Here is a 57,671-nt window from a genome sequence, read left to right as displayed (position 1 = left end):
TCTATTTCAAAAGCAGTAAAGGTAGCAGTGGTACCTTTTGTAGCATTTGACTTAATTAAAATAGCCATAGCCTATATTATAGGATTTAGAGTAAAAAATAGGGTGAGTATAGAATTATCTTAAATTTGTAAACCTAGATTATATATTGCCTGTAAAACATAATAGAGATAGATTCATCAATCTACCTCTATTATGCAAATGCTATTAGTTAATAACATTCAATTGCAATATTTATCATGAATAGCTTTTAATTCATCCCCATGTGGCAGCTTAATCACCTGATCTAAATATTCATGCAGCTTCTTATTTTCTTCTTTAAGTTTAGGTAATGATTTGTTATCTATAGCGTTCAAACTGTTTTGTACAGAGACTTTTACCTTATCAGTATAATTATATAGTTGTTTTGTATAAGCAGCATTAACTTTTGTCCCATTAACCATATCCATTGGGCTTTTCCCTGCAATAAATCCTTTTACTAAAGTAAAAATAAAAAATGCTACTAAAGCAAATATTATAAGCTTGGCTACCTTTTTTACTATGCATATTATAATGGATATTACAATTATTACTGCCAATATAAATAATAAATTATCCCTAGTCATAGAAAATTGTCTCCTTTATATAATTATTTTGCTATGATAATTCTGTTAAACATTATTATCTTTTCTCTATACTCAGTTATTTATCTTATAAAAATTCATAATACCTTTCTATTTTACCTTTGAGCTCCATGATACTTATAAATCTAGCTTCTCTTATTATTTCTTTGCCATCTATATATGCAAGAATACAAGGTAAAGTAAATACACTAAAAGTACCTGCAGCTTCTGGTACTTTATCAATTTCTACCTTGCCATATCTTATCAATGGATAGGATTTAAGCAATTCTTGAATTTTAGGCAGTAGATTAATACATACATTACAGCTGTTGGAGGAAAAGTACACCATACTTATTCTATTTTCTTTTATAAAATTATTGATACTCTCTATAGAATTTAATATTTCCATCATATCACTCCTTGTCTCCGCTTTAATGCAAATAATTTTACTCTAACATTATAACATAAATTCTTAAGTAAGTATCTCACTCATTTTACCTACTATTTCGTTGTAAAACATTATTTTATAACACATTAAAACTGTTTAAATCCTTAAGAAATTCATTAAAGGTTAATACTCTGGAAGGATCTAAAACAATCTTTGCACTTTCCAGCATCTTTTTATCTTCCGTAACTAAAATGTATTCTTTGTGATTTTTACAGATATCAATAAGACTATAGTCATTATGAGATATTTTATATCCCTCTACAAAGTACATGTTATTATTGCTATCCTGTTTTATACAGCTATTTTCATTATGACCTTTTAAACTAGAGCCATCATTATTTATAATGTGTCCAAGTAGTTTTAAAAACCTGTCTGTAAGCACATGCATTCCATTTATATTTCGAAATTCTTTTATAGATAGTTCCCCAGCTATGTCCTGAGATATTTTAAAATCAATTCCTTCCCTATTTTCTATAGTATTCAATAACTGAGGATATTCATTCCAAATCCTTATAACTATATTAGCATCTAGTAGATATTCCTTAATCATGATTAATTTCTCCTTTATAATACATGTGACTTAGAGAGAATTCAACCTTATCTTTTAATTACTGGCTAAAAAAGTAATAGTAAATGTTGTTCCTTCCTTCACCTTGCTTCTTACCTCAATGATTCCACCATGACCTTCCACTATAGATTTTGAAAGAGCCAATCCAATTCCAACTGACTCCGAGTTTTTACTTTTCTTTCCTTTATAAAACCTTTTAAATATATGTGGAATTTCTTCTTTAGGTATTCCTTCCCCGTTATCTTTTACAATAATTCTAATACATACTGGAGTTCTTTCCGTAGAAACTTCTACCTTTCCTCCTCTTTCTGTATGTTCTAAAGAATTCTTGATTATATTTACAATCCCTTCTCTAAGCCAATTTGGATCATGCTCCATTATAATTTGTGAACTTTTATTCTGAAAATCAAGGTCTATTTTTTCCTGCTCTGCTTTTGCTTTAAGCACTTCTACAGCATCAGCAACTGTTTTATTTATGTCATAGCCAATTTTTTCAAATTTTATAACCCCTGCGTCTAATTTTGCCAGCCTAAGTAAACTTTTTACCAGCCATTCTATTCTATTCAATTGATTCTTACTATTTTCTAAAAACTCTTTCCTTTTTTCTTCGTCCAAATTTCTTTCTAAAAGTATATCATTATATATTATTAAAGATGATATAGGAGTTTTAAGTTGATGTGAAATATCCGAAAGTGTATCCACTAAAAATTTCTTTTCTTTTTCTACCGCTGAAAAATTATTTTTCATGATTACTCTCATATTATTGAAAGAATGGGCAAGCTTTGCGAAGGTCCCCTCTGCATTTTCATAAATTCCAATATCAAAATTATATTCCACTATATTTTGTGCTCCTAATATAAGTTTCTCAAGTCTTTTATAGATTATCATATATTGAATATAATTTCCCCAAAAAACAATAACAAAAAAGCAGACCAAAGAAATTAATATGCCTTTTAAAGCCATGTTATAACTATTTTCCATGGCTGGGATAAATTCAATTTTCAAATTTTCATTGAAGCCATATTCATTTAGTATTCTCTTTCCTTCTTCTATATGGCTTTTATCGGTCCCCTTTGTTATTAAAGGAATTATCTCACTACTTAATTCAGGATGATTCTTAATTATTTGTCCCGCTATAGCCATATTACTTTCTGTATAATTTATTTTCATTTTTTCATAGCTTATTTTTATTGTAAAAAAAGAAGCCATTAAAGTTATAAAGGCTAAAATTACAATTATCATTGAACTTCTTTTAAGTTCTGGATTACTGAAATATTTGTTCATAAATCTATTACTCCTTTTGTACCTCTAAGTCCCAAACATATCCAAGACCCCTTTTAGTTTTTATATATTCAGGATTTGAAGAATCATTTTCAATCTTTTCTCTAACTCTTTTTATATAAACAGAAAGGGTATTGGTATCAAAATATGCTCCTGCACCTTCTATTAATTGATCTAGAATTTCTTCCCTACTCATTGTTTTCTTAGAGTTTGTCATAAATATTAATAAAAGTCTATATTCTTGTGAAGAAAGCATTATCTCTATTCCTTTCTTTTCTACCTTTGCAGTTTCTGTATTTAACACTATATCCTTGGATTTTAATATATTATTTTTTTTAACAGTTTTACTTTCAAATCTCCTTTGAATAGCTTTAATTCTTGAAATAAGCTCCCTTACTCTAAAGGGTTTTGTTATATAATCATCAGCTCCAATATCTAACCCTAAAACCACATTTACCTCATCATCACAGGCAGTTAAAAATATTATGGGGACTTCGCTTTTACTTCTAATATATTTACATACATCATAGCCGCTTCCGTCAGGCAGCATTACATCTAATATAATTATGTCAAATGCATCTTCATCAAAAACTTTTATAGCCTCTTCTACACATGCACATCTAGTAACATTATATCCTTCATCTTTAAGTGTAAACTCTATACCTAAAGCCAATGCTTCATCATCTTCTAAAAGAAGTATTCTATTCATACTGCAAAACCCCCATAAAAAATATTTGTAGAATTATTATACCATAACTTAATATTACAGAGCACCTTTTTAGTTGACAGAGGACAATTGACAATTGACAGTTTAAGAAAAAAGAATAAATTAAGAACTAATAATAAAAGGTAAGAGTTTATGAAGAAATTCAGCAAGGCTGAATTTTCACCACAACTATTACCTCTTAGCTTTTAGCTCTTACTTATCCACATCTATTCTTTATTATTTACTCTTTATTATTTGCCCTTTATTCTTCTCCTCTTATAACCTCGATAGTATTTTCACTTTTTATTTTATTTAATGGTCTTATTACTGCAATTAAGCTTATAAATATTGCTGTACCTACTGCAATACCTATAGTTTGCCAAGGTATTGTCCATTTAAAACTCTTTAGATTTCTAAAGTTAGCAGAGCTTAAATATGATAGTCCTGTTCCAATTACACCACCGTAAATAGAACCATATACAGCATAAAGAATACCTTCAGTTAAAATCATTGCTCTTATATTTCTATAAGTCATTCCTAGAGCATTTAATGAGGCAATTTCTTTTCTTCTTAAAATTAAATTAGTTGTAATAGTGTTAATTATATTAACTCCACCAATTAGTGAAATTACTGCTATAAATCCATACATTAAAATTTGAAGCTGAAGAATACTTGATCTACCTTGCTCATTTTGTTTTATAGTATTTATAAGCTTTACTCCACTATTATCACTCAATGGCTGAATCCATTTTTGAAATTCCTGCTCTCCTTTTTCATCCTTTAGTATTATTCCTGCTGAATTATAGGGAATTTCATTTATATCTTTTCCACATATATTTTTGAAAGCATCCTTTGAAACTATTATTTGTAAATACTGTCCATTATTAGCATCAAACATATATGGTGGCTGGTCTACTACTGCTCCTACTTTAACCTTTACCATATCCTTTTTATTGAAAGTATTTACTTTATCATTAACTTTTATATTGTTTTCATTGTATAATAAAGCATTTTTATAAATATAAAAACTATCACCAGGTTTTAAATTAGTAAGAGGTCCTTCATACATACCCTTTTCCCCTCTTATCAAATTATCCTTTATAATTATAACTTCATTATCTTTAGCCATTTTTTCCTTATCAATTTTCCCAGCAGTTATATAATTTTTAGTTTTTTCCAGCTTAGTATCATCGTAAACATCAAATGCTGTATTTAATTTAATCATTTCTTTACTATTAAAATTGGTATTTGGATATATTTTAGGTACAAGATCTTCTGGTTCTTTTTCCTTTTTATCATTTGAAATTAATGCTTTTGATATATAATTTTCACGAGTTGTAATTACTTCTTTTACTTCACTATTTCCTTTTATTTTATCTATTATATTATCTGTTAAAGAACTACCACCTTTATTATCCAATACCCCCATTACAAAAAAGTGAACATTATCATCTTCTGTTTTTGACTGCGTAAAGTTCATAGTCATATTTGTAAATGAAGAGAAAAATATGAATAAAGTTATACTAATTACTATTGAAAATACTGTTATATTAAATCTCTTTTTATTTCTTTTTATATTTTTAAAAGCCATTAAGCTATTTATATTTAAAAACTTTTTAGCTATTCTACCTCTATTTTTTCTTATTTTTTCTTTCACTATGGAATTTCTACTGCTAATAGCTGTTAGAGGCGATATTTTGCTAGCAAATCTTGCTGGTATTAGTGCTGATACATATATTGAAACTAATCCTACTAATGCACTTATGGCTAGAATCTTATAGGATATAACCACATTTAATTGTTCAAATGCAGAATTTGACATCATCTTAAACACTTGAGACACCACGAATATTGCAAAAACACCTGATAAAAGACCAATTGGAATTCCTATTAAACTAATTACAGTAGCTTCTCTTAACACTATACTCCTAATTTGTGCTGGAGTGGCACCTACAGCCCTTAAAAGCCCAAACTGTTTTATTCTTTCAACAACACTGATTTGAAATGAATTATATATAACCGCTACTGTAGCAATAACCACTATGCCAATTATAAACGCAGCTATAGAATAAAGTGAATTGTTTATGTCTTTGTTTTCCCCTTCTCCTAAAAGCCTTATATATTCCTCATTTGTTCCAACATTTTTAAATGTTCCCTTTAATTCTTTAACCGTATCAGAAATATCTGCCTTCTTTGATATGCTCATGAAAATTGTTGATTTACTAATGTTAAATTTATTTGAATAAGTTATTCCCGTAGCTATTCCTCTATACTGATTATAAGCATTATTTTTAATAAATCCTGTTAATTTAAATTCTTTTATCTCACCATTTGAAAGCTTAAGTTTAACATTATCACCTATTTTAGGAGAATTGTCCAAATAATTTATTATCCAATTTTCTAAAGCTATTTCCCCCTCCGCTTTTGGAAGTCTTCCTTCCACTGCTTTATATGGCAAAAGCTCTAATGCATTTTTATTAAATTTTGTAAGTTCTATACTTTTTGAGGATTTCAATGAACTTTTATCCCACTTTTCACTAAGTCCTACCTTTTCTATTTTAGGATTGTTAGTAATTTGGCTGTAGCCTTTATCATCACTGTTAGTAATTGATACATGAAAGGAACCGTAATCCCTTATAGCATCTTGAACAAAAGTATTTTGCATGCTTTTAATAAATAAACCTATAGATGTAATAAGTGCTACAGAAAGTATTACTCCACAAATCGTAAGAATACTCCTTTTTTTATTATGTTTTAAATATTTATTAGTTATCTCTTTATAACTGTTCATGACTATTTATCCCCCTACCTTACTCTTTCATCAGATCTAATTTTACCATCCACTATAGTTATTACCCTGTCTGCCTGTTCTGCAATATTTATATCATGTGTTATAACTATAAGAGTTTGATTATATTTTTTAGATGAAAGCTTTAAAAGCTCTATCACTTCTTTGCTGTTTTTACTGTCTAAATTACCTGTAGGTTCATCTGCAAGAATTATAGCTGGCTTATTTATTAGAGCTCTTCCAATGGAAACCCTTTGCTGCTGTCCCCCAGACAATTCTGATGGAAGATGTGTTATTCTTTCTTTTAATCCAAGCATATTTATTACTTCTTCCAAGTAAGTTTTATCTACCTTTTCTTTATCTAATAGAGCAGGTAGCGATATATTTTCTTCTACATCCAATACCGGTATTAAATTAAAAAACTGAAACACGAATCCTATATTTCTTCTTCTAAATATAGCTAACCTTTCTTCATTTAATTTATATATATCTTCTCCATCTAAATAAACTTTACCTGAACTTGGTCTATCAAGCCCTCCTATAGCATGAAGTAGAGTACTTTTCCCTGAACCCGATGCGCCTACTATAGCCGTAAATTCTCCTCTATTTATAGAAAATGATACATTTTTTAGTGCCTCTACTTTGTTATTGCCTTCTCCATAAGTTTTTGATAAATTTTCAACCTTTAATATTTCCATTTTCTTACCCCTCTTTACTTTAAAATATCTATCTAACAAATTAATTAAACTGAACTATGTTTCTATTATATTTTTTTACCATATTTAAAACAATAACTGCTATCTTACATATAAGTGAGAACTCTTACAATTTTGTAAGATACCAGTGTAAGATAAAAATTAGCTTATATAGAAGTTCTTATTACAGCATTTTTCTTTAAAATTTTGCAATATTTTTCTTTAAAATAATGAATAAAAAAGGTTATAATGTAAAGAGAACAGCTATTTACGAAACTCATTATTAATTAATAAACTCTGAGGATATATATGAATATATAAAACCCACAGGAGTTAGAAATGTAACTTTAACTGGAGGTGTATAATATGGCAATTGATGTAAAAGCAATTGAACAACACATAAAAGGTATTTTAATAGCTTTAGGTGATGATCCTAATAGAGAAGGACTTAAAGATACACCTAAACGTGTTGCTAAAATGTATGAAGAAGTATTTGAAGGAATGTGCTACAGCAATGATGAAATTGCAGAAATGTTTAATAAAACATTTGAAGATGATTTATCAGTACAAGAAGGTTCTAATGATATGGTATTGATGAAAGATATAGAAATATTTAGTCATTGTGAGCATCACTTAGCATTAATGTACAACATGAAAGTGGCAGTAGCATATATCCCTAATAAAAAAATTATTGGGTTAAGTAAAATTGCAAGAATAGCCGATATGGTAGGCAAAAGACTTCAGCTTCAAGAAAGAATTGGAACAGATATAGCTTACATTATACAAAAAATAACTGATTCAGAGGATGTAGCTGTAATCATTGAAGGCGAACACGGCTGTATGACTACCAGAGGTATAAAAAAGCCTGGCACTAAGACAATAACCACTACTTTAAGAGGAAGATTTAATACTGATATAACTTTAAATAATAAATTAATGATGCTTTATAAATAGTGAGGCTGTAGCATTAAGAATAAATACTACAATATATTGTATGTAAATTTCTTAGTGCCACAGCCACAGTAATGGCTATTATACTATTTTACCCCTTAGCAGCATAAATGTTAGACCTATTAAAAACCATATGGCTACAATAATCCATTCTACTGTGTTTAAAGCAGCAGGGCTACCAGGGATAATCAATAGTCCTATAATAATAAGTGAAGTAATACAAGCTAATGATATTCCAAATTTTCCACCTGGAACTTTATAAGGTCTTGGAATATCAGGTTCTGTTTTTCTCATACGTAAACAAGCTGCACTAACCATAAAGCAAGCAAATATAAATGCCAAGGAACTAACATTTGTCAATGGTACTAGCATATTTTTGCCTAAAAATGGGCCAATTATTGTAAGAACCGCCATTATAGTATTAGGAACTTTTGGGGTTCCATTTTTTTTGTCCAATTCCTTAAATTTTTCAGGCAATTGACCTTTACGTCCCATAGCTAATAAAATTCTACTAGTAGCTCCAAAGAAAGAATTCATAGGTCCTAAGGGTCCCATAATAGCAATAAAAATCATTACCTTGGAAAAGACTCTTAGACCAATTACTGATAAAATAGTTAGGGCAGGAATGTTATAAGTAACAAATTTCTCCCATGGGACTATTGTACCAAATGAGTATATACATATTACATAAAATATGCCTGCAGCAAGTAATGATATACTAATAACCCTTCCAAATTTATTCCAATCCAATCCTTCTGCAGCTTCTTCGGCTTGCTGTGGAATTGTATCAAATCCCGCATAAAAAAATGGAGTCATAACAAGCACTGGAAGTATTCCCATCCATATGCTTCCACTGCCTGAAGATGATGGCTTATATATAGGCTGCATATTCTGGGGCCCTCCTTTGAATATAGAGATACCCATGGCAATTACCATACCTGCAAGTAATAATTTAGTTAGAAATCCTTGCAGCTTTGCAGCGGCAGAGGCACCTCTAAAGTTTAATCGAATAACATAAACTGCAAATGCAAGTGACACAAGTAGTGTTGGAAGATATACAGTAGCTCCCATAATATTATATAGTGGGATTATTTTAAGTTGAGGTATGAATTCTCCAACTAAAGTGGAAACTGCAATCGCCTCCCATGGACAAAGAATACCATTCCCTAGAGCAAGAAACCATCCAGTAAAATAAGATGGTTTGTCTCCAAAAGTACGTGAAACATATTCAACTATACCTCCTGCCACAGGAATAGCCGCTGTCAATTCACCAAATACCGCACCTATAGGGAGTAAAAAGATGGAACCTATAATAAATGCAATTATTGCAGCAGTAGGTCCACCCCCAATAATCATCCAGTCTCCAACTAATAAAACCCACCCAGTACCAATAATAGCTCCAAAACCTATTGTAAAGAAGTTCCATAAAGAAAGAGTTTTTTTCATTCCTATTTCTTTATTCTCTGTACTGCTAGACATTTTCTTGTTACCCCCTTTCTTAAAATATAAGCCACTAGTATCTGTTTTTTATTTACATGATAATTTACATTTTACACCTTCCTGCAATAGCTATCAAGGAACTTTTACCATTTATTTAATATTTTGTATACCCCCATTATTTTCTACATATTTAATTCCTTATATAACCTCAATGCAGTTAACAAGGCTCCTGATACAAATGCACAAAAAAGACTAAGTACTTAAGATTTGAGCGAATCTGCTTTAAACGACATAAAAAATGCTTCCTCCTAAGTAAACAAGTTTTATTATTTTACTTGTCTACTCATAAGGTAGCATACCAAATATTTAAAGGAGGAATTATTGTGGCATCTTCATTATCTCTTCCAAGTTTTTCACATATATATAGTTGTAATCATAATCTATTAACCTTAAATTTTTCATAATCATTAGTTCTCTGGATAGTGAAGGTCTTTGTACTCCCATTATATCAGCCAATTCCTCTTTCGTCATATTAAGTTTAATCTTTAAGCTCTTATTTTTTTTATAATCTATTAAAATGAATTCACATATCTTCTGCCTTATAGTTTTTAGGGATATCCATTTCAGCTTACTGCTTAGGGTTACTGACTTTGACGAAAGTAATGCAAGAAATTCTTTTAGAAATACATCATCATTTTTGCACAGATAAAACACTGCATCCTTTGGAATAAAAAGCACTGTAGTATCCATAGTACTCATTCCTGTCATGGGATAGGTATTACATTGCCCAAAGAGTAAGGCTTCTCCATAGATATCTCTATCTTTAAAATCTGTAACTACCAGAACCTTTCCAGATGAATCAATCTTTTGAATTCTTACATTTCCACTTAGGATTATATTTAGGGTATCACATTCTGTACTTTCTATAAATACCATACTATCTTTAGGATATACAGATATTTCATAATCTATATTCTTAAAGAGTTTGAAAAAGTCCCTTTCAGAAAAGTTTCTAAATAGATTGATATTCTTTAGTACATCATAATAATCTTCTAATCTCAATAAAATCACCTTTTATCCGAGTTGTAATATATGTTACATCTTGTTTTTATTATTATTATTATAATTCATCTTATTAGAATATCAAGGGAATTTTAAAATAATTCTAAAATAATTGGGGGTTACAAAATGAGTAAAATCAAAGAGCTAGTTAAATCAAAGAGGAAAATATTCATTCTCTCAGCGCTAATTCTATTAGCCTTGAGTTCCATATTTATCTTTAATGGTTTTCAAACGACTGCAAAGACTAAGACTATAGTGACAACAAAGGATGGAACATTCATAGAAGCTTCAGGTGTAGTTGAAAACAACCCAATAAATTTAAGTAGTGAAATATCAGGAGTCATAACAAATGTAATGGTAAAGGAAGGAGACCTGGTAAAAAGAGGGCAAATAATTGCAGAAGTAGATAATTCAAGTATAAAAAATCAATATGAACAAGCTTTGGATAATTTAGATGTGGCGAAAAAAAATATAGAGGTTTCACAGAAAAGTATTAAATCCTATCAAAATGTTTATTCTGATTCAAAGAATCAAGCTAAAAGTGCATATAATTTTGCAAATGACGAATATCAAAATGTCCTTGAAGGAGCAAGCACAGATGAAGTTAAGCAGGCTCAAGAAGCATATAATCAAGCTCTGATCAATCTTAAATATATGGAAAATAACTTAAATGCAAGCAAGACCCTGCTAACCAGTGGCAAGATAACTCAAATGAATTATGATGAAATCAAAAAAAATTATAATTTGGCAGTATCCCAAGTGAATACTGCAAGCGCTAAATTAGACCAGGTTAAAACTGGACCAAGTAGTGCAAATGTAAAGGCTGCAAAAGACAAGATGTCCCAAGCAAAGGCAGCTTATGAACTCAGCGTTTCTAATGGGGATATGCAGCTTAAACAGCTTGAAAATCAATATGAAATGGCTAAATTGAAATATGATCAAGCACAGACTATTGTAAATCAGCTTAAAAAGGAACTTAGTAAAACAGAAATCAAATCACCTACAGATGGTATCATAAATCTTTTAACAATAAATAAAGGTGAATTTACTCCACTCGGAAAACCAGTTGCAGAAATATCTGGTACTAACGATATGGAGATAAAGGTATATGTTTCAGAAGCTAATATTGGACATATAAAAGTAGGTCAGGAAGCAAATATCCATATTGATTCCACCAGTGAAGAAACATTTAAAGGCAAAGTAATTCGTATAAGCAGCAACGCTGAATTCACCCCAAAGAATATTCAGACTAAAGAAGAAAGGGTGAATACAGTTTTTGAAGTAAGACTTCAAATTTTAGATTCAAAAGGAGTAATCAAACCAGGGATGCCGGTTGATGTAAACATTAAAATAAATTAGAAAGGTTAAATTAGGAGAAATAAAATATGAAATGTGAAATTGAAATAAATTCTCTTACCAAAAGTTTCGGAGATATTACTGCTGTTGATCATTTAGACCTTAGGGTTAAAAGTGGCACTATATTCGGTCTCATAGGGCCAGATGGTGCAGGCAAAACAACAACTATGAGAATGCTTTGCTCACTGATTTCTCCGGATAGCGGCACTGCTAAAATAGGCGGAAATGATATTATAACGGATAGTGAAAAAATCAAATTAGATATTGGTTATATGCCTCAAAGGTTTAGTCTTTACGGTGATTTAACCGTGCTAGAAAACTTAATTTTCTATGCTGAAATATATCAAGTTCCCAAAAATGAAAGAGAAAAGAAAATCAGTTATCTGCTTAAATTTAGTAATCTAGAAAAACATTCCTATAAACTGGCAGACCAACTTTCCGGAGGTATGAAACAAAAGCTTGCTTTAGCTTGTAATCTAATCCATACTCCAAAGTATCTGTTTCTTGATGAACCTACTATTGGAGTAGACCCCGTGGCCAGAAGAGAGCTATGGAAAATATTATTTGAACTAAAAGAAAAGGGAGTAACCATATTTGTAAGTACGCCCTATATGGATGAAGCAGAAAGATGTGATGAAATTGGCTTAATAAGTAATGGGAGAATCATTAAAAAAGATACCCCCAATAAGATTATTAAGGATTTTACAAAACATATCATAAGCTTATATTCAACAGACAATTATAAGGCAAAGGATTTTTTAATATCCCTTGATTATATTGAGGATGCATACCTATTAGGTGAGGAACTTCATATTGTAGTTGACAATTATGAAGATAAAAAGGGAAAAATTATGAGAGACTTTAAAGAAAATAATATTGGTATTTATGATATAAACCTTGTTAACCCCTCCTTTGAAGATGTGTTCGTAAATATAGTAAAAAACGAAAAAGATAGGTTGTGATTTAATGGAAAATGCCATAGAGATAGAACATCTTACAAAAAAGTTTGGTAAATTTACAGCAGTGAATGATGTCAGTTTCAACGTAAAAAAGGGTGAGGTGTTTGGATTTTTAGGTCCAAATGGCTCTGGCAAAACAACAGTTATTAGAATGCTTATGGGTCTTATCAGCCCTTCTTTAGGAAAAGGAACTGTACTAGGTTATGATATTAGCAAAGATAATAATAAAATAAGAGAAAAGATTGGATATATGTCTCAAAAATTTAGCTTATATGAGGACTTAACCGTAGAAGAAAATTTGGATTTCTATGGTAGAGTGTATGGATTATCAGATAGGAAATTAGCCGAAAAGAAAAAAGAAATTCTTAAGATGGCAGACCTAGAGGGCAAAGAAAAAACGATAACATCCAACCTATCAGGAGGATGGAAACAGAGACTTGCTCTAGGAAGTGCCATAATTCATGATCCAGAAATATTATTCTTAGATGAACCTACTGGAGGAGTTGATCCTATAGCTAGAAGGAATTTCTGGGAGCTAATATATCAATTATCTGAAAGTGGGGTAACCATTCTTGTAACAACTCACTATATGGATGAAGCGGAGCATTGTAATACCATAGGATTTATATATTATGGTAATTTACTTACTCTTGATACACCCAATAATATGAAGAAAAATTCAATTGATGGAGATATCATTGAACTCAAAGTTGATGATACCTTAAAAACTATAGAAATCTTAAAGGAGAAGGATAAAATAAAGGAAGCATCTATATATGGTAACGGTATCCATGCTTTAGTTGAACCTAACCTATCCTTATCTGAGCTGGAGAAATATCTAAAGATAAATAAAGTTGAATGTAGCAGTATAAAAAAAGTTAATCCTTCACTAGAAGATGTATTTGTATTTTTAGTAAATAAAGAAAATAGCAAACAGCTAAAAAAATAGCCGTGTTAGGAGTGGTAATGTGAAATTCAACATAAAAAGGACCATAGCAGTAATTAAAAAGGAATTTTATCAGATTAAAAGAGATAAAAGAACTATAGCCATAATACTGTTAATGCCTATAATGGAACTATTATTATTTGGTTATGCCGCATCTACCAGCGTTGATCATATTTCAACCGTAGTGTATAACAATGATATAGGAACGGAAAGTCGTGAGCTTTTAGATAACCTTACTAATTCACAATATTTCAATATGAATTATATGGCAAATAGCATGGGCGATGTTCAGAAATACATAGATGACGGCTATGCAAAGGCTGGAGTCGTTATTCCCCCTGAATATTCTAAGAATATCAAGAGTGGAAAGACTGCTCAAATTCAGCTAATAGTGGATGGCTCTGATCCTACTACTGCTCAAACGATACTTTCAAGCGCAGGATCGGTAGTCCAGTCCATGTCAGTAAAGATCATTGAGAGCTCCTCCCCTAATATTACTATATCACAACCTTTTGATTTAAGGAGTAGAGTGTGGTACAACGCAGATATGAGCAGCATTAATTTTAATGTTCCAGGTCTAATAGGGGTAATATTGCAAACTGTAACTTTAATGCTTACTTCCTTTTCAATTGTAAGAGAAAGAGAAAAAGGCACCATGGAGCAGCTTATTGTAACCCCAATTTCAAAGATGGAGTTAATGGTTGGTAAAATAATTCCATATGTAATAATTGGATTCATTGATATAATTCTGGCATTGATATTGAGTATTTTCTGGTTTAAGGTACCAGTTGCAGGAAGCATAGCATTGTTATTGTTCTTCTCAGTAATATTTTTGTTCAGTGCATTAGGTATCGGGCTGCTCATATCTACTATATCTAAGAGCCAGCTGCAGGCAATGCAATTATCAATGTTTATGATTATGCCAAATATATTGCTCTCAGGATATATGTTTCCAAGGGAGGCCATGCCAAAGATAATACAAGTAATAAGCAATGTATTTCCATTGACATATTTCATAAAGGTCCTTAGAGGTATAATCCTTAAAGGAAATGGATTTTCATCATTAAAAAATGAATTCATCATACTAGTAGTATTTGGTGTGACTGTCCTTTCCATAGCTACTTTAAAATTTAAAAAGAAAATTGATTAATATAATATTAATTTATAGCTGCTAACAGAACGACAAAATAATGACTAAATGGCTGACAAGCTAAGTGATTCCATAAACTCGCTCATACTTCATCCAGACAAACGGAATTCATCAATCTTATCAGCCATCTTAACCCTATACGTAATTCAATAATGCAACAGCCCCACCTTCTTAATATCTTAATAAAAAACCTATATAGCCATTGATTATTAGTTACTATATAGGTAATAAAAAGTTAGTGCTTTTACTTATTAACTCTGTTTATCAATTCTATTTTTTATTTCTTGTGGAGTTAATCCACTAGCATTTATTACTGGTGCCTTAGTTTCAGTATTACTATATCCCAGCATATCCGTATTATAGTCTGCTGTTACAATAGCATCAATACCATTTAATTTCGAAGAATTACTTTCTATTGATTCATCTAACATTTGTACAGAATAACCTTCTTTAGTTAAAAAATCCGCTACATTTTTTAATCCTTTTTCTACACCAATTGTTTTCATAAATCTATCACCTCGTGATTATTTTATACAAATAGCTGCTAACATATACCGCTAAATATTTACATTTTAGCTTGCTTAATCTCTTGTTTTCCATTAATCCCACTTCATCTCCAATTATAATTTCAATGCTCCATGAGGACATGCCGCAACACATTTACTACATCCAATACATTTTTCTTCATTTATAGTAATATTCCCAGAAAAAAAGCCAGTTTTCTTGAACTCAATGGCACCAACAGGACAAACTCTTTTCGCTGCACAGAATAGTGAGCTATCACATCTATCTTTCATTAGCTTTACTTTTTTCATCCTACCTCTTCCTTTCTTGTATATACCCATATGGGGTATATACAAATTATATAAGGATATTATCTTTTTGTCAATAATAATTATTAACTCATCTTCCATCCTAATAAAACATTCTAAGCCCTGATTTCATGCCCTTCACTTAATAATGCATTTATTGTATTATCAATATCTTTACTCTTAACAAGGATATAGTCTGTATCATAGGTAGAAATGACAAATATACTTATGTCCTTTTGCGCCAATGTAGTACTAATTGAAGCTAGAATTCCTATTAAAGAAAAATCTAAAGGTCCTTCAATTTTTATAACTTTCCAATGCTTTTCACATTTTATACCATTTGGGATGTTTTCTTCAGCACATACAATGGATAGTTCCTCTGAAGTTTTTGTTATTGAAAAAAACTCACCATTCTTTGACCAACTAGGAATTGTTTCAGTATTATCTAATCTACAAACTGCAAAATTCCCCTTTAGTAATCTCATTATTAATTTATTTTCTAACAAATTATCATCACCCTTTCTTATGCATTTTTATATATTTTACCATAAAAACTTGTTTAAAGGGCTAAATTTCCATAATAATGGGAAGAACAATAGGTCTTCTTTTTGTCTTTTCATATAAATACTTTTCTAGGGATCTTTTCATACTGGCTTTTAAAACTGACCACTCAATAATTTTATTATCTAAGCAGTTCTGCAACTCTTTTCTAACAATTTCTTTTGATTCATTAATCAAAGCCTCTGATTCCTTTGCATATATAAATCCTCTAGTTATTATATCCGGATCTGCTATAATATTATAAGTTTCCCCTTCTATAGTAACAACTATAGTGATCATACCATCTTGAGCTAGATGTTTTCTATCTCTAAGTACTATATTTCCTACATCTCCTACTCCAAGTCCATCTACAAATACTGAGCCCGTAGGAACTCTATCAGATATTTTTGCCTCTTTGTCAGATAACTCTAAAACTTCACCTGTTTCTAAAATAAAAATATTTTGTCCTTCCATACCTAGCTTTTTGGCTAAGTTAGCATGGTGCTTTAAATGCCTGTATTCACCATGAACAGGCATAAAAAACTTAGGGTGAACTAATGTATGAATTAATTTTAATTCTTCTTGGTATGCATGACCTGATGCGTGTACTTCTTCCAAATCTTCATAAATTACATCTGCGCCTTTTTTATACAATTGATTAATTACCTTAGATATCAATTTTCCATTTCCCGGAATTGGCGATGCGGAAATAATATACAAATCCTTTGATTCAATTTTAATTTTTCTATGGGTAGCAAAGGCTATCCTGGCAAGGGCTGACATAGGTTCCCCTTGACTTCCAGTAGTTATTATAGTTATCTGTTCATTAGGATAACTGCTTATCTCATCTACACTTATTAGTTGCCCTTCCGGCATATGAAGGTACCCTAGCTCTATGGCTACCTGTGAAATATTTTCCATACTCCTTCCACTAAATGCTACTTTCCTTCCATATTTCAATGAGGCATTTATTATCTGCTGCATTCTATGAATATTTGAAGCAAAGGTTGCCACAATAACCCTTCCTTCAGCATTTGAAAATATTCTAGTTAAAGTTTCTCCTATGGTTTTTTCTGAAATTGTATGCCCTTGACGTTCCACATTGGTACTATCCGCCATAAGCAATAGTACTCCCTGCTTTCCTAAACTTGAAATACGCTCTAAATCCATGGTTAATCCATCAATAGGTGTATAGTCTACTTTAAAATCACCTGTATGTAGTATTACACCAATCGGTGTATGAATAGCAATAGCACATGAGTCTGCTATACTGTGAGTAACTCTTATAAATTCTATATTAAAATTTGTTAATTTTACCACGTCTCCAGCTTCTACTCCATGGAGCTCACAGTCTGACAGTATATCATGTTCCTTTAATTTATTCTCAACCATGCCTAGTGTCAATCTTGTACCGTAAATGGGTACATTTAATTGTTTTAAAATATAAGGTAATGATCCTATATGATCCTCATGTCCATGAGTTAAAAAAATTCCTTTTACCTTTTCCGCATTATGCAATAAGTACGTTATATCAGGGATTACCAAATCTACACCATACATATCCTCATCTGGAAATGATACACCACAATCTATAATAATGATCTCATCTTTATACTCAAAGGCTGTTATATTCTTTCCGATTTCTCCAAGTCCTCCTAGAGGAATAATTCTCACACTGTTCTTACTTTCCACTTAAATTTACGCCTGATTTCTAAAACCATAGCAAATAGTAACATTAACTATTTTATATAGTTTTTCATTCTATCGACTAATAGGACGGTAGCTTCACAGGATTCAACTACTTAGGTTAGTACTATAATACTAAAATTCCCATATAGCCTTTACAATTTTATACCATTATAAAGTACAACAGAATTGCGAGTGTTGCTCAGCCCCTAAAATATTTTAATTACACAAGCCTTTCCTACTAGGTGTACTTGTGCAAAGTTTAATTTATTTTAAAGTTAATACTAACTTACTAATCCTAGTAATCTCTTTCTGTTAGCTATCCAAAAATCAGGCTTTTTCACCTCTACTTTCTTTTTAATATTTTTATCTATCATTGACCATCTTTTCCATTCATGGTAACAATTAAATTTATCCTTATGTTTTTCATCCACATATTTATCTATTAATATTTGTGGAACCGATTCTTTAAATTTATAACTTCTTCTAGCGATAACCATTGCTGCACCATTATGAACTACCATACCAAATTGATGACAATATTTATATAATCCTATTTTACTTGTATATGCAGGGCGAACTTTAAGTAATTCTATTCCTTCTCTATAACAAGCACTTTCAAGCATAGTTAACAATTTAGAATATATAAAATTATTTTTAATTCTAGCAAACTTACTATTTACATCTTTGTCATTTTTGAATTTAAGATTTTCAATAGCAATTCCTACTCCATAAGTTTTAGCTATTAAAGTAACTTGTTTAACTAATTCTCCACATAAATTCTTTCTGCGATTTCCTTTGGCGTATAATAATTCGTGTTGTTTTAAATATGTGTGCCATTTATGATTACCTTTATTATCTATCATAGTTAATGCAAAACCATCTGAATTAGTATCAATTCCTATTATTCCATTGTGTCCAGTATAAACAACTTCTGTTTTAGGTAATTCAAAGATTATATGGCAATAATATTTACCATTTCTCTTAATCATTTCTACCTGATAAGCTTCACCTGTTTTTAAATGATTTAAAAATAATTCTCTATAATCTATACCATTTATTTTGCCTGTTTTCTTACTTAACTTTTGTGGCAAATAAATAGGAACTTGTATTTTTATAGCTCTATTTGATTTAGTTTTTTCTAAAGTAGATATTTCTAAAAAACTCATACCTCCTTTAATAATAACTCTAAGATTAGGATTACCATTTTTGGTTTTATCTCCACGACTATAAAATCTATTATTTCTGCAATCTTTCCATTCTTGATTAGAGATTAAGCCTTTACATCTTCTTAGAAACATTTCTTTAGTTCCAAAAGTTACAGGTGAAATAGTATTTGTATCAATGAAATATTTAAAATATTCTAGTCTTCTTTGCCTTTTAGCTAATTTGCTCAATAACGCAGTTTTCTTTTTATCTGATAATTTTTTAGTTTTATCATTTAATATCTTTTCAATTGCTTTAGCTTTACTCTCATAATCTTCATAATTTATCTTTATTAATTCTTTTTGAGAGAGAATAGTTTGTCTTGCTGATTCTACTGCATCTTTTGCTTGGCGGATATTAAGATTATATTTATGTGATACTTCTTTTTCTAATTCGGATATTTTTATTCCTTCTAATAATCTTTTAAAAGAATATCTAATAGCCGTACAAAATACTAACATAATATTATCTATAATTGATTTTTGTTCTTCAGTTTCATTTACTAGAATTGCTTTCATTGTTATTTTTACTATTCTCATCCCCTTTCCCTAATTCTTTTATTATTCCATATTTTTTAGAAGTCGTTATCCTTTAAGTGAAATCGTTATCCAGGGACGTAGCCGCTCTTTACTCCCACTTTGAAGAAAAACAGGTGTCCAGTGCGAATCGCTTTCACAGGGTGCGATGGGAGTATTAGAGCGGGTAGTCATCGGATAAATATATCATTTTTATAGAATATCGTTAACATAAATTATTATTAAATGTTACTATTTGTTATTATTTTTGATAACTACTGTTTTCCCCTTTATACTTAAACTTATTTTATCAATTTTCCTTATCTTATTTTGCCTTCTAAAGCTAAATTTAATTCTTCTTTGCAAAATTCTTTTTTTTATATATTAATTACTTAACTTTCGCAGGAGAAAAAGACTAACTTCTCCTTGACATAGCAAGTAAGAGCAGCAATAAAACTATCTATAATAGAGTCAATAACTTCCTTTGAAATGAGAAGTTTTTCAGCTAATACATTTTTTTAAATATCAATCATTCCTTTCTTTGGTGTGATGTTTTTCGCAATCCTATTATGCCAAAGGGAATGTTTCTTTGCTTTATAAATTGATTCTACAGGCTTTCGCCTTAATTTTTATGTGCGAAAGTTGAGTTAATTATTTATTCAACACTTAATGAAATTATCCTTTATTACAGGTACATGGTATATTATGCTATTTAACATATGCTGTCAATACATCCATGATAATTCTAGTATTCCAATTATAATACATGGACATGTCTCGAAAACCTCTGTTAGAATAACACTAGATTAAAAAATCATGCCGAATCTTCTTATGAAGTACCGGGGATATCACTGGGGTGAATCTCTTATAGAGTAGGGTACCTCTAACCCGAACCCGTCAACTAACCTGGGAGGCACAATGGAGGGATTTAATATGGTAAAATTCAAATCTTTAAAAACTTTTTTAGCTGCATTAGCTTTAAGTGTAACTTTTACTAGTTCTGCTTTTGCGGCAAGCTATACTGTAGTTTCTGGTGATTCATTATACAAGATAGGAAAAACTTTTAATATTTCCTCAGATAATTTAATGAAAACTAACAATATGAAGGGAACTGCAATCTGTCCTGGTCAAGTCTTAAATGTTCCTTGTGCCACATATTCTGTAAAAAGTGGCGATAGCTTATATCTAATTGCTAAAAGGTACGGTATAAGCTTATATAATTTAAGAGTAGCTAATAATAAGTGGACTGACGATATTTATCCTGGACAAGTTCTTAATCTACCAGGCATAAATAATAGTGGGACAAGCCAAAATTCTAGTACATCGAATAATTCTAATACAGCAAAACCTGTAATAGGTTATAGTGTTTCTGATTTAGATCTTTTAGCAAGGCTTGTAACTGCTGAGGCTCAAGATCAGCCTTATGGTGCTCAAGTTGCAGTAGCAGCTGTTGTAGTTAATAGAGTAGAAAGCTCTGAATTTCCAAATACAATTTCAGCAGTAATTAATCAAAGAATTGATGGATATTATCAATTTACTCCAGTTCTAAATGGGTGGATAAATAAACCAGCTACTGAAACTGCTAAAAAAGCTGCCAAAGAAGCTTTATATGGCTCTGATCAAAGTAAAGGAGCATTATTCTATTTTGATGATACTGCCACTAATCAATGGTTATGGTCCAAGCCTATCACTGCTAGAATAGGTGGTATGGTATTTGTAAAATAGTCAGTAAAAAATTGGTATTGTCTCAAAATAGAATTTTGAGACAATACTTTCCTTATTTATTATTTATTATTTATTATTTATTATTTATTATTTATTAGCTACCCCGCTACCTACTCCCATTGTTTCCAAATCTCTGGTTCATATCCTACCGTAGCTTGTCTTCCATTTCGCACTATAGGAGTTTTATATAGCTTTGGATTATTTAAAATTAATTCTTCCTTAATGCTATCCATTCTGATCTTATCAATGTTAAGATTCTTATATTCCTTGGCTTCAGTGTTAATTAAATTTGATAAACCCACTGAAGATTTAACACTTTGTAGCTCTCCTTTACTAAGTCCCTTTTCGTTCAAATCAATATATTGATATTTAATTTTTCTTTCTTTAAAATATCTTTCTGCTTTTTTTGTATCAAAACATTTTTTTACTCCAAAAATTTGAATATTCATTCCTTTTCTCCTTTGCATCTACCATAATTCTTCTTCTTAGTATAATTATTATAGCTTTTCTATGGTATTTTTTCTATTGCTCTTTTTATTAAATTAACAAATATTTATTATTCCCCCGATTATTTTATACTTTTTTAGAATAGGATAAATTATTAAAATAGTATCTCAATAATAAATATTTTATAATATCTTCCTCTATATATTTTCTCATGATAAAATCTTTACGAAAGGTGGCGATTAATTTGAACATTGATTTTGAAAAAATAGTAAATGAAATTTCTTTAGAAGCTGCTAATGAGTAATTATATAGCTGAACTTGAATTAAGGCTCAGCTAAGTTTTGGAAACATGCTGCCTAGTATTATTACTTTTCCATTTAACATAGCTATGTGCAAATATTCATTTTCAACATAAAATCCATATTGCTTATTTGTGTCACTTATTTCACCACAGTCTCCTATAAACTTAGAAAATTCATATTTTCCAAACTTAACAGGTAACTTTATAGAGCTTTCTTCCTCATTAATACCTATAATATCTCCCTCATATATACATTGCCCTTTTCTATCTTTAAGCCCTGTATACTTTAATAACTTTACTTCATTAAAAAATGCAATCTGTCCATTATCAAAATAAATCTCACCATTTTTGAAATCAATTTTATCTACTTCATGAACTTCATTATCTTTTTCATACCATGCCCTAAATCTTATATCCATTGTTGTACCACCCCTTATTTTAATATTACGTTATTTATGTACATGCTATTATCTTACAATATTATCCTTGCAATTTCACTATATTTTTATACTAAATATTTATGTTAAAATATAAGATATAAGTTATTATATAAAGTACAAAAGAGGGGTTGTTCACTATTGAATAAATTATATTATGAAGAATCCGGTAAAATATATCATGTAGTTGGCATAAAACCTTTAAAAATTCATAAAGTTAAATGTATTATAGAAGTGGAATACATCCTAATAAGGCAATTGAGGTACAGTTAATCAAAATTAGTTCATTTGAAAAACGTGCAAAATGTACAAGAATGCACTTTATATATGGTAGTAGGGCAGTTTCTGGCTGTTTTCTAAAAGATACACAGATAGAAAACATGTGTAATATTATGAAATGTAATGAAAGTGATTTACTATCCAAAGTAGAAACATTAGGAAGTGAATTTAATAAAGTTGTCGCTGAGAAAAATGCACTAAAAGCACAAGTTGCAGAATACGAAGTACAAAACATGCTAAACTCCTGCGAAAATATTAATAATATAAAAGTTCTTAAAACTATATATAATAATGTTGATTTAAAATATGTTACTTTATTAGGAACAAAATTGGTATCGCATCCAAAAGCTATAGTTTTATTTGGGGTAACCTCTGAAGATAAAGCACAACTTCTATTCATGTGTTCAAAAGACTTAAACATTATAAGTATGAATTATCTTCTAAAAGATGCCATAACCTTAATTGATGGAAAAGGCGGCGGAAAAAATAATAATAATTTAGATTCATCTATGGAATATGCATATAATAAAGTTAAAGCTTCCATAATGTCTAATTCATAGTTTAATATCGTTTTATAAGTCAAAACTTAGAAGAATTAGAGTCAGCAGCAGATTTATTTCAGTTTTGTGTTGAGAAAGGATATTATACAAAAGGCCAAGTTGACGAATTTAATAATACTTATTGGAAACAGTAAAGGGCAATGTGCTAGATATAACTTTTATAGTTTCTAAAGCTCCAGCTGATATTAGAAACAATAAAGATAAACTAATAATTTAACTCAACTTGGTTTTCGTTGTGTTCAAAGCTTAATGTTAAATACCCAAAATAGCATTTAGGATTAATATATTTGGGCAGATTAGGTATATCGCAATTAGTTTTATATTTGACTTTACCTATCTTCTCTATATTTACCATTCCGTCTTTAAATTTAACTGCATCATATCTAACATAAAAGCATGTTGTGTAACTTGAGCAGATACCTCCTTTAACCATATATATTTGCTATGCCTTTTAATTGTATTGTTAAATTCAGCCCACTTGTAGTGTACTCACATTATAGGATAGTCGTTGAAGTTTACTTTTTTCGAGGCTACCTGATGATTGCCCAATAAATTTTATTAATGTTTTATAACCTTTTATAACTTATTTGTAACTGTTAGTTACCTTCTAAACTTTAAAATTTTTACTTGCTGTTTTTTGTAGTGCAGGTATATATAATTTTTTAAATTCAACCCCTGTAACAAACCCTAATCCATAATAAATTGATTCAGAGGCATTTCCTAAAGTTACAAATAATCGTAATACTGGATAATCCTTATTTAAAACTGTTAACGCCTTCTGCATTATAGATTTGTGCACCTTCTTTATACAAACCTCTATGCTTTCTATTAGATTTTACAGCATATTCTTTTGATACCTTTTCTGCATGGGGGCTGCACTGACTAGTGTAACTTTCTTCCTGCCTTTCTATTGCTATACCTTGTTGTTCTGCTTTATAAGTAAGCTTGTCGCTTATTTTTTTGAAAGGCCATTTGTGGAATTTTTGATTAGTTGTATTACCAAGATCCTTATTATCACGTATATTTGTTATATCACCTATGATGATTTTGCATACATTATACTGTTCAGCAATATCCATTACTCTTTTAGTAGCTGTATGCAGTACGTGATCAATTTGCTTGGCTCTTTTTATATAGAGCTGCTTAACCCTTTTACTTTTCTTAGGGTATTGTATTCCTTTCGCACTTTGCTGACTATCTGATATTCCTTGACAATAAGCTGTTTTTTTATCAAAATAGTTATTAATGCTTAATATCTGTCTGCCAGATATTATGAAAGTTTCCCCAGTAGATAGATAAGCGGCCATAAGGTTATTTATACCAAGATCTATACTCATATAAATACTGTTATCTGCTTTTAAATTAACATCAGGTAAATCTACAATAATATTAATACTATAAGATTTATTGGCTTGTGGAATAATCTCTATTATCTTAGGAATACCATGTATTTCTTTGGGACAAGCAATATTTAAGAACTTATCAGTTATACTAAACCTTTCTTTCAAATAGTTTTGTAACTGTTTAGGTATAGAAAGTCTTATGCTGTTTTCTAAACACTTAAACCCTTTGTTTAAATATCTCACATTAAATTTTGAGTGTTTAAATTTCGGTGGCTTAGGATTTCCTACACCGCCTGTCTTCTTTAAAGTATAGAACGATTTCCAACTTTCATTCAGTTGTTTTAACACCTCTTGAGCACTTTGAAATGGTAAGTTTTTGTACCAAAAATGGTTTTTAAGTTCTTTCTTTTGCTTAAACCAATTAGGATACTCTAGCCCACTTTCTTTAACCCAATTTTTTCGCTCATAGTTTGCTATGTTCCATAATTTAGAGGAAGCGTAAGTTAAGCAGCCTAGAATAATTTGTTGGTTTTTATTAGGCTTTAATACAAAACTTATAACACGTTTCACCTAGAGCTATCCCCTTTCCTTTTGCAATTCAATATACTTTTTAATAGTGTCCTCGGATATAGAGCCTATAGTTTCAATATAAAATGAGCTATTCCATAGGTGCCCATTATACAGCTGTTTTTGCAGCTCTGGATATTTACTAAATAGTTTCCTAGCACTTATCCCTTTTAGCCATCTTAACTATATATGAAGGTGCTATTTTAGGATGTGCTGATACAAAAATATGCACATGATCCGGCATAACTTCCATTAGTATAGCATAAATTACAATATGTTCAAATCGAGTAGGAGCTGAATAATTATTTTATTCAGCGACCTCTCACACCACCGTGCGTACCGTTCGGTACACGGCGGTTCAATAGAAATTAATGTTTTGATGAATATATTTCAGATATAGAAACTAAGCCTATACTTTTAAGATATTTATTAGTTAAGGTATGATGGGCACCCTTGCCGTAGGCTAATGGTTAGTGCTATCAACCCCCATAGTGGACTTTCACCACCAAGCTATCGCTCATACTGGGCACACTAAAAATAAGCACTATATTCTTAACATATAGTGCTTATAAACAGCCTTTCATCTCTCCTTTGAAAAAGAGAGGATTCTCGGCTTAATTTCCTAAAATAGTACATAAGGTTTATTTTAAGAATGATGACTATATCTCTATAAAGTAAAAAATGACAGTTATACCCTTGGCATACCTTTTGTTGGTTTATGCATGTTAGGATCCACATCCATGGTTATAGGATTTGCTGATTTAGGATTTTTAGTTTTATTATCATTTTTCTTTTTCTTTTCGCCTTTCGTAGCCATATTATCACTCCTTTAACAAGTTATCATAAATAGATTATCCAAAATTGGAGTGTTTATACTTTCCATTATTCTATATTCCTAATAAAAATCTAGCAACGCTAAAGTATATCATCAATGAAGCTGCATCTACAACTGTAGTTATTAGTGGGCTTGCCATAATAGCTGGATCCAACTTAAGTTTTTTAGCTAACATAGGAAGAATTGCCCCTACAACTTTAGCCAGCACTACTGTACAAAATAAGGTTATGCAAACAGTTAGGGATATATAGAATGGAACCTTTTCCAAAAAGTATATTCTAAGAAAATTTATTGAAGATAAACATACGCCCACTATTAAACTTACTCTTAATTCCTTCCATATAACCCTTAAAGTATCCTTACCTTGAATTTCACCCAGTGCAATACTTCTTATTACTAGGGTGGCAGATTGGGAACCTGCATTACCTCCTGTATCCATAAGCATTGGTATAAAAGCTGTTAAAAGCACTACTGATTGTAACACATCTTCAAACTTCTTTATTATATTTCCAGTAAAAGTAGCAGATACCATAAGTATTACTAACCACATAAGTCTATTTTTAGCTAAAGTCCACACTCCTGTATCCAAATACTCTTTTTCAGATGGAGATATAGCTGCCATTTTTTGAAAGTCTTCGGTATTTTCCTGATCTATTACATCTACTATATCATCTATGGTTATAATTCCGGTAAGCCTGTCCTCCATGTCCACTACTGGAACCGCAATTAAGTCATACTTTTTAAATGCATTAGCTACCTCTTCCTGATCCTGATGGGTATTTACATAGACTATGTCTTTTTCCATTATGTCTCCAACTTTTAAATCGTAATCACTTAGTATTAAATTTCTCAGAGATATTATGCCCTCTAACTTTCTTTTTTCATCTATAACATAACAGGTATATATGGTTTCCTTATTTACTCCAGTGGCTTTTATATGTTCTATTGCCTGCATTACTGTCATGTTCTTCTTTAAATCTACATACTCTATAGTCATCAGACTTCCTGCTGAATACTCTGGATAATTTAAGAATTCATTTATAAGCTTTCTTTCCTCTACATTTGAATACTTTAGTATCTCCTTTACAACCTTTGAAGGCATTTCCTCTAATAGGTCTATCATATCGTCAAAGAAAAGTTCATCCATAATATACTGCAGTTCATTACTGGTAATTGAAGAAATGATTTTTCCCTGGGATTCATTACTAATATAATTAAATACATCTGCTGCTAAGTCCTTAGGCAGCATTCTAAATATTAAAATGGTTTCCGAGAGTTCTAGATCTTCTATCAGTTCTGCAATATTTACAGGGTTAAAATTTATAATCTTTTCCCTTACTTCTGTAAACTTTTTTTCATGAATTAACTGTAATATTTCTTCTAATTCTTTTTTCATCTACCTCATCCCCTAGACATCACCATACCTTTTCTAGTTATGGTATGCATTATTTTCTTTAAAATTTCTTTAACCCACTCAGGACTAGGTTCAGCATCCATAACTAATCACCTTCTTTCAAGATTATTAAAATTTGGATAATTTCTAATTAAAGCGGTTTGCAAATTATTTCTTTAATTTTTGTATCAAAAATAGCATTTGCATACATAACCACTTTAATTATAACTATATTCCTAAAATTATACAATAAAGAAAGACTTTATTGGGCTTTTAGAAAGCAGGCACTATGCTTCCTTTATATTTTTCTTCTATAAATTTTTTAACTTCTGGTGAAGTTAAAGCCTTTGATAATGCCTGAATGTAATCTTTATCCTTGTCCTCTTTTCTTACAGCTAGTACATTAGCATAAGGTGAATCCTTGGACTCAATAACAATGGCATCCTTAGTTGGATTCAATCCAGCCTCAATTGCAAAATTAGTGTTTATAACTGCTGCATCTACATCTTCAAGTATTCTTGGAAGCTGAGGAGCATCGATTTCTGTGATTTTTAATCCTTTTTTATTTTCAGTTATATCAAGCTTTGTCAAAAGTTCCCCATCTTTTAATTTTATAAGTCCAGCACTTTCTAATACTTTAAGTGCTCTCCCACCATTGGTTGGATCATTGGGAATTGCAATTTCTGCTCCATCCTTAAGTTCCTTTATATCCTTAATTTTCTTTGAATATAATCCCATTGGCTCAATATGAACCTTAACTGTATAATCTAAATCTAATTTCTTTTCCTCTATGGTTTTCTTTAGAAATGGAACATGCTGAAAAAAGTTTGCATCCAGCTGTTTTTCTGCAAGAGCTGTATTTGGTAACTGATAATCTGTGAACTCTACAATTTTTAAATCATATCCCTCTTTTTTAAGTATTTCGCCAGCCTTTTCTAATATCTCCTTATGTGGAGATGGTGAAGCTCCAACTACAATTTCCTTTTTAACTTTTTCCCCTTCACTTTTTGCTCCTATACTCTGAGTTTTTCCTCCGCCACAACCTGTTAATCCTACTGTTAATAAAACTGCTGTTAATAATAATGATAATTTTTTCATATTAAGAACCCCCTTAAATTATTTATTTAAATTTTTATATAAAACATTTCCAGCACTTTGAATAAATTGAACAAGTATTATTAAGAGTATTACGGTGTACACCATAATGTCTGTTTTAAATCGATTATAACCATATGTTATAGCCACATCTCCTAATCCTCCTCCTCCGACAGCACCAGCCATAGCAGAGTATCCAATTAAGTTAATTATGGTTAAAATTATCCCTCTTATAATAGAAGGGAAAGCTTCCTTTACCATAACCTTAAATAGTATTTGAGTAGTAGTTGCCCCAAAGGATTTAGCAGCTTCAATAAGTCCAGGGTCAACTTCCTTTAGTGCAGATTCAATTACTCTGGCAGCAAAAGGAGCAGCTCCAATGGTTAATGGTACTATGGCCGCTGTTGTTCCTATACTTTTCCCTACAATGAACCTAGTAAATGGAATAATTGCAATCATAAGTATGATAAATGGAAAGGATCTTAGTACATTTATTATTAAATCCAATAAACTGTATATAAATTTATTAGGTTTCAAACCATTTTTATCTGTAAGAATAAGTATAATTGCCAATGCGAAGCCTATGATTACTGCAAACAATGTGGAATATGATACCATAAAGATTGTTTCCTTTAACCCTTGAATTAATATTTCTTTAATCATTTATATCACCTCCCAGCCTATAGATTTCTTATCCAAATAATTGCATATTCTATCTCTTTGGCCTACTTCCACATTTATAATTAAGCTTCCTAGTACCTCTTGTCTGAAGTTTTCTAATTTCCCCCAAACTATGGAGAAATCCATATCTAACTCTCGAGCCATAGAAGTTATTATGGAGTTTTCACTTACTTCCCCTGGAAAGAAAATTTTTATATTAACCCCTTGAGTAGGAAGAACTTCATCTCCACATAACAATTTTTTTAGTTCTCCTTCTGGTCTTAAGAATAAGTCCTTGACTAACCCACAGATCTTTATTTCTCCATCCTCAATTAATGCAACTCTATTGCATATTTCTTTAATAACCTCCATTTGGTGAGTTACCATCACTACTGTTATGTTTAATTTTTCATTGATCTCTTTTATTAATGCAAGTATGGATTTTGTGGTTCCAGGATCTAATGCAGAGGTTGCTTCATCACAAAGAAGAATTTTAGGTTCCAGAGTTAAAGCTCTTGCAATGGCTACTCTTTGCTTTTGTCCCCCACTCAATTCTCTGGGCATGCTTTTTATTTTGTCACTTAATCCCACTAAATTTAATAATTCCGTTACCCTATCTTTTATATATTTTTTATCCTTTTTCCATATCTCCAATGGAAGGGCCACATTATCATATACATTTTTTGTATTAAGTAAATTAAAACTCTGAAAAATCATGCCCATGTCTTTTCTTAAAGCTCTTATGCCATTTAAGTCTAGTTTTTTTACTTCTTTTCCCATTACAACTATACTGCCTTCATCATATTCCTCTAGACCATTTAAACATCTTAATAATGTAGATTTTCCGGCACCACTTCTTCCTATGATTCCAAAAATCTCTCCCTCATTTATATGTATACTAACCTTTTGCAGCACTGCAGTATCCAGAAAACTTTTGCTTACATCTTTAACTTCTATCACCTTAAATCCCCCCTAAAAAATTTTAAAAAAATAGACCTAAGGATAACCCAGGTCTAACCTTTAATCCTCATCTCTCGGCATATATGCCGTTGGAATTAGCACCTTGTATTATCTAAAATAATACTGGTTGCTGGGTTTCATAGGGCCAGTCCCTCCACCTCTCTTGATAAGATTTATATTTAGTTTTTTTATGCAATGAAAATAAATAAAGCCTAAGGATAACCTCAGGCTTATAACCTAATCTCTCCTCATCTCTCGGCATATATGCCGCTGGAATTAGCACCTTGTATTACCTAAAATAATACTGGTTGCTGGGCTTCGTCGGGCCAGTCCCTCCACCTCTCTTGATAAGTCCTAAAATATTAAATTATTTGTAAATGATGTTTTTATTATATTAGCATTTCTTTTCCTTGTCAATACCTTTAATAAACTTTTTGCCATTTTATTAAATCTTTTTATAATAATCCTTATTTTTCTTCTTCACACTTCTTCTCCATTTGTGCCAGAGCTAAAGCAATAATAAATACCCTAGGACTTATATCAAATTCTACACAGATTGATGGGCTGCCTTCACATTGAATGGATTGTATACCTACATATATCTCAATTTGTGGGAAAACATTATTATCATTATTGTTATTGTTATTAGTATCTATTTTCATTCAAATCATCCCCTAAATACTAACTTGATACTTTTCTAAATACCACTCTTTGTAATTAATAATCTTTCTTAAAGCATATATAAAATAATCTATTTCGTGGTAGGTATTGTATAAAGCAAAGCTCAATCTTACCATTCCAGGCCTTCTCCCACCTTTTTTTGCAATGTTAATACTATCTTTGAGTGAAACATTTAAAAGTCTTTGTATATATGGTTGAGCACAAAAACAACCGCTCCTTACTCCAATGCCAAATTCTTTAGAAAGTATTTTTGAAAGGGTTTCATGATACATTCCCTCCACATTGAAAGGTATAAGGGATACATTACAATTACAATCTATACAGTATAATATTACCTGTGGAGTATTTCGAAGATAATATAGGGCATAATTTAAAAGATTACTTTCATAATTCTCAATGTTATCCATGCCAAGCTCCTGTAAAGTTTTTATAGCAGAAGATAGTGCAACCACTCCTAGAACGTTTGGAGAACCTGCTTCGTCTTTCTCAGGAGTATCATTCCATTTAACAAATTCATGAGTTACCACATCTACCGTTCCTCCACCCTTATAATCAGGGGGTATACTATTTAATTCTTCTATAGGTCCTATGAGTACTCCTATTCCAAAGGGAGCATACATTTTATGAGCAGAAAAAGCTAAATAATCTATATGCTCTAAAGAGTCATGGCTCTTCATATCTATGGCTACATGCGGCACTAGCTGAGCTCCATCAACTAGCAGTTTAGCACCATAGCCATGCACAAGCTTAGCTATATGATGTATGGGATTTTTGAACCCAGTAACATTAGAAGCTCCAGTTACTGTTACAAGTTTTACTCTATCACCGAACATTTGAAGCTTATCTTCCAAATCCTCTATGGATAGCTTTCCATACTTATCCACCTTTACATATTCTACATTGAATTTTCCCCAAGGAAGGTAATTTGAATGATGCTCCATTTCTGTAGATATTATAACGCAATCACTATACTTCTCATATAACATATTGGCAAGTTTATTTATAGCTTCCGAGGTATTCTTTACAAATATTACTGCATCCTTATTTAAATCTGCACCAACAAAATCAGCCACCACTTTTCTTCCTTCTTCATAAGCCTCTGTAGATACTTGAGATTTATACCCCATTCCCCTGTGAATAGAGGAATAATAGGGCAAAAAATTTGTTAAATCATCTATCATGCTTTTGAAGGGTGGAGTAGTGGCAGCATTATCAAAATTAACATACTTAACATGTCTACCATTGGCAATAGGTACTAAAGTATCAGCACCCACTACTAAATCCTTATAGTCTATCACGATAACCACTCCTAAATTTACTCTTTATATATACTATGAAAAAGAGTTAAAAGTAACCAATAATTTAAAGGCTTATTTAAAGAAAAAAACAATTGACAAAATAGCTTTGCCAATTGAATACTATGTTATGTTTAGTGATATAATATTAATTTTCTCACTCTGCTTCATATTTATATTGTGGCGTATTTATCCCTCCTGCATACGTATTTTTAAGCAAATTTCTAAATTCAACTTGTTCCAATCTGTTTTTATAATCAACTTTAAATCCTTCTTTTAATATTTTATAGTCCTCAATTTCATCTAATTTATATATAGTAGGATAGTCAAGATTTTTACCTTCAATAAAAGCAACTAAGTAAAAATAGTGTTCAGAAAATACTACTTCTTGTGGATATACTACTAATGTAGAGAATTTGTCTATAAACTTTTCATTATTTTCTGGTTTATGATATCTTATTTTTAATTTTCTTTGACATTTAGCAGCCATGCTCAATTGCCATATTGTATTTATTAAATCCTTATTATGATTTGGAGAAATATATTTATCTAAATCATTACTTATGATTTCTTTAATATAAATTCTATCATAACTTGAGCAAAAGTTTATAAGTTTTTGTATTAGCCTTCTTATTTCTTTTTTTGAAAATCCTTTACTCTCCAGCAATACCTTAGCAATAACTAGAATATCCTGATTACACAGCTTACTTTCCTCTTTAGGTTGCAATATGTACCCCCCCTTTTCTCTAGAATAAACCACCTCTTCTATTCTACTACGCTCATATAAATAATCTTTTATATTATTTATATATCTTTCAATAGTTTTAGTGCTAACTTCTAATTCTTCTGCAGCTTCCTTTTTATTTATAACATGCCCTGACAACAATTCTTCAAATAAATATAATAATCCATCTGGTTTATTATTGCCCATCTACTTTTTACCACCTTTGCTGTTCTTTTGTTATGATCTTTTTATAATCCATCAGTGTAATTCTTCAATTTATCCTTATACATTTCTCTATCAGCCTGTTTAACTAATTCCTCTAAAGTAGTATTCTTATTAAAATCAAATCTTGCAAGTCCCTTACTTACACTAATTCTAAATTTAAGCAATCTTTTTTCATTTATGTAATTTATCCTTTTATCAATATCATTACAGATAACATCTACCTCATCCATATTTGTATCAGTGAATACTAAGATAAATTCATCTCCACCCATTCTAAATATATAATCTTTTTTTCTTACACTTTTTTCAATAATATCCGTTACTATTTTTAATAACTTGTCTCCTTCATCATGACCAAAACTATCATTTATTATTTTTAGCTTGTCTATATCAATAAAACAAACTATTAAATTCTCTTTATTTTTTATGGATTTTTCCATGGATTCCTTTAGCTTATTTAATCCACATCTTCTACTTAATACCCCTGTCATAAAATCAGTATTTGCTATTGACTCTAATTGCCTTACTTCTTCTGTTAATTGATTTATTCTTTTCTCTTTATTCTCCAATTCTATTAATAATTCTTCGTAAGTCATACTATTGTATTCCATTGTACCATCTCCTTCCTGCAAAGGATTTTTTAACCTTACTATTAATTATAACAATCCATATAGACACAATTTGTCTATATAAAATTATATAGTGGAAAATGCTCCATTATTTTTGCTTTATATGACAAAGGTTGTGGACATAAAAAAAGACCTTATCCATTTTTAAGGATAAGATCCCATTATACTTTTTTGCATCAGCATGAATATCTATCAATAATATCTTTTAAAGTTTTAACCACCAAAATAGGATTATTACCTATAGATACTTCCCCAGCTAACATAAACCCATTAACTTTATTTTGTAAAAAATAACATATATCATTTATTTCTGATACAGTTGGTCTTACATTCCTTTTCATGGATTCCAAAAGGTAGGTAGCTATAATAAAGTCCTTTTTACTCTTTTTCATAATATTCAATAAATCCTGTTGTATTTGCGGAATATCCAATAGATCTGCTTCCGCTACTAGATCTCCTCTTCCTAGCATTATTCCATCGCTTTCCTTTAATATATTCTTAAAATTTTCTATTCCTTCTTTGCTTTCAATTTTCGACCATAATTTAGGCATCTTAAAATCTTTATATTTCTTGCACTGTTTTATATAATTCTTTAATTCTATTATATTCTCTGGATAACTCACATAGGATAGGCATATTATATCTACTCCATTTTCTAGTCCCCAGATAATATCTTTTTTATCCTTAGCAGTAAGTCCCATATTTCTTCTATCCATGCCTGGAGCATTTACTCCTTTTTCAGCTCTTAATATTCCTCCCCTTTTTACTGAAGTTTTAATGACGCCATTTCCCTTTTCTAATATTTCAAATTCCATTGTGGCATCTTTCATTAAAATACAGTTAGCTGAATTTAAAAGGGAAAATTCCCCTTCACAGGTTAATGGCACAAAAAGATATCTATTTTCATGTTCTTTGTTGTACTTTCTATAGACTTCTTCACTGCAAAAATAAACCTTTTCCCTAGGTACAACTTTTATTTCTTTTTTAAACAGATTACTGATCCTCAATTTATTCCCCTGCAAATCCTGCATTATAGCTACATCTCTATGATTATTTTTGATATATTCTATTAAATGTTTAGCTAATTCATAATCTATATGCGAAAAATTAAACCTTACTACATTCATGCCATTGTTTACAAGCTCACCTAATATTTTAGTATTGCTAACATTAGGTCCTATTGTACAAAGTATTTTCATGCTAATTCACATCCCCATTTAACTTAATAGTCTGCTTATTTAGTGCAGCCCAAACATCCTTAATTTTACATACTCTATTAATTGTATATAATTAACATTTATCCTGCGATAATTTACACTTAGTTAGTTAACTTTTCCTTAGACTTATATTCATATGTATTAATAAATATTACTTTTAAAATAGCATAAAAAGGTACTACAGTAAAAGCTGCTATTGGACCACCCATAGCTACAGCCCCTATAACCAAGAATATATCTGTCAATGGATGAATTTTCATTGTATGACCCATTATTGCAGGTACGACTATTCTACCCTTTAAAGTTTGTACTACCAAAAAAGTAATTCCTAATTTTATTATCATATTCAATCCCATGCTAAAAGCTATAATCCAAGGTACAATCATAGAAACAAAGAATCCTATAAATGGTATAAAAGCTAGTATAAAAGTAATGGAAGATAACAATAGTGCATTAGGCATATTTATTATCTTATATCCAATAAATATCATGGTTGCCAAGGACAGAGCAACCTTACTCTGTCCTATGACATATTGGGATAAAATCTCATCACTTTCGCTTAATATTTTATGTAATACCTGTCGATGCTTTTTGGGAAACAATTTTACAAATCCATCTTTGAAATTTTCACCATCTTTAAATAAGAAAAATATAGTTACTAATATCAGTAGAATCTTTGAAAAAGTATCTGTTACATAATTTACGCTTCTGGAAAGATTTTGTATCATATCTTTTATATAGTTATTTACAGTGCTTATATAAGTTTTATAAATGTCATTTATATTTATGTATTTACTAATCTCATTTATAGTTCCATTTATATATGCCTTATTTCCCATTATACCATTTATTTGCAAAATCATATGCTCACCCAAAAAATAAAATACTACAGACAGCATAAAAACACTTATTGTCAGGGTTAATACAGCAGATATACTAGGTTTTAATCCATTTTTTAAGAAGATATTATTTAATGGTTTCATAATGTAATAAAAAAACACAGATATAATTAATGGTACTAAGAAGGCTCTAAAAATTATTCTTATAAACTTATGAATAAAATACATTTTACCAATAAAAATTATTGCCAATAAAACTAAATTGATGGCTATTAAATTTTTAATTATTTTATCATAGGATATAACGATCAGCCCCTTTAATAACTATAATACTTTTAATTATAGCCAATGATATTGTTAGCATTATTTTACTATTTATTCATTTTAGCGTAATAAAAAAAAGCTCCTAAATTAGTTCGACTAAAATTTAGATGAAATAAATAACTCATCTAACGTAAGTTTCACTTAATAGGAACTTCAAATTCACAGCTTGATTATCCTTATGCAGATTATTGTTAATGATAAACTAAAAGGGTGGAATTTCGGCAAACAAAAATATTAACCCTTATGAGGGGTGCAGATTTAAATACATCCTATGTTAAGCTTCAACAGAAATGCTTTTGGGACGGTTATTCTCCCACTTACATTTAAATACATCCTATGTTAAGCTTCAACTAACATAGGAAAGGATCCAATCACACTTTTATTTTATTTAAATACATCCTATGTTAAGCTTCAACTTGTTACCATCACTCAAATAGCCAAGGATTATGGCAATTTAAATACATCCTATGTTAAGCTTCAACAGTAAAAAGAGATTAAAGGAGAGTGTATAAATTATATTTAAATACATCCTATGTTAAGCTTCAACAGAGACTATGCCAGAAGTACAGAAGCAGGCTATTGTATTTAAATACATCCTATGTTAAGCTTCAACGCAGCAGAAAGTTAATGAAACTAACAACTTAGCAAAATTTAAATACATCCTATGTTAAGCTTCAACCATGCTGACCATGTTAGTAAGCTATTACTTTTATCAATTTAAATACATCCTATGTTAAGCTTCAACAAAAATGTTAAAAGAATTAAAAAATAGCACTAAAAAATTTAAATACATCCTATGTTAAGCTTCAACATTTCAGTATCAAGAATATAAAGGTCATATTGCTTAATTTAAATACATCCTATGTTAAGCTTCAACCTTTCCTGTTCAATTTTTTCGACCTTGTTTTTATCATTTAAATACATCCTATGTTAAGCTTCAACATTAGAATTAGCACCAAGGATACAAAATATTGAAAAATTTAAATACATCCTATGTTAAGCTTCAACAAGTTATTTTGTATCTACAGCAGGTAATGTATGTAGATTTAAATACATCCTATGTTAAGCTTCAACAGTGTAAGGGTTCATTGATCCATTTAGGTTACGTAGAATTTAAATACATCCTATGTTAAGCTTCAACCTAGCTTTTTCTTGAGCAGCTTCCTCTTTTCTAACTATTTAAATACATCCTATGTTAAGCTTCAACTAACCAGTTTTTAATAATACTAAGTTTCTTGAATTGATTTAAATACATCCTATGTTAAGCTTCAACTAACCAGTTTTTAATAATACTAAGTTTCTTGAATTGATTTAAATACATCCTATGTTAAGCTTCAACTTAGCTTGTAATACAACATTTGCATTAGAAATTATTATTTAAATACATCCTATGTTAAGCTTCAACTTTTTCTTAACAGCATTTACAATTAATAGGACTAAATTTAAATACATCCTATGTTAAGCTTCAACATGAAATGATAGAAGACGGGAGAGCGTACAGTCCGGATTTAAATACATCCTATGTTAAGCTTCAACGAGTTTTTCTAAAGTTTTCTTCGTTTTCCTCTGGGGATTTAAATACATCCTATGTTAAGCTTCAACTTACAAGTGGCAGCAGATATAATGAAATAGGCAAAATTTAAATACATCCTATGTTAAGCTTCAACGTTTGCCAAGTAAATCCATTAGTTCATCACCTCACTATTTAAATACATCCTATGTTAAGCTTCAACAACTGTAAAATAGGCATTCCTTATTTTTATTATAGTACTAAACCCATTGAATTTAAAGGATTTATTAAAATTTATCCCAACCGTTTAGTATATTAAAAGTGTATCATCTAAAATCATGATATAGCCATTGATTTTACTGGCTTACAATTGATTTTTAGATTAAAATCAGTTGGGATGCTTTCTATAATATTAAATCCTCCTCAGTAGATCCAGTTACACCTAATATTTCTTCTCCAAAAACCTTATCATTCAAAAGCTTTATTATACATATAAAATCCTCTGTTTTGTCTATAACTTTGTTTAAATCTTTTTTTAATTTTATCATATTTGATGGGGTTATTTCTCCTCTAAATACGGACTTTTGATAATGCGTCAGATACTTTTTACATACTTTAAATACTCTATTAACCCTCTTCTCATTTACATCATAAAACAAGAATGCATAATTATAATTTATTTTTTCACTCATTATATTTTCTCCTTTATACTAAAAGGTTTAAATTCTTTCTCCTCTAATATATTTTTTATAAGTTTATAGCAATCTAATTTTATAGCTGTCTTATAACTAACTTTTCTTTTCAGCCTTGGATGTTCAAATACACCATCTAACCTGCTTTCAAAAGCTTCGATAAAAATCTTTTTACCAGATTCATTTAAAATACAATAATTCAAACTTTTATCAAAATGCTTTGATACCTGTATCTTCTTATTATTTACTAATTCAAATATAGTTTTAAATGTGATTATAGGCTTAAATGCTTCACTTATATCCAAACTTAATGAAAATCTGCCTTCTGATGGTTCATGTAAAAAACTAATTCTTTGGTCTAAATGAGTGTTATATATTGTAGATACAGTTTTAGAATATAATAAGCTATTTCCAAAAGATATCATAGCATTTATAGGGTTATCCGGTGGCCTTTTTACTCTCTTGTTGAATACAAAATCCTCAGGTAAAATATATTGAAAATTTGAATAAAATTTATGCCATACTTCGCCTTCAACCTGCATTAAAGATTTTATGTCTTTAGCTCCATCTATTTTATCTTTAAATTCCTCCTTTATCCAATCTAAAGTATCTTTTACCTGAGAATTACCGTGTTTATAATAGTGATATAAAACTTCATATATGTTTTCTCCTATTCCTAATACTATAGGCTTAGCTATATCCATTCTCCTGTTTTCAAAAGTCTTTACCTGATTAATTAATAATCTGCCGCTGACTAAATTCTCTTTTGGATAAAAAGTCCCGCTATATCCCCCGTAATAATTGAAAAAGTGAACTACTATACCATGCTGTGATAAAAAATCTAATAACTTTGTATTAATTGAGATTTCTGATAAACAGTATATCTCTTTAGTATTTTCTATGGGTATATATGAATTTTTATCATTCTTTCTAAAGCACAATGAATTATCCTTACGTGAGAGCTCTCCCATAGACATTAAATATCTTGTACTTCCCATAATATCCTCCGTTTATATATAACAATATTCATAATAAGCACATTTCTTACATTTGTTTTCAAAAATCACATTAGGTGGTTTAGGTAAATCTATCAATTCTTCTATGCCCTTTACTATTATTTTTAACTCTTTTTCTATTTCCTCATTCAATTCTTCATATATTATTTTGTTATTTTCCTTCTTTTTTTCAATAACTTCTATTTTCCCTCTTCTCTCTATTCCCTTATCCTTTAATATCTTTAAATAAAATAATAACTGCCATCTAACCGCTTCTATGTCAGCATCGGATTTTTTTATTTCTATCAAATAATCTTTAGTTATTTTATCTATTCTTATATTGTCTATAGCAACCTCTGTTTTCTTTCCCTGCTCTTTTTTTAATTCGTGAATGGCTTTTCCAACTTTAACTTCTTCGCTATTATTCTCCATATTAATTCTGTTGCTATGTAACCAACACTGCCTCTTACAATGGATATAATAATTAACCAAAGTACCATTAACCTTCATAATTCACCTCAACATTATAAAGTAAATATTAAAACTTATATACTAATTTACAACCAATCTCATTTAAATAAACATGTTATCTTCAATTATTACTCCAATTTCATAATTATAGTCTAAATTTAATATATCATAGTACAATCCATTAATGTAATCTTTCTCCTTAAAGAGATAATCATTTTGTAGGTACACAGGAAGAGAAATAGTATTTTCATACTCAAAGTTATTTTTATCATAGTCTTCTACTAAAATAAAATCCTTCTTAGGAAATTCTATATCCCTTAAATCATAAGAATCTTTACTTTTGAAAATACCATGTGAGCTCTCCAATACCTTATCAAATTTTTTATAACCTTCCATAAATTTAGATTCAATTTCATTTATAATCTTTTTATCAATAAATAATTGGTCATATACACTATTTAACCATTCTGTATATTTACCTAATGAAAATAGCCCTTCCTCTAAAGTATCATAAGTAATTTCTAACATTCGTGAATAATAGGGCTTAACTTCTGTATCCCTGAAGACAAATATTTTACCTAAATTATCGATTTTTTTCTTTCTATTTACTCTTCCAAATCTTTGAATCAGTGCATCTATAGGAGCATTATCTGTATACATAACATTAAAATCAATATCAAGTGATATTTCAATTACTTGAGTAGCTACTAATATAAAATGCTCCTTATTTTTAAGCTTATTATATATTTCATTTTCCTTCTTAACCCTATCTTTTTTCTTAAATTGAGAATTGTAAAGAATAATGTTGTCCTTATTTATACCCATTTTAACTAATTCTTTATATGTTGATACTGATTTATTTATCTTGTTTCTTACAATTAAGATATCCTTGCCAGCCATAAATTCATGGATAATATGGTCTAAATAATTTTCTACACAATCATCAATTTTATATATATAATTGGCTTTTTTATTAAATAAGTCTTTATCATTTATAATAGGCAATGTATTAATATTTAAAAGTTGTTTAATTTTATTAGGTATGGATGCACTCATAAGGCATACTGGAACATCATAGTAAGAACATATTTCTAAAAATCTCTTCATAAACCCCATAAGTTTAAAATCATAGGAATGTACCTCATCTATTATAATTGCAGACCTTAAAAAATTAACCATTGCAATATTATATCTACCTAAATTCAAAAAATATTTGAACAAGCTATCTATTGTAGACACTGTAATACCCTTATTAAAAGTTGTGCTAAATAAAATATCACTATCAAACTTATCATCAATTTTACCATTTTCATTCTCATATTGCTTTTCAAGATATATTTTAGATGCACTATGTATAAGTCCTGTATCCTTTAAAAATATTCCTTTAGCTCTTTCATAAAGTTTATTTGATGTTGTCTGTGTGGGCAATGTATATATAATTCTACTTTTTACACTATCTATATTACTTATTGCCCACAAAAAAGAGCCTTCTGTTTTTCCTTCTCCCGTAGGTATTTCAACCAAAATGCTTCCCTTATGTTCCCACATCTTTTTTTGAAAATCTTTTGGTTTAAACTTCTCTATTCCTATAGCTTTTTCAAATCGTTCACATACTTCTTTTTCATCAATTAGTTTTTCAAAACCTATATTAGTAAAACTATTATTAAACTTAGAAGAAGCAATCCAATCCGCTAGATTTAATATTCCTAATATATATGAATACAAAAGTCTAATTTTATTGTAATTTTGCAAACTTCTTAAACTTTCAACATCATCATAAAGAGTCTTAATTTTTTTCTCCAAATCCTTTAAATTTATTTCTTTATATTCAAAATCATAATTGCAACTTTTATTTAAATATTGTTTATATGCTTTTTTATACCCATAAAAAAAATATTCTGCTTCTGGCAGAAATGTAAATTGAAAGTCCTTATTATTACCAACAGTTTTAAAAATACTATCTTCATTAAAAATAGAATGATGCGTCAATATACAAAGCATCAACATATTAATACCTTTTTCTTCATCAAGATCAAAATCAGCTATATTAGAAAACAAACTTGAAGAATACAGTGAATGATAACTTCTATGTCCACTTTTTATTGTAGCTTGAAATTCTTTAGTGGCTTTACCTATATCATGAAAATACGCATCTAAAAAAATTAAATCCTTAATTTTATTTTTATCGTAATTTGTTTCTTGTGATATAAATTCTAATTCTTCATCATCAAGCATCCTTAAAGATTCTTCTATTACCATAACCGTATGCTTTTCAAGTGTCTGAGTTTTTCCATCTTTTCTTTTCTTAGCAATGATTTTATCCATATTAATATTTCCCCTTTAAAATTTATTAGCCTACTCATTAGCATAGAATGTTTTAATATTAACCCAATCACAATTGCCCTAACTTTTCAAATATAATACCTTAGGAAAATACTTTTCATGTTCATTTTCCTAAGGTACAATTTTTCATAAATCATGCCAAAGTATATTATTCTTCAATTTCTATCAATCACAAAAATTTGATGTCTAATAAAAAACTACCATATCTTTTCCGCAAATATAACTTTTCTCACCGTTTAATTCTACTAAACAATTAACATATTCCACTTGCTTATAATCATTACATCCTTTTCTTGCTTTCCTTAAATCTTTATCTACCTCAATTTCATAATTAAGAGGAACTATATTAGCAGTAGGAGGTTCTACATCTTTACAAATATCCTTTATTCTAACATTATATCGGTAACCCTTATCCATAAAAACAGAATTTATAATATTACTTTCATTCTCTTTAATGTCTATATCTTTTTCCACATTAAAAATTTTAACGATTTCATCATCAAGTCCTAAAGAAGGTATAGATTTAGGGCTTTTTAAGCACTGAAAAATCTCTTGACTAATAGCATCATTTTCTATCATTAGATATATAGTATATTTTGCGTTAAATAATCTATCCCTTCTTATAATACTTCTTCCATGCATTCCACTTTTATTTTCTAATGATTTATAGGACCATAAGTCTTTTGCCTTTCCCTTAATGGAATCTATAACAACAGAAACTTTTATTTTATCTTCATTTAATAACATGTAATAATATTCTTCTGATTTACCCATTATATTTGTAATCATACCTAGTATAGTAGTTTTAGGTGGAGCTAAAAAGCTCTTATGATATGTTCTAAAAAAAGGTATTCTAAAAGAGTTAAATACACCCTCAACAGAAAACTTTATTATATTCATGCTACTCAACGCCTACCTTTAAAATATTTAAAGCCTCTGTTACTGTGGTTATTTTAATACCTGCTTCATTAAAAGCCTCTTTAATGGCAGTTTCATTTTTAAATATATTACATGAAATACCTATAGTTATATCATCAATAATTGCTTCGTTGTCTTTTATTTCATCAATTATAGCCTGGTAATCTAAATTATTATAATTATCAACATAAATAATATTTAGCAAAAAAGGATTCCCTGTTTTTTGCTTAGCAGCAACAACAAATTTAGGAGAAATATCTTCAAGATTTCTTGCTTGCTTAGCACCTCCATTAAAATACCTAATGGCATCAATTAGTTTATTAATTCTATTTTTCTTTTCTTCCTGTGACAAAATAGGGGTTATCTCATATGTATACTCATTTATCTCATTTCCTATTTTATCAGCATCTACAATTATGTTTCCCCTCATATAGTTTAATGTATCTATTTCTATCTGAACAATATTACCGCTTTTTTTGCTTTCATCTGCAACATACTGTTTTCTTGTTAAATAGTCATATTCGCCTTTATAAGGATGTATTGACACCATAGGTGCTACTTTAACTGGTGACCATCTTCTTCCTCCGTTAGGCAACATGTATCCGAATAAATCCAAGTCACAAAATTCCTTAAACATAAGTTGTTTATTTTCAATTTTCGTCTTTTTTTTATCATAAATTTCACCGTTAAATTCTAAAAAATTTGGTTCACCATTTTCATTAACTCCAGTTATTCTTTCACCTAATTGAGCTAAAGTTTCTTTTAAATATCGTCTTTCAGCCTGACCGGAAATATAAGCATACTCTTCTCCTTGATTATCAATAATCTTTTTTATAGGAGTTATGTTTCCTCCCATACCTTCACTTCCGTTTAAAGCCCCTAAATTAACCTTTGAAATATAAGAAATATTTAAAAACATACCTATTTACCTCCTTTTGATAATTGTTTTTGTTTTGCAAAAATAGTTAATCTATATTTATCAATAGCATATATTGATATATAATCTCTAATGATCTCCCAACTTTCAGGACTTTCTTCCATATTTAATAATATTTCTTCCATAACTTCGTTAAATTCTTTGGTAAATTTAGCTTCTGATTTTTTCTTTAATATTGTAAACTTTAAATCTTTAAAGTAAGCCACCATTTGCTTATGATTTTTTACATTTCTTAGCTTAAAAAGCAAATCTTTATCCTCTAAATTTGCTGCAAATAAACCTATTCCCTCTCCAAGTTCTTTTGATTTACTATGTAAACTCATTACATAATCACCTCTTCCTAATTCATTTAAATATATATTCTCAAAATCATAAATACCAGAACCAAGTCTCCCCTTATCTTTCTTTAACATTTTATAGGAAACCTCATAATATACTTTTCTCATATCAATAAATTTAAGCATATTATCACAAAATTTTTTAATATTTAAATTTATTTTTTCCTTTTCATCTTTTGACATAGAAATTGTTGTCATTATTTCTGCTAAATATTTAAACATTGTAGAATCTAAAAATTCTATATTTGTTAATCTTGTGAAAAATCTAATAATTCTATATGCTTTCGTGTATTCTTCAAGGCTAGATTTCATATTCCCATCCTCTGTATAAACTACAAAAGATATTTTAGGTAAACTGTTATAGAGTTTTTCTTTTCTTTTCTTTATTCTCTCTCTATCTTCATTTTTATAAATTTCCTCTATATGGTTTATACGAGATGCTAAATACATAAAAAATTTAACCTGAAATTCAACTGCAGTATTGGAAATATAAAAGTCCTCATTTTTAATCCCATCATATTTAAGTTGATACGATAAATCTATATTGGTAGGAATACTTTTAAGTGTGCCTTTATTTTCATCTTTTACTTGAACTGGATCATCATTTATATTGAGATATTTTTTCATTTCATATAGTGCTAATAAGTCAATGGAATTTATATAAATAAAATAAGATGAATTGAAAAACCTTTTTATTTTTACTCCATACCAATAAATAAGGGCATCCCACTTATCTATAAAATTATTTTTGTTGTTGAGCATATCTCTAAAACAAAAGCCACCATCTTCAAATTGATGTATTTTAGAATCAAAATTAAGCATATCTTCTTTAACAGAATACTCCATATAACTTTCAATAAATTCACTTTTAGTCATAAATACAGGTATATAACATTTATTATCATCTTTGAATTTATCATCTTTCTTAAATATTTTTTCATCCTCATTCTTGTTGCCCTCATTTAAGTTATTTTCTTTTGCAAATTCAACATATTTAGAAAATAATTCTTCCGTAGTTATTTTAATTTCAGCAGGTGTTATATATTTATATGAATATTTAACATCGTTACCTGAGGACTTTCCCTTTATGTCATACTTTCTGTCATACACAAAACGGTTATTATCAATATCCCAATAAAGTCTATCATTGTCTGTCTGAAATACAATATTGTTATTTATAATAAATTTTTTAAATAATTTATTATAATATTCATCTTCATTTTCTTGTGAAAATTGCAAAATAAGCTTTTCATTACTTAGTTGACAATATAAACCTTCTATATTATAGTCTTCTAAATAAATTTTTAAATTAACTAATCCATTATTATAAAAAATATCTCTCTTTACAAATTCTTTTGTAACTTTATTATTATTCAATTATTAAACTCACCTCCAGTCACATTTACAATACCCTGCCCCTAAAATAGAATTTTTCTCAGCCAATCCCCCTCCTAACACAATAAATGCAAGTTTTTGCGATTTATCATCATCGTTAACTTTAATTTTGAATTTGTTTCCAAGAAGCCTGATCCCCTTGTAAGAATAATAAGTAGGTTTTCTATTTAATATTTTTAGTTTTTCTATAAAATAATCCTCTACTTCTCCAATTTCTTCATTAAAGAAAAACTTAAATTTTTTTTCAGCATTAGCATGAAGCCTTTTAACTAACAAAAGAATATCTCCATTTGGAAGCCATGGTTTACTATCAATTGTTACAATTGCCGGAGTAATTGTTTCCAAAAAGTTAATATGCTTTTGATTGATTCCTTTTATATCTGCTGAAATAATTCTCAAATCACTGCTTTCATAATTTTCCATGCACTTTTTAATTTTTAATATGTAATTTTCGCTGAAACATCTTAGATTTAAAATATATACTCTATCCTTCTTATATACGCCATCTTTTTCTACAGGATACAAATTTGTAAATACATATTTGTATATTTTCTCTTTATGGTATTTTCTTAAATCGTTATCATTAAGCATTAAATTACTAATGTTTTTCCCTATAAGTTCACTGCTTTGAGAAAAATGTGTATCCTTTTTCAAAAAGATTGTTGCTATTAGCTCATAAAACTTCATATTTAAACTCCTCTCATATTCATGAATATAAGTTATAACCTTACATATATTCAATATTAATATAATACTATTATGTGACATTATCAATATACTTCATTACGATAATTCTATTATTATCTTTATAAATAATAATTATTCATTATAATAGACTAACATTTAATTACAAATAAAATTATAATAAATACATCCAATGTTATGGTTAATCGGAATAAAATCAAAATACTCCATTACTTTATATACATAAAATGTTACTTTTCATTTTGTAATTATGTCCATATATCATTCATTTAAACACCTTTTAGGAATAGCTGATGAATTTTTATATCCAAGAAAATTTAAGAATCGTTTATAGCACTAAAGAAATGTATACTATTAACTACTTTGAATTATACAAAACATGGATATAGGATAATAAATAGAACATCCTATGTTAAGGTTCAACATAACCAGTAAAATCAGCATTCCAATTGCTCATTCTATTTAAATACATCTCATGTTAAGGTTCAACTTTTGGCTAGTCTGGCATCTATATTCTTTTTCTTTATTTAAACACATCCCATGCTAATATTCAACCACCGTAAAATAAACATTTATAATTTTAATAATATCACATAAACAATTATTACAACTTTTCATTATTTTATAATTATCTTATTTACTGTGATTCCATAATCTTTAAATATAGATAGTAATCGCTGTGCTTTTTTACGATCTCCAATAGATTTATGTATTTCCATCCCATCCTCGTTTTTAAGAGAAAAAGTTAAATATTTAAATCCACCGCGTGATCCTTCTGCTATTATCACATCAGTTGCATTTTTAATTGCTTTCATAAATTTTTGTTTATTTTCCATTTCCTCTTGCAAATATTCTTTATCAATAATTTCTGATGAATCCCAAAGTACGTCTATGGTTGTAATACCAGGAAAGTGTACTCCAACAAAACGATCAGATGCCCTGCTCCATTTTCCATATTCACCTATAGTATAACCTTCTGTCCCTACAATAAGTCTTGGTGAATATCTTGTAAGATTAGCTTTTAATCTAACAAGAATTTTTATATGCATTCATTTCACTCCTTGTGGTTTATTTTTCATAATCATTACTTTACTACCGCAGTCTTCCAGAATACAATTTTGTTGATATATTAACCACAGCGTATTTATTTTAAATAAATTTTGTTAAACTTAATATTATCTATTTTTCTACATTTAGTTCCAGTTAATATAAAGAATGATATCATGGAATAATATTATTATTCTTAACATATATTGCATCTCATGTTAAGGTTCAACGTTCCAGAAGAACTATAGGTATGCCACCCTGGTTTAATTTAAATATAACTCATGTTAAGGTTCAACTTAAAGCATTAACCAGTAAATGTCAAAACTTGGGATTTAAATACATCTTATATTATAGTTCAACATCTAGATTGCAATTTAAAATTATATTAGAATATATACATATTATACTTATTCATGATAATTTTCATCAAATCTTCCATAACCAACATTAGTTTTCGCTCCTATTCCCAAATCATAAATTATTCTTTCGAACAATTTTTCCTTTATACCTTCTGTTATAACGGTGTTTTGGCTATCTAGATCATATTTATCTTTTAAGTCGAATCCAAAACACCAAACTACATCTGGCATTATCTTTAAGAATTTTATAGGATTAGGATTTTTCAATTTTTCTTTCTCATCTCCATGCGGGGTTATGTAATCCTCACCTAATAAATACCTATCTCTTTGTTTCATTTCTTTTATGGTTTTATCTATATCAATAGTTGCTCCGAAAAATATATCTCTTTCATTCATTGGTATAGGTTTGTAGGTACCATCTTTTTCTTTATATCTACCTTCAAATATATTATAGGTTAGTTCTTTAAAATCTATTTTTTCTACATAATCTTCTTCTAATTTTAATTCTTTTAAAACTTCTTTTATATACTTTTCTTTCTCTTTTTCCAGTTCTTCTTGAACTTTTTCTTTTTCACTATAAAAAACACTTCTTAATAGTCCTTTTACAGATGAACCATTTATAATTGGAAGCCCTGTTGTATAATCAAATTCCAATCCTAGCTTAAACTCTTCTTTCGCTTTTATAATATGGCTATATCCCGTTCCAATAATGAGTCCAGGATATGTAGTTTTAAAATACAGCTTATTTCTATATAGATTATCCTGAATATCTTTTGTAAACTTATCATATCTATAAAATGAAGCATCGCTGTTTTTTATTATTTTTCTATTTATATATTCAAATTGGTTGCTTTTTTCTTTATCCAATTTTTTAATAACATCATTACCATAATACTCTTTGTAATATAAATATCCTATATTGCTGCTATTCATCATAAATCTGCTCACCTAACTTTCATTATTTTCCGTAAGCTTAAATACTTTTATTGCTAATTTAACAGCTATAGCTGCATTTATTACTTCTTCTTTTCTAATATCCTTTTCACTATTATCCACCAGTATATAGCTTAAAAGATTCTTATCCTCTTCAATTTTTAAGTTTTTATTTTTATATATAACATCTAAAATCAACTTTGTTAATATTCTTCTGTCACAATTAGACTTAGAATCATCTGCTTCGAAGAAAGCCACAGTAGAAACTAATCCACTTTGGATTAAGCTTGCCCCAAAATTGGATATATAACCTTTATACTCTTGGGGAATTTGTCCAAAATTTTTATCATCGGTCTTTTTATAAAATTTTTCATCTTTAATATACTGATTTATCAAATTTATTGCTATTGGAATTTGTTTTTCAATCTCTCTTTTATTCATCTATTTCACCTACTTTTCATTAATAGAAGTGATATTACAATACCCATATCCAATAGTTGCATTTCCACCTATTTGAATAGGATGACCTTTGATTTTTTCAAATTTATTAACATGTTTTTTGCCGCACATAACTCCAAAATAAAATCTAGTTTCTCTCGGTACAATTTCCTCATACCATAAATTTTCACTTTCGCCATTATCAAGTTTATTTCTTGCTATAATCGGAAGTTCAGATACTATATTTAAAAAAGTCCTATCATCTACAATAATTAGATTTTCTCCAAATAAGCTTGTTATCTTTTGATTATTTTCTATGTCTAATCCGTCTTTTAAATCACTCCTAAAGCCTTCAACTCTTAAATCTTTATCATCTTCTATATCTTCATTAAAACACTTTATAACAGATATACTATTCTTATTTTCTCCTACTAGCTTTTGAATTTTTTCTAAATCCCCCATATAATCTAACCTATATTGAAAATTACTAACGAAATCAATAAAATCTTTTATTATTCTTGGACATGTAGCTCTAAAAAATGGTTTCTTATTGCTTCTTAATGGAATTGATAAAAGCATACCTGGAAATATTTTATATTGTCCTATACCTTCCATATTATCTCCAAAAATATTATTTATTTCATCGATATCACATTTATCTCCTAAAAAATTTTTTAAACTTCCTTTTAAACTAGATGAATTAATAACTGGGAAACCTGTTATAGCATCTTTTTGAACTTGATTGTCTATAAGTGTATAGCTTGCATCTCCATTTCCAACATGCATATTGGTTAGACATCTTATTTTATATAATTTAAAATTATCCATTCTAAATCCCCCTAAATAAATATGTTATATCCAATCTTTTGAAGTTTACTATTATTTATACTCTTTAGCAATTCATCATATCCAGTTTTATAAGCAAACAAAACTGAACCTTTTTCTAAAAAAGAATATCTATTCTTACTTTTATCAAATCTATTATAATAGGCATTACCTTTCTGTTTATTTTCATTGTAATTTTCACTTTTCAAGCTTCTAAAATCAATCCTCTTTGAAATTGAATACATACAATTTTCTTCATAAACTCGTTTGGATATATAAGTATCTGATAATAAAATTATTTTATATATTTCTTTTTTATCTAATAATTGCTCTTTTTCACAAGGCATTTTTTCTTCTATGATAAAACTAACTTTTTGCTTATCTACAAAATTTATTTTTTCTTTAATATCAAAAGTAATCTTTTCAAGGGATATAGAGAAATAGCTTCCTTCTCCCCCTAAGGCAACTACATTTCTATAATTTTCAAAACTTGTATTGCTCTCTTTATCATCTTCTATATCTAAAATAAAAGCAAAACACTTATTCTCTTTTTCATAATCTTTGTCATAGTTGAATTTATACTTTTCCAACCTAAATAAAGAATTTTCTTGTGCTATATGTTTTTCATCTAATCTTATACCTATAGAACTATCTTTTATAAAAACTTTATCTCTGCTTATAATATTACCTTTTTCTATATCTACAAAATCATCTGATAAACCTTTTTTAGCATCAAAATCAATAGGTAAATATACTTCTTTTGATAAATCAGTTTTAACTTTTAAGCAGTTTCCTTTATCATCATTAAATTTCAAAGGAACATAATTATTGTAATTTTTATTTTGATTATGGTCTTTAGGTACTTTAATTAAAAATCTATCTACACCATCTATCTCTTCTACTATAAAAACTGGTGATATACTATTTATAATTCCAAAGTCCTCATTCGAGCCTGCTATATCAAAGCTTTTTTCACCTATTAATTTTTTTATTTTTCCCTTTTGCTCGGGTTTATAATCCCATTTTTCTCTTATTAATTTATTTAAAACCAATATTTCTTTCCTAATCATCCCTAAAATAGATGTTTGTTGTGGAAACTCTCTTGACTTAATTATGTTATTTTTAAATTTCATTCCTTTTTCATAAAAACTAAATATCCTCTCTCCACCAAAGAAAAAAGCACCCACTGGTTTTAATTTAACTAGATATCTACTCATTTCTTTCACCTTTTTCTTTTTTAGTTTCGTCATCTAATTTTATATCTTCGTCCATAAATCTAATAAATCTTAAATAAGAATAAATCTGATTTATGCATTCATCTTTCTTTGCTTCATCCTTCATTTCATCATAAATTTCATGTATAAAACTTATGAGATTTTCTATATAAATTTTTATGGATTCAGTTTTGTGTATTTTTTCATTAAAGTTGTTATCAAAGTAATTTTTTAATAAATCTTTATCTTTTCCGATTTCATTTAATATAACTTTATCTCTTACAAGCTTAAAATGAATAGCTTTTAGATAATTTCTAGTTTCCTTAGTTTTATCTACATTCCTATTTACGCTATTAAATAAAGCCTTAAATTCTTCATAAGATTTACTACTTTTGCCTACTACAGTCTCAAACGATTGTCCACTACTTTTTATTACTTTAAAAGCTATAGCATCTTTCTCTTTGTTTTTAAATCTATAACTTTTCGCTTTGCTAAAAAGTAATTCTCTTGCTTCATCTAAAGCATAATACAGTGGGAATTTATAATGTACCATTGCGACACCAAAAGATGTAGAAGGTTTCTCTTTAAACTTCTCATTTTGAAATTTATCTTCAAATACTTTCGATAAACAATCTATAACTCCAAAAATATTATTATCAAAGTTTTTATTTTGAAATTTAACTTTACATTTTTCATTTATTATAGGAGCAATAAAAAGCAAGTCATCTCCACCTGCATATACTGTAAATCCACCATATTTTTTGATTATTTCATTAGAATCCTTTGAATACTCCAAAAGTTTTTTTGAAAAATCTTTATAGTCTTCATAAATATCTTCTTTATTTTCATTAATTTCAAAACCCTGTATAACTTTACCCATAAAATCACCATCTACTTGAACAAATGCTATATATTCGTTGGCTTTTATTAATTCTTTTTGTAGTCCAGCTTCTATATCACTTTTCAATCTGTTTTTTATTTCATCATCATCATTTGGAAAATCCTTTTTATAAGTTTTCCCTAAAGCTATTTTAAAAAGACATGGATATTCTTCATCTTTTCCTTTCTCACCATAAGCATCTTTTGATAAAAAATGCTTTTTAAAACTTTCCTCTTTTAGATTTTTATTGTTTAAAGTATCAAGAAGATAATTATTTTTCATTCCCTTCCCATTAAGAAGTTTTTCTCTAAGTTCTAAAGCATCTAAACACTTATTAACTTTAAAAATTATATTATTATCATCTTTTTTGTTATATATATCTAATTCCACTTCTAAATAATATATTTTTAAGAAATCGTCTATATTTTCTTCTATTATTTCATAAGGGCTATTTTTTTCATACTTTTGAATCTCATTTATAATATCTCCCTTAACTTGTTCTACAGATTTTTTAACTAAATCAAAATCTCCATCTTTAGATTCGAAAATGAATCTATCATGAAATAATCCTACTTCTTGTGGAAATTTAAATATCTTTTCATTATAAACATAAGGAACTATAAATTTATCTTTTAATTTATTATCTTGTTCTAATAATTTTCCAATTATATTTTTCATAATGTAAGAAAACAAATAACTACTTGCCCATAACTCCCCTGTTTCTTTAGCATTACTAATAGTTTCAATTATAGGTCCAATTGTTAATCCTATATAACTTTTTTTGCTTTCAGACAATTACTTCACCACCTCTATTTTGCTATTCTAAACTATTCCTTAGTTCTTTTAGTTTTTCTAAAATTGAAGGATCAAGATAACCTTCTAAATTTAATTTATCTTCCTTTTTCTTAATATGTTCCTTATTTTTTACACTCTGTTCTTTCTTATTTACATTGTTGAAATAAAACTTTTCCCCATCTAAAATAAACTCATTATCACTATTTATACAAAAGCTTCCATTATGCCCTTTAGATTGTCCACTACCAAAATTATTTTTTTCAAGAAACTCAGGTAAATTCTTAGCTATTATATCTAATAAGTTCTTATAAAATGAAAAAATCTCAACTTGTACAGTATCAAATTTTAATTTATACTTATCTTGTTTTCTTTTTGACTGTAAATTTTTCATATTATAAAATTTTATTTTATAATTAAAAGCCTCTTTATCTTTAAAATCATCTTTTGTTCTTCCTACTTTATATCCTACTAAATACTGCTTGTACAATTCAAAATTACCTAAAAAAGCATTTTTTATTAAAAACTTATCTAATTTTGGTTTAAATTCTGTGCCCCTTATAGTTGCTCCACTTTGGTCACCTTGAAAATGAATAAGCGGATTATTCTGTTTTAACGTAACTATAAATTTTGTCATATTATCACCTTCTATCTTTTATTAATTGTATCATCCAAATAATCATGAAAGTAGGCACCCCAAAAATAGCTAGCCACTTTAATACCTCTGATCTTAATGGAAATGCTGTTGCAACAACCCCCATAACAGAAACACTTAATCCTACATATGTAATTAAATTTACCAACTTATTGGTACTACCATTGGTCTCCAAAGTAATATATCTTTGTATCTCATCTATTTCTTCATCTAATCTTTTTACTTCTCTTTCTATTCTCATAAGTTCTGTAAGTTTATCGTATAATTCTATTCCTTGCTCTTGGGCCGTAACTTCTCTAAAGTAAATGGTGTTAACAAAACGAATATAATATTCTTGCAGTTTCTTTATTTGTCTATATATATTCTTATTTTCAAAACTAGCTATCTTTGAAGTTTCATCTGAAAATCTTAAAATTGATGCTCTTTGAACCAAAGCAAGTATAATCATTTCATAATAAATATTATTTATATAATTATATAAAACATTTACAGAAAAATTTGATTCATCACACAATAATACAAAAGAATATCTAGAAATTCCAAATAATGTCCCATAATCTTTCCATCTAGTATAAGTTGATTTTAAGAGTAAATCTTTCTTCATTCTTCCATCTTGACAAGTTGATCCTTCATTATCAATAAACAAATATTGATACCAAAAATCATTTTTTAAGTATTCCTGGTCTTTATATTTAGTTAAAATACTTGAATTTAAATTATCACTATACCAACAAATTACAAACATCCTATCGTCTATTACAGGTCTTATAAGTATATTTTTTTTCTCATTAGAATAGTAATCTTTTAATTCTTTTTCTGTAGATCCAAATTTTTCTCCTAAGAGTTCTGTTATAATCTTTGAAACTTTAGTAGGATATTTCTTTGTATCATAGTTAAAATCTTCTTCTATAGTATCATTTCCAAATTTCAATGATACCTTTCGGGCTAAAAGATTATCCTGAGCTTTTTCTAAAGGAATATATTGTGGATAAATTCTTCTTCCATAATCGTTAATTATAAGTATATCTTCTCTTGTTTTGTATTCATAGTTATCTAAAAAGTAAGATAGCGTAGCTACTCCAGTATCATAAATTTTTAACTTTATACTTCTAATTTTTAATTTATAAGATTCTTTTCCCATATCATCTCGGTTTTTAATATATATTTCATATATTGAATTTTTATTTATATTTTTATAATTTAAGCATGTAACAATTCTGTTAGATACCTTTTTATTAATTAATTTCTTCCAATAATATTTAATATTTTTAATAGTCGTACCTTTATACTTATTTATTTTTACATTGCTTTTTTTCCCATATATAGCTTTCCTTACATTACCATAAAAATATGTATAGGTATTATAATCCTCATCATTTTTTATTTTTCTTTCCTCTTCTTCCCATCCATCTCTCAAAGACTCTATAAACTTATCCACATTTAAACGCTCATCTATGCAAGTATTTAGCCAATCTTCATTATTCACATAATCCCAATTAAATGGAAATACAAAAATATGAGAACTTATTATTTTTTTATCACTATCCATATTTTCCCCCACTTTTACCATATCGATATATTTGTACTTTGAAATTTATTATTTAAAATAATGTAATTCTGTGTCTATAAATTCGCAGGTAAGAGTGCTCTGTTTTAATTTATTTTTTAATCTTTTAGCTAGTTTAATTACAGTGTCTTTCCATTTTTCAATATCATCTACAAAATCTTTATTGGCAACTCCTGTAATTACTATTGTTTCTTCTCCATTTTTAGGGCAACCCCACTCTTCATTATAAATTGTTTTACTTGGCTTAATTATTGCTGAAACATATATATTGTTTAATTTAAATTCTTCTTTAGCTATTTTCTGCCAAATACCACCTACTAAATCTAAATTTTCATTTTGATTATTAGTATGAAAATATTCTTTATTTACTCCAGTTACAATTTCAAATCTTAATGTTTTATTCAATGTTTATCGTCCTCCAATAATAAATTTTCTACTCACAAAACCCTGCCCCAACGGCAGAAATCTTCTCTCCTAATCCAATAGCTCTAGCTAAAAATGCTGCCTTTTATGCTTCTTCATTGTCTTGAACTTCTATACTCACCTTGTTTCTAATCAATTTAATATCTTTATAATTAAAATGCATTGGCTTTATATTTTTAAATTTTATTTCTTGTATAAATTTATCCCTCACATTTATTTCTTCATTAAAAAAGCTTTTATATTTCTTCTCTAGATTATCTTCTAATCTTCGTTTAAATACATCCAAATCATCATCTTGTAACCAAGGCTTACTATCTATAGTTACTATTAATGGAATCATAGTGTATAGTTCTTTAATATATTTTTGTTTTATTTCTTTTCCACAAATTGAAACGACCTTGAAATTATCACTTTTTAACATAGATAAACATTTACTCATTTTGTTTATAAAATCATAACTTAACCCTCTAATTTTAAAAACATATAACCTATCCCTTATATATATTTTTCCATTTCCCAATGGATAAAAGTTATTAAATACATAGTTTTTATATTCCTTTCTATGATGAATCTGTTTTAATTCTTCATCAAGCAGCATACTCTTATTTATATTTTTTCCAATAATATATCCATCTCTTTATTGTAATTAATCTATATTATACCACACAACCCTGTAATAAAGCATTTACCTATTTTAAACCATGTAAGATATTGTAACTCGTTCCTTAAATCCCACACATATATTTAAAATCAATTAATACATCTCATAAATAACAAATTTCTAATTTATAAATTATTATTAAATTCGCCTTATAAGATTATATAAAAATAAAAAAGGAACTGTCGCATTGAACTTTGAACTGCTACCCGTCAAGTAGACAATTAAAAAAATAAAAACTTTTTCTGCCAGTAGATATTATCTTCTGGCAGTTTTTATGCTGCTTGCAAATATATCTCATGTTTTTCCATTGGTGTTAGTACACCAAGATTTCTTTGTAACCTTTTATTGTTGTAATACTCCATATAGTCTTCAATCATTTTTACCACAGAGTCCCTGCTGGTAAATCTTTTTCCGTAATACCATTCGCGCTTTATAATTCCCCAAAATCCTTCCATTGGACCATTATCAATGCATTTTGCAACCCTTGACATACTCTGTGTCATTCCCGCTGTTTTAAGTTTTGCATGAAAGACTCTGTTAGTATACTGAAACCCTCTGTCACTATGAAATAATGGATGTGCATCTGGATTTGCTTCAACAGCAGCATCGAATGTATCAAAAACAAGAGCGTTGTTATTAGAGTCTCTAATGACATATGATACAATACGTCTATCATACAAATCCAGGATGGCACTGAGGTAAATTTTATGCTTTTCAGTTCCAATGTAATAATGAAATTCGGTTACATCCGTAAGCCATTTTTCATTAGGTGCCTTTGCTGTAAACTCTCTATTCAGGATATTCATAGCTATATATTGAGGATTTTTTGCCTGACGAGTACATCCATTGTTGGAATACTTAATTGTGGATTTTATATCTAGTTTTCGGCAGATTCGAAGCACTCGTTTATCATTAACTTTACAATTATGATATCGTTCAAGATCATCTCGGATTCGGCGATAGCCTTTGTCTGGATTTTCTACATGAATTTTTTCGATTTTCTCTGCAACCTGTTGATTCTCTAATTCATTTGCAGGTATTTCTCGATGTAACCATTTATAATAACTAGCACGTGCTACATTTCCAAACTTACATAACGCATGTTATTGTCAATAAAAACTTCCCACTTTGGGGAAGAATTTTTCCCCACCTAAAAGTATAAAAAAATAAACTATTTTAAATTGGAATCAGTTTTAATATTGTCAGTGTTTCCCTCTGACATTGATTTAATAATACCTTCTCGTTGTTTCATTCTATAACTTTCACCTTTAATTACGACAAAATGACAATGATGAACATATCTATCCAAAATTGCAGTTGCCAATACAG

56 protein-coding genes, 3 pseudogenes, 1 CRISPR repeat array and 3 riboswitches (1 of these 63 running past the window's edge) are annotated in these 57,671 nt (G+C 28.9%); of the genes and pseudogenes, 9 read left to right on the top strand and 50 right to left on the bottom strand.

What is annotated here, in order from left to right; translation table 11 throughout:
- A protein-coding gene (locus CLLI_RS10445) for a biotin transporter BioY (protein WP_106064157.1) crosses the window boundary here: on the top strand, positions 1-123 show its final stretch. It extends 408 nt beyond the left edge of the window; the window shows 123 of its 531 coding nt (coding positions 409-531); its start codon lies off the left edge, out of view; its stop codon occupies positions 121-123.
- Between the two features lie 95 nt (positions 124-218).
- On the opposite strand, the gene CLLI_RS10440 is transcribed toward CLLI_RS10445, so the two are convergent.
- The 7 genes from CLLI_RS10440 to CLLI_RS10410 all read right to left on the bottom strand — a co-directional run bounded on the left by CLLI_RS10440 (position 219) and on the right by CLLI_RS10410 (position 7,088).
- Entirely contained in the window at positions 219-602 is a 384-nt protein-coding gene (locus CLLI_RS10440) for a hypothetical protein (protein ID WP_106064156.1), read from the bottom strand.
- 85 nt (positions 603-687) lie between these two features.
- On the bottom strand, positions 688-1,011 hold the full coding sequence (locus CLLI_RS10435) for a thioredoxin family protein (RefSeq protein ID WP_106064155.1): 324 nt from the start codon (positions 1,009-1,011) through the stop codon (positions 688-690).
- 112 nt (positions 1,012-1,123) lie between these two features.
- Complete coding sequence (locus CLLI_RS10430) at positions 1,124-1,597, bottom strand: PIN domain-containing protein (protein ID WP_106064154.1); 474 nt, start codon at positions 1,595-1,597, stop codon at positions 1,124-1,126.
- A gap of 54 nt (positions 1,598-1,651) precedes the next feature.
- Positions 1,652-2,899, bottom strand: a complete 1,248-nt coding sequence (locus CLLI_RS10425) for a sensor histidine kinase (protein WP_106064153.1) — start codon at positions 2,897-2,899, stop codon at positions 1,652-1,654.
- Positions 2,900-2,906: 7 nt separating this feature from the next.
- Positions 2,907-3,605 (bottom strand): response regulator transcription factor, encoded by a 699-nt coding sequence (locus CLLI_RS10420; protein ID WP_106064152.1) that lies wholly within the window; start codon positions 3,603-3,605, stop codon positions 2,907-2,909.
- Positions 3,606-3,864: 259 nt separating this feature from the next.
- Positions 3,865-6,393, bottom strand: a complete 2,529-nt coding sequence (locus CLLI_RS10415) for an ABC transporter permease (RefSeq protein WP_106064151.1) — start codon at positions 6,391-6,393, stop codon at positions 3,865-3,867.
- Between the two features lie 14 nt (positions 6,394-6,407).
- Positions 6,408-7,088, bottom strand: a complete 681-nt coding sequence (locus tag CLLI_RS10410; RefSeq protein ID WP_106064150.1) for an ABC transporter ATP-binding protein — start codon at positions 7,086-7,088, stop codon at positions 6,408-6,410.
- Between the two features lie 363 nt (positions 7,089-7,451).
- On the opposite strand from CLLI_RS10410, the gene folE reads away from it, so the two are divergent.
- Complete coding sequence (folE, locus tag CLLI_RS10405; RefSeq protein ID WP_106064149.1) at positions 7,452-8,039, top strand: GTP cyclohydrolase I FolE; 588 nt, start codon at positions 7,452-7,454, stop codon at positions 8,037-8,039.
- 78 nt (positions 8,040-8,117) lie between these two features.
- Here the strand turns inward: folE and CLLI_RS10400 are convergent, their stop codons facing one another.
- Positions 8,118-9,515 (bottom strand): APC family permease, encoded by a 1,398-nt coding sequence (locus CLLI_RS10400; RefSeq protein ID WP_106064148.1) that lies wholly within the window; start codon positions 9,513-9,515, stop codon positions 8,118-8,120.
- Between the two features lie 339 nt (positions 9,516-9,854).
- Positions 9,855-10,538, bottom strand: coding sequence for a Crp/Fnr family transcriptional regulator (locus tag CLLI_RS10395; protein WP_106064147.1), 684 nt, complete (start codon positions 10,536-10,538; stop codon positions 9,855-9,857).
- A 126-nt stretch (positions 10,539-10,664) separates the two neighbouring features.
- Between CLLI_RS10395 and CLLI_RS10390 the strand changes: the two genes are divergently transcribed.
- Genes CLLI_RS10390 through CLLI_RS10375 form a run of 4 tightly spaced genes read left to right on the top strand, consistent with a single transcriptional unit; the run spans position 10,665 to position 14,949 of the window.
- A complete protein-coding gene (locus CLLI_RS10390) occupies positions 10,665-11,897 on the top strand; it encodes an HlyD family secretion protein (RefSeq protein WP_106064146.1) in 1,233 nt (410 codons plus the stop codon).
- 26 nt (positions 11,898-11,923) lie between these two features.
- Positions 11,924-12,856 carry an ABC transporter ATP-binding protein gene (locus CLLI_RS10385; protein WP_106064145.1) on the top strand — a complete coding sequence of 311 codons (933 nt, stop codon included), beginning with the start codon at positions 11,924-11,926 and terminating at the stop codon, positions 12,854-12,856.
- A 4-nt stretch (positions 12,857-12,860) separates the two neighbouring features.
- Positions 12,861-13,802: an ABC transporter ATP-binding protein gene (locus CLLI_RS10380; protein WP_106064144.1), complete on the top strand. Its 942-nt coding sequence runs from the start codon at positions 12,861-12,863 to the stop codon at positions 13,800-13,802.
- Between the two features lie 19 nt (positions 13,803-13,821).
- Positions 13,822-14,949, top strand: coding sequence for an ABC transporter permease (locus tag CLLI_RS10375; RefSeq protein ID WP_106064143.1), 1,128 nt, complete (start codon positions 13,822-13,824; stop codon positions 14,947-14,949).
- Between the two features lie 251 nt (positions 14,950-15,200).
- Here CLLI_RS10375 and CLLI_RS10370 read toward each other — a convergent pair whose 3' ends face one another.
- From CLLI_RS10370 to CLLI_RS10350, 5 genes are all read right to left on the bottom strand, one after another.
- Complete coding sequence (locus CLLI_RS10370; protein WP_106064142.1) at positions 15,201-15,455, bottom strand: YkuS family protein; 255 nt, start codon at positions 15,453-15,455, stop codon at positions 15,201-15,203.
- 114 nt (positions 15,456-15,569) lie between these two features.
- A complete protein-coding gene (locus tag CLLI_RS10365; protein WP_106064176.1) occupies positions 15,570-15,764 on the bottom strand; it encodes a 4Fe-4S binding protein in 195 nt (64 codons plus the stop codon).
- A gap of 113 nt (positions 15,765-15,877) precedes the next feature.
- Positions 15,878-16,267 (bottom strand): ACT domain-containing protein, encoded by a 390-nt coding sequence (locus CLLI_RS10360; protein WP_106064141.1) that lies wholly within the window; start codon positions 16,265-16,267, stop codon positions 15,878-15,880.
- A 61-nt stretch (positions 16,268-16,328) separates the two neighbouring features.
- Positions 16,329-17,993 carry a ribonuclease J gene (locus CLLI_RS10355; protein WP_106064140.1) on the bottom strand — a complete coding sequence of 555 codons (1,665 nt, stop codon included), beginning with the start codon at positions 17,991-17,993 and terminating at the stop codon, positions 16,329-16,331.
- 278 nt (positions 17,994-18,271) lie between these two features.
- Entirely contained in the window at positions 18,272-19,732 is a 1,461-nt protein-coding gene (locus tag CLLI_RS10350; protein ID WP_106064139.1) for an IS200/IS605 family accessory protein TnpB-related protein, read from the bottom strand.
- Between the two features lie 783 nt (positions 19,733-20,515).
- Positions 20,516-20,639: riboswitch (cyclic di-AMP (ydaO/yuaA leader) on the top strand.
- A gap of 2 nt (positions 20,640-20,641) precedes the next feature.
- On the opposite strand from CLLI_RS10350, the gene CLLI_RS10345 reads away from it, so the two are divergent.
- Complete coding sequence (locus CLLI_RS10345; protein WP_106064175.1) at positions 20,642-21,433, top strand: cell wall hydrolase; 792 nt, start codon at positions 20,642-20,644, stop codon at positions 21,431-21,433.
- A gap of 110 nt (positions 21,434-21,543) precedes the next feature.
- On the opposite strand, the gene CLLI_RS10340 is transcribed toward CLLI_RS10345, so the two are convergent.
- Positions 21,544-21,882: an arsenate reductase family protein gene (locus tag CLLI_RS10340; RefSeq protein WP_106064138.1), complete on the bottom strand. Its 339-nt coding sequence runs from the start codon at positions 21,880-21,882 to the stop codon at positions 21,544-21,546.
- 328 nt (positions 21,883-22,210) lie between these two features.
- Complete coding sequence (locus CLLI_RS10335) at positions 22,211-22,600, bottom strand: YopX family protein (RefSeq protein ID WP_106064137.1); 390 nt, start codon at positions 22,598-22,600, stop codon at positions 22,211-22,213.
- Positions 22,601-22,839: 239 nt separating this feature from the next.
- On the opposite strand from CLLI_RS10335, the gene CLLI_RS10330 reads away from it, so the two are divergent.
- Positions 22,840-23,457: a DHHA1 domain-containing protein gene (locus tag CLLI_RS10330; RefSeq protein WP_106064136.1), complete on the top strand. Its 618-nt coding sequence runs from the start codon at positions 22,840-22,842 to the stop codon at positions 23,455-23,457.
- Positions 23,458-23,471: 14 nt separating this feature from the next.
- Positions 23,472-23,674, top strand: a pseudogene (locus CLLI_RS14900) (hypothetical protein).
- A gap of 390 nt (positions 23,675-24,064) precedes the next feature.
- On the opposite strand, the gene CLLI_RS14550 reads toward CLLI_RS14900, so the two are convergent.
- From CLLI_RS14550 to CLLI_RS14725, 34 genes and pseudogenes are all read right to left on the bottom strand, one after another.
- Positions 24,065-24,241: a hypothetical protein gene (locus CLLI_RS14550; RefSeq protein WP_170063705.1), complete on the bottom strand. Its 177-nt coding sequence runs from the start codon at positions 24,239-24,241 to the stop codon at positions 24,065-24,067.
- Positions 24,213-25,370 carry an RNA-guided endonuclease InsQ/TnpB family protein gene (locus CLLI_RS10315; protein ID WP_106064135.1) on the bottom strand — a complete coding sequence of 386 codons (1,158 nt, stop codon included), beginning with the start codon at positions 25,368-25,370 and terminating at the stop codon, positions 24,213-24,215. The genes CLLI_RS14550 and CLLI_RS10315 overlap by 29 nt, the downstream gene beginning before the upstream one ends.
- A gap of 6 nt (positions 25,371-25,376) precedes the next feature.
- Positions 25,377-25,626, bottom strand: a pseudogene (gene tnpA / locus CLLI_RS15120) (IS200/IS605 family transposase); the annotation flags it as partial.
- Between the two features lie 429 nt (positions 25,627-26,055).
- Positions 26,056-26,184, bottom strand: coding sequence for a hypothetical protein (locus CLLI_RS15010; RefSeq protein ID WP_278335579.1), 129 nt, complete (start codon positions 26,182-26,184; stop codon positions 26,056-26,058).
- 70 nt (positions 26,185-26,254) lie between these two features.
- Positions 26,255-27,598, bottom strand: coding sequence for a magnesium transporter (gene mgtE / locus CLLI_RS10305; RefSeq protein WP_106064134.1), 1,344 nt, complete (start codon positions 27,596-27,598; stop codon positions 26,255-26,257).
- 270 nt (positions 27,599-27,868) lie between these two features.
- Entirely contained in the window at positions 27,869-28,693 is an 825-nt protein-coding gene (locus CLLI_RS10300; RefSeq protein ID WP_106064133.1) for a MetQ/NlpA family ABC transporter substrate-binding protein, read from the bottom strand.
- A gap of 18 nt (positions 28,694-28,711) precedes the next feature.
- On the bottom strand, positions 28,712-29,353 hold the full coding sequence (locus CLLI_RS10295) for a methionine ABC transporter permease (RefSeq protein ID WP_106064132.1): 642 nt from the start codon (positions 29,351-29,353) through the stop codon (positions 28,712-28,714).
- Positions 29,354-30,310 (bottom strand): methionine ABC transporter ATP-binding protein, encoded by a 957-nt coding sequence (locus CLLI_RS10290; protein WP_106064131.1) that lies wholly within the window; start codon positions 30,308-30,310, stop codon positions 29,354-29,356.
- Positions 30,311-30,374: 64 nt separating this feature from the next.
- A riboswitch (SAM riboswitch) is annotated at positions 30,375-30,483 on the bottom strand.
- Positions 30,484-30,555: 72 nt separating this feature from the next.
- Positions 30,556-30,664, bottom strand: a riboswitch (SAM riboswitch).
- Between the two features lie 113 nt (positions 30,665-30,777).
- Positions 30,778-30,972 (bottom strand): hypothetical protein, encoded by a 195-nt coding sequence (locus CLLI_RS10285; RefSeq protein ID WP_106064130.1) that lies wholly within the window; start codon positions 30,970-30,972, stop codon positions 30,778-30,780.
- 12 nt (positions 30,973-30,984) lie between these two features.
- Complete coding sequence (locus CLLI_RS10280; protein WP_242975583.1) at positions 30,985-32,289, bottom strand: aminotransferase class V-fold PLP-dependent enzyme; 1,305 nt, start codon at positions 32,287-32,289, stop codon at positions 30,985-30,987.
- A 154-nt stretch (positions 32,290-32,443) separates the two neighbouring features.
- The gene (locus tag CLLI_RS10275; RefSeq protein ID WP_106064128.1) at positions 32,444-33,217 is read right to left on the bottom strand and encodes a helix-turn-helix transcriptional regulator; all 774 of its coding nucleotides are present in this window, start codon (positions 33,215-33,217) and stop codon (positions 32,444-32,446) included.
- A gap of 41 nt (positions 33,218-33,258) precedes the next feature.
- Positions 33,259-33,846 carry a GGDEF domain-containing protein gene (locus CLLI_RS10270; RefSeq protein WP_106064127.1) on the bottom strand — a complete coding sequence of 196 codons (588 nt, stop codon included), beginning with the start codon at positions 33,844-33,846 and terminating at the stop codon, positions 33,259-33,261.
- Positions 33,847-34,040: 194 nt separating this feature from the next.
- Positions 34,041-35,063: a pyruvate kinase gene (locus CLLI_RS10265; RefSeq protein ID WP_106064126.1), complete on the bottom strand. Its 1,023-nt coding sequence runs from the start codon at positions 35,061-35,063 to the stop codon at positions 34,041-34,043.
- A gap of 119 nt (positions 35,064-35,182) precedes the next feature.
- Positions 35,183-36,172 (bottom strand): AI-2E family transporter, encoded by a 990-nt coding sequence (locus CLLI_RS10260; RefSeq protein WP_278335578.1) that lies wholly within the window; start codon positions 36,170-36,172, stop codon positions 35,183-35,185.
- Between the two features lie 328 nt (positions 36,173-36,500).
- A CRISPR array of direct repeats spans positions 36,501-37,977; the repeat unit is 30 nt; unit sequence ATTTAAATACATCCTATGTTAAGCTTCAAC.
- A gap of 181 nt (positions 37,978-38,158) precedes the next feature.
- Positions 38,159-38,446, bottom strand: a complete 288-nt coding sequence (gene cas2 / locus CLLI_RS10255) for a CRISPR-associated endonuclease Cas2 (protein WP_106064124.1) — start codon at positions 38,444-38,446, stop codon at positions 38,159-38,161.
- The gene (cas1b, locus tag CLLI_RS10250) at positions 38,446-39,444 is read right to left on the bottom strand and encodes a type I-B CRISPR-associated endonuclease Cas1b (RefSeq protein WP_106064123.1); all 999 of its coding nucleotides are present in this window, start codon (positions 39,442-39,444) and stop codon (positions 38,446-38,448) included. Before cas1b ends, cas2 begins: the two co-directional genes overlap by 1 nt.
- Before the next feature lie 12 nt (positions 39,445-39,456).
- Complete coding sequence (gene cas4 / locus CLLI_RS10245; RefSeq protein ID WP_106064122.1) at positions 39,457-39,951, bottom strand: CRISPR-associated protein Cas4; 495 nt, start codon at positions 39,949-39,951, stop codon at positions 39,457-39,459.
- Between the two features lie 63 nt (positions 39,952-40,014).
- Positions 40,015-42,237: a CRISPR-associated helicase/endonuclease Cas3 gene (locus CLLI_RS10240; protein WP_106064121.1), complete on the bottom strand. Its 2,223-nt coding sequence runs from the start codon at positions 42,235-42,237 to the stop codon at positions 40,015-40,017.
- A gap of 204 nt (positions 42,238-42,441) precedes the next feature.
- The gene (gene cas5, locus CLLI_RS10235; RefSeq protein WP_106064120.1) at positions 42,442-43,155 is read right to left on the bottom strand and encodes a CRISPR-associated protein Cas5; all 714 of its coding nucleotides are present in this window, start codon (positions 43,153-43,155) and stop codon (positions 42,442-42,444) included.
- A 1-nt stretch (position 43,156) separates the two neighbouring features.
- On the bottom strand, positions 43,157-44,092 hold the full coding sequence (gene cas7i, locus CLLI_RS10230) for a type I-B CRISPR-associated protein Cas7/Cst2/DevR (protein ID WP_106064119.1): 936 nt from the start codon (positions 44,090-44,092) through the stop codon (positions 43,157-43,159).
- Positions 44,093-44,094: 2 nt separating this feature from the next.
- A complete protein-coding gene (locus CLLI_RS10225) occupies positions 44,095-45,825 on the bottom strand; it encodes a hypothetical protein (protein ID WP_106064118.1) in 1,731 nt (576 codons plus the stop codon).
- A 9-nt stretch (positions 45,826-45,834) separates the two neighbouring features.
- The gene (locus tag CLLI_RS10220; protein ID WP_106064117.1) at positions 45,835-46,530 is read right to left on the bottom strand and encodes a CRISPR-associated endoribonuclease Cas6; all 696 of its coding nucleotides are present in this window, start codon (positions 46,528-46,530) and stop codon (positions 45,835-45,837) included.
- Between the two features lie 635 nt (positions 46,531-47,165).
- A complete protein-coding gene (locus tag CLLI_RS10215; RefSeq protein WP_106064116.1) occupies positions 47,166-47,597 on the bottom strand; it encodes a hypothetical protein in 432 nt (143 codons plus the stop codon).
- Between the two features lie 405 nt (positions 47,598-48,002).
- Positions 48,003-48,890 carry a type III-B CRISPR module RAMP protein Cmr6 gene (gene cmr6 / locus CLLI_RS10210; RefSeq protein ID WP_242975581.1) on the bottom strand — a complete coding sequence of 296 codons (888 nt, stop codon included), beginning with the start codon at positions 48,888-48,890 and terminating at the stop codon, positions 48,003-48,005.
- A gap of 12 nt (positions 48,891-48,902) precedes the next feature.
- On the bottom strand, positions 48,903-49,328 hold the full coding sequence (locus CLLI_RS10205; RefSeq protein WP_106064115.1) for a type III-B CRISPR module-associated protein Cmr5: 426 nt from the start codon (positions 49,326-49,328) through the stop codon (positions 48,903-48,905).
- A gap of 9 nt (positions 49,329-49,337) precedes the next feature.
- The gene (gene cmr4 / locus CLLI_RS10200) at positions 49,338-50,153 is read right to left on the bottom strand and encodes a type III-B CRISPR module RAMP protein Cmr4 (RefSeq protein WP_106064114.1); all 816 of its coding nucleotides are present in this window, start codon (positions 50,151-50,153) and stop codon (positions 49,338-49,340) included.
- Between the two features lie 11 nt (positions 50,154-50,164).
- Positions 50,165-51,400 (bottom strand): type III-B CRISPR module-associated Cmr3 family protein, encoded by a 1,236-nt coding sequence (locus tag CLLI_RS10195; RefSeq protein WP_242975580.1) that lies wholly within the window; start codon positions 51,398-51,400, stop codon positions 50,165-50,167.
- Positions 51,360-53,039, bottom strand: a complete 1,680-nt coding sequence (locus tag CLLI_RS10190; protein WP_106064112.1) for a Cas10/Cmr2 second palm domain-containing protein — start codon at positions 53,037-53,039, stop codon at positions 51,360-51,362. Before CLLI_RS10190 ends, CLLI_RS10195 begins: the two co-directional genes overlap by 41 nt.
- Positions 53,040-53,061: 22 nt before the next feature.
- Entirely contained in the window at positions 53,062-53,673 is a 612-nt protein-coding gene (locus tag CLLI_RS10185) for a hypothetical protein (protein ID WP_106064111.1), read from the bottom strand.
- 4 nt (positions 53,674-53,677) lie between these two features.
- Positions 53,678-55,240, bottom strand: coding sequence for a hypothetical protein (locus tag CLLI_RS10180; protein ID WP_106064110.1), 1,563 nt, complete (start codon positions 55,238-55,240; stop codon positions 53,678-53,680).
- A 48-nt stretch (positions 55,241-55,288) separates the two neighbouring features.
- Positions 55,289-55,663 (bottom strand): hypothetical protein, encoded by a 375-nt coding sequence (locus CLLI_RS10175; protein ID WP_106064109.1) that lies wholly within the window; start codon positions 55,661-55,663, stop codon positions 55,289-55,291.
- A gap of 103 nt (positions 55,664-55,766) precedes the next feature.
- Entirely contained in the window at positions 55,767-56,279 is a 513-nt protein-coding gene (locus CLLI_RS10170) for a CRISPR-associated endoribonuclease Cas6 (protein WP_106064108.1), read from the bottom strand.
- A 335-nt stretch (positions 56,280-56,614) separates the two neighbouring features.
- Positions 56,615-57,430 (bottom strand): annotated as a pseudogene (locus CLLI_RS14895) (IS3 family transposase); the annotation flags it as partial.
- 83 nt (positions 57,431-57,513) lie between these two features.
- On the bottom strand, positions 57,514-57,666 hold the full coding sequence (locus CLLI_RS14725) for an ATP-binding protein (RefSeq protein ID WP_423236801.1): 153 nt from the start codon (positions 57,664-57,666) through the stop codon (positions 57,514-57,516).
- Positions 57,667-57,671 lie beyond the last annotated feature (5 nt).

The organism is Clostridium liquoris (assembly GCF_002995785.1).
GTDB classification, from domain to species: Bacteria; Bacillota; Clostridia; order Clostridiales; family Clostridiaceae; genus Clostridium_AO; species Clostridium_AO liquoris.
Note: the sequence above shows the minus strand (reverse complement) of the source record. Positions and strands in the feature narration are given on the sequence as shown.

What these genes read in the sequence shown, in the direction of transcription:
- CLLI_RS10265 (WP_106064126.1), bottom strand. Translation starts at nt 35,063, where the DNA reads ATGAAAATACTTTGTACAATAGGACCTAATGTTAGCAATACTAAAATA.
- CLLI_RS10365 (WP_106064176.1), bottom strand. Translation starts at nt 15,764, where the DNA reads ATGAAAAAAGTAAAGCTAATGAAAGATAGATGTGATAGCTCACTATTC.
- cas4 (WP_106064122.1), bottom strand. Translation starts at nt 39,951, where the DNA reads ATGAAGGTTAATGGTACTTTGGTTAATTATTATATCCATTGTAAGAGG.
- CLLI_RS10270 (WP_106064127.1), bottom strand. Translation starts at nt 33,846, where the DNA reads ATGGAATACAATAGTATGACTTACGAAGAATTATTAATAGAATTGGAG.
- CLLI_RS10275 (WP_106064128.1), bottom strand. Translation starts at nt 33,217, where the DNA reads ATGGGCAATAATAAACCAGATGGATTATTATATTTATTTGAAGAATTG.
- mgtE (WP_106064134.1), bottom strand. Translation starts at nt 27,598, where the DNA reads ATGAAAAAAGAATTAGAAGAAATATTACAGTTAATTCATGAAAAAAAG.
- CLLI_RS10195 (WP_242975580.1), bottom strand. Translation starts at nt 51,400, where the DNA reads ATGACGAAACTAAAAAAGAAAAAGGTGAAAGAAATGAGTAGATATCTA.
- CLLI_RS10425 (WP_106064153.1), bottom strand. Translation starts at nt 2,899, where the DNA reads ATGAACAAATATTTCAGTAATCCAGAACTTAAAAGAAGTTCAATGATA.
- CLLI_RS10420 (WP_106064152.1), bottom strand. Translation starts at nt 3,605, where the DNA reads ATGAATAGAATACTTCTTTTAGAAGATGATGAAGCATTGGCTTTAGGT.
- cas7i (WP_106064119.1), bottom strand. Translation starts at nt 44,092, where the DNA reads ATGTTTTTAAATATTTCTTATATTTCAAAGGTTAATTTAGGGGCTTTA.
- folE (WP_106064149.1), top strand. Translation starts at nt 7,452, where the DNA reads ATGGCAATTGATGTAAAAGCAATTGAACAACACATAAAAGGTATTTTA.
- cas5 (WP_106064120.1), bottom strand. Translation starts at nt 43,155, where the DNA reads ATGAATATAATAAAGTTTTCTGTTGAGGGTGTATTTAACTCTTTTAGA.
- CLLI_RS10440 (WP_106064156.1), bottom strand. Translation starts at nt 602, where the DNA reads ATGACTAGGGATAATTTATTATTTATATTGGCAGTAATAATTGTAATA.
- cas2 (WP_106064124.1), bottom strand. Translation starts at nt 38,446, where the DNA reads ATGAGTGAAAAAATAAATTATAATTATGCATTCTTGTTTTATGATGTA.
- CLLI_RS14550 (WP_170063705.1), bottom strand. Translation starts at nt 24,241, where the DNA reads ATGCAGAAGGCGTTAACAGTTTTAAATAAGGATTATCCAGTATTACGA.
- CLLI_RS10400 (WP_106064148.1), bottom strand. Translation starts at nt 9,515, where the DNA reads ATGTCTAGCAGTACAGAGAATAAAGAAATAGGAATGAAAAAAACTCTT.
- CLLI_RS10185 (WP_106064111.1), bottom strand. Translation starts at nt 53,673, where the DNA reads ATGACAAAATTTATAGTTACGTTAAAACAGAATAATCCGCTTATTCAT.
- CLLI_RS10390 (WP_106064146.1), top strand. Translation starts at nt 10,665, where the DNA reads ATGAGTAAAATCAAAGAGCTAGTTAAATCAAAGAGGAAAATATTCATT.
- cmr4 (WP_106064114.1), bottom strand. Translation starts at nt 50,153, where the DNA reads ATGGATAATTTTAAATTATATAAAATAAGATGTCTAACCAATATGCAT.
- CLLI_RS10240 (WP_106064121.1), bottom strand. Translation starts at nt 42,237, where the DNA reads ATGGATAAAATCATTGCTAAGAAAAGAAAAGATGGAAAAACTCAGACA.
- CLLI_RS15010 (WP_278335579.1), bottom strand. Translation starts at nt 26,184, where the DNA reads ATGGCTACGAAAGGCGAAAAGAAAAAGAAAAATGATAATAAAACTAAA.
- CLLI_RS10410 (WP_106064150.1), bottom strand. Translation starts at nt 7,088, where the DNA reads ATGGAAATATTAAAGGTTGAAAATTTATCAAAAACTTATGGAGAAGGC.
- CLLI_RS10170 (WP_106064108.1), bottom strand. Translation starts at nt 56,279, where the DNA reads ATGCTGCTTGATGAAGAATTAAAACAGATTCATCATAGAAAGGAATAT.
- CLLI_RS10300 (WP_106064133.1), bottom strand. Translation starts at nt 28,693, where the DNA reads ATGAAAAAATTATCATTATTATTAACAGCAGTTTTATTAACAGTAGGA.
- CLLI_RS10335 (WP_106064137.1), bottom strand. Translation starts at nt 22,600, where the DNA reads ATGGATATAAGATTTAGGGCATGGTATGAAAAAGATAATGAAGTTCAT.
- CLLI_RS10285 (WP_106064130.1), bottom strand. Translation starts at nt 30,972, where the DNA reads ATGAAAATAGATACTAATAACAATAACAATAATGATAATAATGTTTTC.
- CLLI_RS10380 (WP_106064144.1), top strand. Translation starts at nt 12,861, where the DNA reads ATGGAAAATGCCATAGAGATAGAACATCTTACAAAAAAGTTTGGTAAA.
- cas1b (WP_106064123.1), bottom strand. Translation starts at nt 39,444, where the DNA reads ATGGGAAGTACAAGATATTTAATGTCTATGGGAGAGCTCTCACGTAAG.
- cmr6 (WP_242975581.1), bottom strand. Translation starts at nt 48,890, where the DNA reads ATGATGAATAGCAGCAATATAGGATATTTATATTACAAAGAGTATTAT.
- CLLI_RS10385 (WP_106064145.1), top strand. Translation starts at nt 11,924, where the DNA reads ATGAAATGTGAAATTGAAATAAATTCTCTTACCAAAAGTTTCGGAGAT.
- CLLI_RS10430 (WP_106064154.1), bottom strand. Translation starts at nt 1,597, where the DNA reads ATGATTAAGGAATATCTACTAGATGCTAATATAGTTATAAGGATTTGG.
- CLLI_RS10215 (WP_106064116.1), bottom strand. Translation starts at nt 47,597, where the DNA reads ATGCATATAAAAATTCTTGTTAGATTAAAAGCTAATCTTACAAGATAT.
- CLLI_RS10180 (WP_106064110.1), bottom strand. Translation starts at nt 55,240, where the DNA reads ATGGATAGTGATAAAAAAATAATAAGTTCTCATATTTTTGTATTTCCA.
- CLLI_RS10350 (WP_106064139.1), bottom strand. Translation starts at nt 19,732, where the DNA reads ATGAGAATAGTAAAAATAACAATGAAAGCAATTCTAGTAAATGAAACT.
- CLLI_RS10330 (WP_106064136.1), top strand. Translation starts at nt 22,840, where the DNA reads ATGTATTATAGAAGTGGAATACATCCTAATAAGGCAATTGAGGTACAG.
- CLLI_RS10345 (WP_106064175.1), top strand. Translation starts at nt 20,642, where the DNA reads ATGGTAAAATTCAAATCTTTAAAAACTTTTTTAGCTGCATTAGCTTTA.
- CLLI_RS10205 (WP_106064115.1), bottom strand. Translation starts at nt 49,328, where the DNA reads ATGAATAAAAGAGAGATTGAAAAACAAATTCCAATAGCAATAAATTTG.
- CLLI_RS10370 (WP_106064142.1), bottom strand. Translation starts at nt 15,455, where the DNA reads ATGAAAACAATTGGTGTAGAAAAAGGATTAAAAAATGTAGCGGATTTT.
- CLLI_RS10415 (WP_106064151.1), bottom strand. Translation starts at nt 6,393, where the DNA reads ATGAACAGTTATAAAGAGATAACTAATAAATATTTAAAACATAATAAA.
- CLLI_RS10220 (WP_106064117.1), bottom strand. Translation starts at nt 46,530, where the DNA reads ATGAAGTTTTATGAGCTAATAGCAACAATCTTTTTGAAAAAGGATACA.
- CLLI_RS10295 (WP_106064132.1), bottom strand. Translation starts at nt 29,353, where the DNA reads ATGATTAAAGAAATATTAATTCAAGGGTTAAAGGAAACAATCTTTATG.
- CLLI_RS10340 (WP_106064138.1), bottom strand. Translation starts at nt 21,882, where the DNA reads ATGAATATTCAAATTTTTGGAGTAAAAAAATGTTTTGATACAAAAAAA.
- CLLI_RS10435 (WP_106064155.1), bottom strand. Translation starts at nt 1,011, where the DNA reads ATGATGGAAATATTAAATTCTATAGAGAGTATCAATAATTTTATAAAA.